47 protein-coding genes and 1 tRNA gene (2 of these 48 running past the window's edge) are annotated in these 56,677 nt (G+C 68.7%); 32 read left to right on the top strand and 16 right to left on the bottom strand.

Translation table 11 applies throughout. The features are described 5' to 3' along the window. The 4 genes from mdoH to WJM96_RS00775 all read left to right on the top strand — a co-directional run. Positions 1-1,423: the 3' portion of a glucans biosynthesis glucosyltransferase MdoH gene (mdoH, locus tag WJM96_RS00790; RefSeq protein ID WP_424810511.1), read on the top strand. It extends 470 nt beyond the left edge of the window; the window shows 1,423 of its 1,893 coding nt (coding positions 471-1,893); its start codon lies beyond the left edge, outside the window; its stop codon occupies positions 1,421-1,423. A gap of 59 nt (positions 1,424-1,482) precedes the next feature. Next, entirely contained in the window at positions 1,483-1,716 is a 234-nt protein-coding gene (locus tag WJM96_RS00785) for a DUF1289 domain-containing protein (RefSeq protein WP_424810510.1), read from the top strand. A 154-nt stretch (positions 1,717-1,870) separates the two neighbouring features. Continuing rightward, complete coding sequence (locus tag WJM96_RS00780; protein ID WP_424810509.1) at positions 1,871-2,467, top strand: alpha/beta hydrolase; 597 nt, start codon at positions 1,871-1,873, stop codon at positions 2,465-2,467. A gap of 82 nt (positions 2,468-2,549) precedes the next feature. Beyond that, entirely contained in the window at positions 2,550-4,130 is a 1,581-nt protein-coding gene (locus WJM96_RS00775) for an ABC transporter substrate-binding protein (protein WP_424810508.1), read from the top strand. A gap of 18 nt (positions 4,131-4,148) precedes the next feature. Here the strand turns inward: WJM96_RS00775 and WJM96_RS00770 are convergent, their stop codons facing one another. From WJM96_RS00770 to WJM96_RS00755, 4 genes are all read right to left on the bottom strand, one after another. Then, entirely contained in the window at positions 4,149-5,399 is a 1,251-nt protein-coding gene (locus WJM96_RS00770; protein ID WP_424810507.1) for a DUF1501 domain-containing protein, read from the bottom strand. Continuing rightward, positions 5,396-6,790: a DUF1800 domain-containing protein gene (locus WJM96_RS00765; RefSeq protein ID WP_424810506.1), complete on the bottom strand. Its 1,395-nt coding sequence runs from the start codon at positions 6,788-6,790 to the stop codon at positions 5,396-5,398. The genes WJM96_RS00770 and WJM96_RS00765 overlap by 4 nt, the downstream gene beginning before the upstream one ends. A gap of 183 nt (positions 6,791-6,973) precedes the next feature. After that, complete coding sequence (locus WJM96_RS00760) at positions 6,974-7,390, bottom strand: OmpA family protein (protein ID WP_424810505.1); 417 nt, start codon at positions 7,388-7,390, stop codon at positions 6,974-6,976. Positions 7,391-7,400: 10 nt separating this feature from the next. Beyond that, positions 7,401-8,630 carry a cupin domain-containing protein gene (locus tag WJM96_RS00755; RefSeq protein WP_424810504.1) on the bottom strand — a complete coding sequence of 410 codons (1,230 nt, stop codon included), beginning with the start codon at positions 8,628-8,630 and terminating at the stop codon, positions 7,401-7,403. Positions 8,631-8,721: 91 nt separating this feature from the next. Between WJM96_RS00755 and WJM96_RS00750 the strand changes: the two genes are divergently transcribed. Both WJM96_RS00750 and WJM96_RS00745 read left to right on the top strand, forming a co-directional pair. Beyond that, positions 8,722-13,320, top strand: coding sequence for an NAD-glutamate dehydrogenase (locus tag WJM96_RS00750; protein ID WP_424810503.1), 4,599 nt, complete (start codon positions 8,722-8,724; stop codon positions 13,318-13,320). Continuing rightward, positions 13,317-14,558, top strand: coding sequence for an MFS transporter (locus tag WJM96_RS00745; protein WP_424810502.1), 1,242 nt, complete (start codon positions 13,317-13,319; stop codon positions 14,556-14,558). The genes WJM96_RS00750 and WJM96_RS00745 overlap by 4 nt, the downstream gene beginning before the upstream one ends. Before the next feature lie 10 nt (positions 14,559-14,568). Here the strand turns inward: WJM96_RS00745 and WJM96_RS00740 are convergent, their stop codons facing one another. Beyond that, positions 14,569-15,387 carry a cyclase family protein gene (locus tag WJM96_RS00740; RefSeq protein WP_424810501.1) on the bottom strand — a complete coding sequence of 273 codons (819 nt, stop codon included), beginning with the start codon at positions 15,385-15,387 and terminating at the stop codon, positions 14,569-14,571. A gap of 329 nt (positions 15,388-15,716) precedes the next feature. Between WJM96_RS00740 and WJM96_RS00735 the strand changes: the two genes are divergently transcribed. The 3 genes from WJM96_RS00735 to WJM96_RS00725 all read left to right on the top strand — a co-directional run bounded on the left by WJM96_RS00735 (position 15,717) and on the right by WJM96_RS00725 (position 19,681). Beyond that, complete coding sequence (locus tag WJM96_RS00735) at positions 15,717-16,691, top strand: TAXI family TRAP transporter solute-binding subunit (protein ID WP_424810500.1); 975 nt, start codon at positions 15,717-15,719, stop codon at positions 16,689-16,691. A 72-nt stretch (positions 16,692-16,763) separates the two neighbouring features. Further along, positions 16,764-18,779, top strand: a complete 2,016-nt coding sequence (locus WJM96_RS00730) for a TRAP transporter permease (RefSeq protein ID WP_424810499.1) — start codon at positions 16,764-16,766, stop codon at positions 18,777-18,779. Then, positions 18,779-19,681 (top strand): PHP domain-containing protein, encoded by a 903-nt coding sequence (locus tag WJM96_RS00725; RefSeq protein ID WP_424810498.1) that lies wholly within the window; start codon positions 18,779-18,781, stop codon positions 19,679-19,681. The genes WJM96_RS00730 and WJM96_RS00725 overlap by 1 nt, the downstream gene beginning before the upstream one ends. Here the strand turns inward: WJM96_RS00725 and WJM96_RS00720 are convergent. Both WJM96_RS00720 and WJM96_RS00715 read right to left on the bottom strand, forming a co-directional pair. Then, positions 19,669-20,613 (bottom strand): hypothetical protein, encoded by a 945-nt coding sequence (locus tag WJM96_RS00720; protein ID WP_424810497.1) that lies wholly within the window; start codon positions 20,611-20,613, stop codon positions 19,669-19,671. The genes WJM96_RS00725 and WJM96_RS00720 overlap by 13 nt on opposite strands. Next, a complete protein-coding gene (locus tag WJM96_RS00715; RefSeq protein ID WP_424810496.1) occupies positions 20,614-22,203 on the bottom strand; it encodes an ABC transporter substrate-binding protein in 1,590 nt (529 codons plus the stop codon). It abuts the gene before it with no gap. A 114-nt stretch (positions 22,204-22,317) separates the two neighbouring features. Between WJM96_RS00715 and WJM96_RS00710 the strand changes: the two genes are divergently transcribed. After that, on the top strand, positions 22,318-23,268 hold the full coding sequence (locus WJM96_RS00710) for a TIM44-like domain-containing protein (RefSeq protein WP_424810495.1): 951 nt from the start codon (positions 22,318-22,320) through the stop codon (positions 23,266-23,268). A 40-nt stretch (positions 23,269-23,308) separates the two neighbouring features. Then, positions 23,309-24,247 (top strand): threonine dehydratase, encoded by a 939-nt coding sequence (locus WJM96_RS00705; RefSeq protein ID WP_424810494.1) that lies wholly within the window; start codon positions 23,309-23,311, stop codon positions 24,245-24,247. Here WJM96_RS00705 and WJM96_RS00700 read toward each other — a convergent pair. Beyond that, positions 24,244-25,221 carry a Hint domain-containing protein gene (locus tag WJM96_RS00700; RefSeq protein WP_424810493.1) on the bottom strand — a complete coding sequence of 326 codons (978 nt, stop codon included), beginning with the start codon at positions 25,219-25,221 and terminating at the stop codon, positions 24,244-24,246. The genes WJM96_RS00705 and WJM96_RS00700 overlap by 4 nt on opposite strands. Before the next feature lie 162 nt (positions 25,222-25,383). Between WJM96_RS00700 and WJM96_RS00695 the strand changes: the two genes are divergently transcribed. The 4 genes from WJM96_RS00695 to arsC are packed head-to-tail and all read left to right on the top strand — an operon-like array spanning position 25,384 to position 28,755. After that, on the top strand, positions 25,384-26,550 hold the full coding sequence (locus WJM96_RS00695) for an amidohydrolase family protein (protein WP_424810492.1): 1,167 nt from the start codon (positions 25,384-25,386) through the stop codon (positions 26,548-26,550). 41 nt (positions 26,551-26,591) lie between these two features. Beyond that, entirely contained in the window at positions 26,592-27,560 is a 969-nt protein-coding gene (locus WJM96_RS00690) for a tripartite tricarboxylate transporter substrate binding protein (protein ID WP_424810491.1), read from the top strand. Then, on the top strand, positions 27,560-28,417 hold the full coding sequence (locus WJM96_RS00685; protein WP_424810490.1) for an alpha/beta hydrolase: 858 nt from the start codon (positions 27,560-27,562) through the stop codon (positions 28,415-28,417). Before WJM96_RS00690 ends, WJM96_RS00685 begins: the two co-directional genes overlap by 1 nt. Beyond that, a complete protein-coding gene (arsC, locus tag WJM96_RS00680; RefSeq protein ID WP_424810489.1) occupies positions 28,414-28,755 on the top strand; it encodes an arsenate reductase (glutaredoxin) in 342 nt (113 codons plus the stop codon). The genes WJM96_RS00685 and arsC overlap by 4 nt, the downstream gene beginning before the upstream one ends. A 1-nt stretch (position 28,756) precedes the next feature. Here the strand turns inward: arsC and WJM96_RS00675 are convergent, their stop codons facing one another. Next, positions 28,757-30,463, bottom strand: coding sequence for a gamma-glutamyltransferase family protein (locus WJM96_RS00675; RefSeq protein ID WP_424810488.1), 1,707 nt, complete (start codon positions 30,461-30,463; stop codon positions 28,757-28,759). 251 nt (positions 30,464-30,714) lie between these two features. Here WJM96_RS00675 and WJM96_RS00670 point away from each other — a divergent pair, with 251 nt between their 5' ends. From WJM96_RS00670 to WJM96_RS00660, 3 genes are read left to right on the top strand one after another with little or no spacing between them, the layout of a single operon-like run. Further along, the gene (locus WJM96_RS00670; protein WP_424810487.1) at positions 30,715-32,319 is read left to right on the top strand and encodes a hypothetical protein; all 1,605 of its coding nucleotides are present in this window, start codon (positions 30,715-30,717) and stop codon (positions 32,317-32,319) included. Positions 32,320-32,326: 7 nt separating this feature from the next. Next, a complete protein-coding gene (rffA, locus tag WJM96_RS00665) occupies positions 32,327-33,454 on the top strand; it encodes a dTDP-4-amino-4,6-dideoxygalactose transaminase (RefSeq protein WP_424810486.1) in 1,128 nt (375 codons plus the stop codon). A gap of 3 nt (positions 33,455-33,457) precedes the next feature. Further along, positions 33,458-34,162, top strand: coding sequence for a WbqC family protein (locus WJM96_RS00660; RefSeq protein ID WP_424810485.1), 705 nt, complete (start codon positions 33,458-33,460; stop codon positions 34,160-34,162). On the opposite strand, the gene WJM96_RS00655 is transcribed toward WJM96_RS00660, so the two are convergent. Then, positions 34,147-35,052 (bottom strand): phytanoyl-CoA dioxygenase family protein, encoded by a 906-nt coding sequence (locus tag WJM96_RS00655; RefSeq protein ID WP_424811802.1) that lies wholly within the window; start codon positions 35,050-35,052, stop codon positions 34,147-34,149. The two genes, WJM96_RS00660 and WJM96_RS00655, sit on opposite strands and share 16 nt — an antisense overlap. Before the next feature lie 14 nt (positions 35,053-35,066). Here WJM96_RS00655 and WJM96_RS00650 point away from each other — a divergent pair, with 14 nt between their 5' ends. Then, positions 35,067-36,008, top strand: a complete 942-nt coding sequence (locus tag WJM96_RS00650; protein ID WP_424810484.1) for a glycosyltransferase family 2 protein — start codon at positions 35,067-35,069, stop codon at positions 36,006-36,008. Beyond that, the gene (locus tag WJM96_RS00645; protein WP_424810483.1) at positions 36,005-36,631 is read left to right on the top strand and encodes a methyltransferase; all 627 of its coding nucleotides are present in this window, start codon (positions 36,005-36,007) and stop codon (positions 36,629-36,631) included. Before WJM96_RS00650 ends, WJM96_RS00645 begins: the two co-directional genes overlap by 4 nt. A 27-nt stretch (positions 36,632-36,658) precedes the next feature. On the opposite strand, the gene WJM96_RS00640 is transcribed toward WJM96_RS00645, so the two are convergent. The 3 genes from WJM96_RS00640 to WJM96_RS00630 are packed head-to-tail and all read right to left on the bottom strand — an operon-like array spanning position 36,659 to position 38,648. Beyond that, positions 36,659-37,579, bottom strand: coding sequence for a hypothetical protein (locus tag WJM96_RS00640; RefSeq protein ID WP_424810482.1), 921 nt, complete (start codon positions 37,577-37,579; stop codon positions 36,659-36,661). A 2-nt stretch (positions 37,580-37,581) separates the two neighbouring features. After that, positions 37,582-38,244: an acetyltransferase gene (locus WJM96_RS00635; protein ID WP_424810481.1), complete on the bottom strand. Its 663-nt coding sequence runs from the start codon at positions 38,242-38,244 to the stop codon at positions 37,582-37,584. A gap of 32 nt (positions 38,245-38,276) precedes the next feature. After that, complete coding sequence (locus WJM96_RS00630) at positions 38,277-38,648, bottom strand: EamA family transporter (RefSeq protein WP_424810480.1); 372 nt, start codon at positions 38,646-38,648, stop codon at positions 38,277-38,279. 133 nt (positions 38,649-38,781) lie between these two features. On the opposite strand from WJM96_RS00630, the gene WJM96_RS00625 reads away from it, so the two are divergent. Both WJM96_RS00625 and WJM96_RS00620 read left to right on the top strand, forming a co-directional pair. After that, positions 38,782-39,819 carry a hypothetical protein gene (locus WJM96_RS00625; RefSeq protein WP_424810479.1) on the top strand — a complete coding sequence of 346 codons (1,038 nt, stop codon included), beginning with the start codon at positions 38,782-38,784 and terminating at the stop codon, positions 39,817-39,819. Continuing rightward, on the top strand, positions 39,816-42,824 hold the full coding sequence (locus WJM96_RS00620) for a hypothetical protein (RefSeq protein ID WP_424810478.1): 3,009 nt from the start codon (positions 39,816-39,818) through the stop codon (positions 42,822-42,824). The genes WJM96_RS00625 and WJM96_RS00620 overlap by 4 nt, the downstream gene beginning before the upstream one ends. On the opposite strand, the gene WJM96_RS00615 is transcribed toward WJM96_RS00620, so the two are convergent. Continuing rightward, the gene (locus WJM96_RS00615) at positions 42,825-45,605 is read right to left on the bottom strand and encodes an ATP-dependent DNA helicase (protein ID WP_424810477.1); all 2,781 of its coding nucleotides are present in this window, start codon (positions 45,603-45,605) and stop codon (positions 42,825-42,827) included. A gap of 80 nt (positions 45,606-45,685) precedes the next feature. Here WJM96_RS00615 and WJM96_RS00610 point away from each other — a divergent pair. Next, positions 45,686-45,762: transfer RNA gene (locus tag WJM96_RS00610), tRNA-Arg, on the top strand. Positions 45,763-46,658: 896 nt separating this feature from the next. On the opposite strand, the gene WJM96_RS00605 is transcribed toward WJM96_RS00610, so the two are convergent. Further along, positions 46,659-47,507, bottom strand: coding sequence for a diacylglycerol/lipid kinase family protein (locus WJM96_RS00605; RefSeq protein ID WP_424810476.1), 849 nt, complete (start codon positions 47,505-47,507; stop codon positions 46,659-46,661). A 156-nt stretch (positions 47,508-47,663) separates the two neighbouring features. Between WJM96_RS00605 and WJM96_RS00600 the strand changes: the two genes are divergently transcribed. The 6 genes from WJM96_RS00600 to WJM96_RS00575 all read left to right on the top strand — a co-directional run bounded on the left by WJM96_RS00600 (position 47,664) and on the right by WJM96_RS00575 (position 53,457). Next, a complete protein-coding gene (locus WJM96_RS00600) occupies positions 47,664-48,467 on the top strand; it encodes a UDP-2,3-diacylglucosamine diphosphatase (RefSeq protein ID WP_424810475.1) in 804 nt (267 codons plus the stop codon). Beyond that, positions 48,467-49,471, top strand: a complete 1,005-nt coding sequence (locus tag WJM96_RS00595; RefSeq protein WP_424810474.1) for a glycosyltransferase family 4 protein — start codon at positions 48,467-48,469, stop codon at positions 49,469-49,471. Before WJM96_RS00600 ends, WJM96_RS00595 begins: the two co-directional genes overlap by 1 nt. 66 nt (positions 49,472-49,537) lie before the next feature. Then, a complete protein-coding gene (locus WJM96_RS00590; RefSeq protein WP_424810473.1) occupies positions 49,538-50,224 on the top strand; it encodes a lysophospholipid acyltransferase family protein in 687 nt (228 codons plus the stop codon). Then, complete coding sequence (locus WJM96_RS00585) at positions 50,221-51,495, top strand: 3-deoxy-D-manno-octulosonic acid transferase (RefSeq protein WP_424810472.1); 1,275 nt, start codon at positions 50,221-50,223, stop codon at positions 51,493-51,495. The genes WJM96_RS00590 and WJM96_RS00585 overlap by 4 nt, the downstream gene beginning before the upstream one ends. Before the next feature lie 60 nt (positions 51,496-51,555). Then, positions 51,556-52,497 carry a tetraacyldisaccharide 4'-kinase gene (gene lpxK, locus WJM96_RS00580; protein ID WP_424810471.1) on the top strand — a complete coding sequence of 314 codons (942 nt, stop codon included), beginning with the start codon at positions 51,556-51,558 and terminating at the stop codon, positions 52,495-52,497. 57 nt (positions 52,498-52,554) lie between these two features. Continuing rightward, a complete protein-coding gene (locus WJM96_RS00575; RefSeq protein WP_424810470.1) occupies positions 52,555-53,457 on the top strand; it encodes a DMT family transporter in 903 nt (300 codons plus the stop codon). Positions 53,458-53,524: 67 nt separating this feature from the next. Here the strand turns inward: WJM96_RS00575 and WJM96_RS00570 are convergent, their stop codons facing one another. Further along, positions 53,525-53,905: a hypothetical protein gene (locus tag WJM96_RS00570; protein WP_424810469.1), complete on the bottom strand. Its 381-nt coding sequence runs from the start codon at positions 53,903-53,905 to the stop codon at positions 53,525-53,527. Positions 53,906-54,069: 164 nt separating this feature from the next. Here WJM96_RS00570 and WJM96_RS00565 point away from each other — a divergent pair, with 164 nt between their 5' ends. The 3 genes in view from WJM96_RS00565 to devC are tightly spaced (each overlapping or abutting the next) and all read left to right on the top strand, a layout consistent with a single transcriptional unit that may run on beyond the window. After that, positions 54,070-54,648, top strand: a complete 579-nt coding sequence (locus WJM96_RS00565; RefSeq protein WP_424810468.1) for a TetR/AcrR family transcriptional regulator — start codon at positions 54,070-54,072, stop codon at positions 54,646-54,648. Next, entirely contained in the window at positions 54,645-55,700 is a 1,056-nt protein-coding gene (locus WJM96_RS00560; protein ID WP_424810467.1) for an efflux RND transporter periplasmic adaptor subunit, read from the top strand. Before WJM96_RS00565 ends, WJM96_RS00560 begins: the two co-directional genes overlap by 4 nt. Continuing rightward, positions 55,697-56,677, top strand: the 5' portion of a protein-coding gene (gene devC / locus WJM96_RS00555) for an ABC transporter permease DevC (protein WP_424810466.1). It continues 288 nt past the right edge of the window; only the first 981 of its 1,269 coding nucleotides appear in the window; its start codon is at positions 55,697-55,699; its stop codon lies beyond the right edge, outside the window. The genes WJM96_RS00560 and devC overlap by 4 nt, the downstream gene beginning before the upstream one ends.

Raw genomic sequence — 56,677 nt, 5'->3', positions numbered from 1 at the left:
GGATGGCGTGGACATTTTCGTCCTCAGCGATTCCACGGATGCGGCCTGCCGTCAGATGGAGTCGGACGCTGTCCTCGCGTTGCGAGCGCGGGACGGAGCGCGCGTCTTCTATCGCCACCGCTCACGCAACACCGGCCGCAAGGCGGGGAATATCGAGGAGTGGGTACGCCGCTTTGGCGGGAGCTACGCCCAGTTCCTGATCCTCGACGCCGACAGTCTCATGGAGGGCCGCACCATCCTCGCCCTTATCGGCGGGATGGAGCGGCATGCGGATGTCGGCCTCATCCAGACGCTGCCGTTGCTGCAGGGCGGGCGCACCCTCCTCGCGCGGATGCAGCAATTCGCAGGTCAGGTCTATGGCCCGCTGATCGCGCAGGGCCTCGCTTGGTGGTCCGGCGCCGAGGGGAACTACTGGGGCCATAACGCCATGATCCGCACGCGCGCGTTTGCCGAGGCAGCGGGCCTCCCGCGCCTGCCGGGCCGCAAGCCGTTCGGCGGAGAGATCCTGAGCCACGATTTTGTCGAGGCGGCGTTGATGCGCCGCGCCGGCTGGGCCATCCACATGGCGCCGCTCCTGCCCGGCAGCTATGAGCAGGGTCCGCCCAGCCTGCCGGACCTCGCGGTGCGGGACCGCCGCTGGTGTCAGGGCAATCTTCAACATAGCGCGGTGATCGGCGCTGCCGGCCTGCATCCGATGAGCCGCCTGCACATGTTGGTGGGGATCGCGGCCTACTTGTCCGCGCCGCTTTGGCTCGGCTTTCTGGTGCTGGGACTGGCAGTGTCCTTTCAGGCCCACTTCCTGCGGCCCGAGTATTTCCCCGCCACCCATGCGCTGTTCCCGACCTGGCCCATCGTCGATTCCGAACGCGCCATTTGGGTGTTCGGTGGAACATTCCTGGTTCTGCTGGCGCCCAAGATCCTCGCACTCGTCGCCGTCGCGCTCTCGACCCGGAGAGCCTTTGGCGGCCGGATGCGGCTGATGGTCAGTGGCCTGGTGGAGATTCTGCTCTCCTCCCTCCTTTCACCGGTCACCATGCTGACGCAGGCACGGCAATGCGTGGACGTCCTGCTGGGCCGCGACGGCGGTTGGACGGCGCAACGCCGCGAGGGTGAGGAGATCCGTCTCCGCGATGCCTTCCGGATCGCGCGTGGACACCTGTTCCTCGGCCTCGCGCTGACCGCGCTGGCAGTCGCGATCAATCCGCTCTTGGCGGCCTGGATGGCGCCGGTGTTGGTGGGACTGGTCGCGGCCCCTTGGTTGATAGCCTGGACGGCCAGCGAGGAAGCCGGCGACCGGTTCCGGCGCTGGGGCCTGTTTCTGGTGCCGACCGAAGAAGCGCCTTCCGGCGTTCTGCTGACATCGGACACTCCTGGCGCTGGCGACGACAGAGCAGCGCTTGTGGCCGCGGCCATGGCTGGCTGATCCTGAGCGGGCGAGGAGCGCAATCCAAAAGCCGCGACGGAGCCGGCCGGCCGCCCTATATGAAAATGGCGATGTCGAAACATGACCGACCCTGCATCAAGATTTGCCGATATGACGACGAGAGCGGATGGTGCTTCGGCTGTGGCATGACCCTGCGCGAGAAGAAGGCCTGGAAGCGCGTCGCGGCGTATCGCGACGTCATTCGCGACTCCCTTCCGCCGAGGCTCGCCGCCATGGCGGCCGAAGGCCACATCGTCGGGCCTGACGCAGGGAAGAAGAAGCACAGGGATTGATCGCGGCATGGATGCGCTGTCCTTCTCCGAAGAAGACCAGGCGGGATGGCGCGAAGGATTGCTCTCTGCCCGCCCGGCGGAAGTTGTGGCGCCGCGATTTCCTGCGGGAATAGGGCGTCCGCTGGGCGAGGGCGAAGGCCGCCCGGTTCTTCTGGTGCCCGAGCTCCTGCCGGAGGGACCTCTCCCGCTCATCGTGATGTTTCATGGCGCCACATCCGACCCCGAGCGTGGCCTGCGGCATGTTCGTGCTGAGGCGGAACGCCGAGGCTGCCTGGTTCTGGCGACCAAGTCGCGCGGCAGCACATGGGATTTGCTCCAGGGCGGCTATGGGTTCGACGTCGCCGTGCTGGACTATTCGCTGAAGGCGGTCTTCTGCCGCTTTCCGGTGGACCCGCGCCGGGTCGCGGTGGCGGGCTTCTCGGACGGCGCGTCCTATGCCTTGTCGCTCGGCCTCATCAATGGGCTGTTCTTCTCGCAGGTCATCGCCTTCTCGCCAGGCTTCGTCGCTCCTGGTCCATGGCAGGGGCGACCCGCCATCTTCGTTTCCCACGGCCGCGAGGACACGGTCCTCCCCATCAGCCGTTGCGGTCGCCCTGCCGTGGATCGGCTGCGGGAAGCGGGCTATCGCGTCCATTACAGGGAATTCGATGGCGGCCACGTCGTTCCACCGGACATCACGGTCTCCGCGATGGACGATTTCGAGGCAAACGCCCGCGAGAAAGGCGTGCGTTGGATGCCGGCGCGAAATTGAGGCGCATACCGGACGCATTTTCCTGGACCTGAAGAACCGATGACGGGCAGCCTTGCCCGCGATCGGGACGAAGGAACATCGAATGCGCCTCGCCGTTGCTGCCGCACTTAGTTGCGCCCTTCTCGTCCCAGCCCAGGCCGCGGACCTCAACCTGGCCGTTGGGGGTGCCTTCTCGTCGATGGATCCGCATTTCCATGATCTCTCGCCGAATCACGCCCTGACGCAGCATGTCTTCGACTCCCTGGCTCGCACCGACGCCCAGATGCGGCCCGTACCCGGCCTCGCGCTGTCCTGGGAGACGATCAACGACCTGACCTGGGAGGTGAAGCTGCGACCCGGCGTCACCTGGCATGACGGCTCGCCTTTCACGGCGGACGACGTGGTCTTCACTTTCTCGCGCGTGCCCCAGGTGCCGAACAGCCCGACATCGCTGTCCCGTTACACGCAGCCCGTGACTCGCATCGAGGTGATCGACAGCCTGACGGTTCGCCTGCACACGGCTGAGCCGGTGCCGTTGATGCCGATGAATATCGCGGCCTTCGCGATCATTTCTCGCCGGCATGGAACCAGTGCCCAGACCAGCGACTATAATTCCGGCCGCGCCGCCGTGGGGACCGGCCCGTATCGCTATGTGAGCTACACGCCCGGTGATCGCGCCGTCTTCGCGCGCAACCCGGGCTGGTGGGGCGAGCGGCAGCATTGGGACCGGGTGACGTATCGCATGATCCCGAACGACAGCGCTCGCGTGGCGGCGCTCCGGGCCGGCGATGTGGACGCGATCGACGCCGTGCCGACGCGAGACGTGGCCCAACTCCGCCGCGATGGGCGGCTGCGCGTGATCGAACGGCCGGGCCTCCGGCTGATCTACCTCTATATCGATTCAAATCGAGCCGTGACGCCGAGCGTCACCGACAATCAGGGCCGGCCCTTTGCCGACAATCCGCTGCGGGACGTGCGAGTCCGGCGGGCGCTCTCCATGGCGATCAACCGGCCAGGTATCGCGCGGCAGATCATGGAGGGCTTCTCCGTTCCGACCGGGCAGCTCATGCCAGAAGGCGCGCTGGGCTATGATCCGTCGATCCCTGTGCCCACCTTCGACGTCGAAGGTGCCCGCCGATTGCTGGCCGAGGCCGGTTTCCCGCAGGGCTTCCGCATCGTTCTGAACGGCCCCAACGACCGGTACGTGAACGACGCCGAGATCGTGCAGGCCATCGCGCAGATGTGGACACGCATCGGCGTGCGGACCGAGGTCGCAACGCAGCCTTCCAGCGTGTTCTTCTCGCGCGGGGCGCGCGATGAATTCTCCGCGAGCCTGACCGGCTGGTCCTCTTCGACAGGCGAGGCGGACACCTCGCTCACGGTGATGTCCGCGACGCCGGACCCGCCGCGGGGCCGCGGGTCGACCATGCGAGCCTCGCACTACAGCAACCCAGCGGTGGACGCGCTGATCGACCGTGCGCTCGCTACCATCCCGACGCGTGAGCGCGAGGCGCTGTATCAGCAGGTAATTCGCGACTCCATCCAGCGGGATCTCGCGGTCATCCCGATCCATCACCAGGTGAACATTTGGGCCACGAAGCCGAGCCTGACCTACTCGCCGCGCCTGCAAGAGAACACCCGGGCGATGGAGTTCGCGCCGTCGACGGTTACGGCGGCGCAGTAGCTAGCCCGCGCGGGCAGATCAGGTCTTGACCAGCCCGGTCAGCGGCTGAACCGCGGCGGTGTCCGGAAAGACGTTGGTATCCAGCGCCCGACGCGGCACGCCCACATGCTCCGCCAGTACGCCCTTGAAAACGGCCCTCAGATCCGTGGTGGGCGCGATGTCGCGGCCCTCGAAGAGCTGGTTTGGGGCGAGGCCCGGCCAGTCCGCCAGCACGCGCCCGCCCTTCACCGCGCCGCCGACCAGAAGCGCGATGGTCGCCGTTCCGTGATCCGTTCCGGCAGAGCCGTTGATCCGCACCGTGCGGCCGAACTCCGTGACGATCAGGACGGCCGTGCTGGACCAGACAGGGGCTAGGCCCTCCTTCAGAGCGCTGATGGTATAGTCGAGCGCGCGCATCTGCCCGCCGATCCGCCCGCGGTCAAATCCCTGGTCGATATGGGTGTCCCAACCGTCGATATTCATGGTCGCGACGCGCGGCCCATCGGGGCGGGCCATGATCCGGACCACGGCGCTGACTGTTTCGACCAGCGCGGACTGGCCGGGCAGTGCCGGAGCCCCACGTTGCCTGGCGGTTCCGATGACCGCGTCCAGTGCCGCGCCGCTTTGCAGGGCGGCTGCCATGGCCGGGTCGGTGCCGGCGTAAAGTGCCTGCACGCGCTGGATCGTATCCGCGTCGGCGGTCAGGAAGGTCTGCGGCTGCCACGTACCCACGGGGGCCCGACCGCGCATAATGAGCGGCATGGTCGGCGCGACCGCCAGCGCGTTGGATTGGCCGCGGACGCGCGGCCCGCGCGGCATTTCCTGCAGGGCACGATTGAGCCAACCCGAGGGCGCATTGCTCACAACCGCCGTCAGCCCGCTTTCCAGGACATCCTGCGCGGCGAAATGGGATCTTTCCCGCGACGGGCTGGCGACAGCGTGGATGATGAGCGCCTCTCCTTTCCCGTAGAGCTCGTGCAAGACGGAGAGGTGGCGGTTCAAAGCGTAGATGTCGCGTAGCGGCAGCGTGCCCTCGCGCAAGTCGTGCTGCTGTTGCGGGGTGATCCCCCTCACCGCGAGGAAGGAAGGGTCGCCGGGCACCGGCACGGCTGCCAAACCGTCCATGCCGCCCCGCAGGATGACGACGAGGAGCCGCTGGTCCTCGCCACGTTGTCCTGACGCGACCTGGGCATGGGGAGCATGGGTCCAGCCGAAAAGCGATAGGCCGGCGCCCATCATGGTCCGGCGGCGAAGAAGCAGCCTCGAAGTCGTGGGGATGGCGTCGGTCATCGGCGTTGCACCTCCGGGGAGAGAAGCAGAATGGCAAGGCCCTGCTGGGACGATTCCGCGCGAGAGATGGCGAGGCGCGTGGGCTCGGAAAGCGAGGCGCCGAAAGCTTGCTCCGCCAAACGCCGCGGATCAGCGGTGGAAGCGGATTTCGCCGCGACGTTCATGGCCCAATCCAGGCGTGTCTTGATGCCGTCGGGCGAGGTCCAGGCATTGTCCTCTTCCGGCCAACCCTTGGGGGAGCCGGCGCGAAAGATCGGCTGGCCCATGGCCGAGAGATCCCGTAGCAACTCGCGCGGCGGCTGGGACGTGCCCATGATGCGGGCCGCCACCATGACGAACTCCAGGGGCGAGCGGAGGCGGACCATGGGCAGGGTCCAAGCTTCGGGAAGACGGATCAGCGCCTCCGTCACGGCGCGGAGATCGCCCCCGCTGCGGGTCCAGACATCGGCCAGGTGGGCAGGAATCCGGGGAGGCACGGCCTCGCCCAGGAAATGCACCGCGAGCTTGCGGGTAACGAAGCGCGCGGTGGAAGGATGCGCGGCCAGGGCGCGAAGCACTGCTGCGGCCTGATCCTGGCCATCGGGAAAGGACTGCCCCAGGATGGTCTTGGGCCCCGGCTCATGCCGCTCGGCATCGAAGAGAGTGCCTCCGGGACCATTGTCGGGCTGCCAGACCGCCGCGGTCCACCCGGAAAGAGCCCCGGCGAAGGCGGTGACATCGGCCTGGGTGTAACCGCCGTCGACCCCCAGCGTGTGGAGCTCCATCACCTCGCGGGCCAGGTTCTCGTTGACCGAGCGCCGGCCGCGCCCGGCCGGTGAGTTCGGGCCTATGGAAGCCTGATTGTCGAGGTAACGCAGCATCGCCGGATGCAGCGTGGTGGCGAGCAGCAGATCCTCGAAGCGGCCCAACATGTGCGGCCGGATGGCCTCACGTTCAAAGGACCCGACCATGAAGGTGACCTGGGCGCGGGCGCCGGAAACGGTGAAGTGGTTGGCCCAGAACAAGGCCAGCCGCTCCTCCAGTGGGCGCATCGAGTTTATGGCCTGCGACAGGAGATGCTGCAGTTCGCTCTGGTGAATGTCCGCGGTGCTCGGAAACATCGGCGGCCCGCGCGGCGGTGCTTCCATGGGGCCGGTTTCGCCGGGCGCCTCCCTGGCCCGAACGGCGGCGTTGATCTCGTCACGCCGGCGGCGGCCTTCCGCGCGCCGGTTCACGAAGATCTCACTGGCAGCCGCCGTGGTCATGAGGCCCTCGGGCAGGGGTTGCGGCCGGGCGGTGGCGATGGCCGCGACCTCTGCCAGCACCCCCTCACGGGGGTCGCGCTGAAGGCGCGGGACGTCCTGCGGACCGCCGCAAAGACCGAAGCGGCGCAAAGCGATGCCTAGATCCATCCTCGTACTCCCATGGCCGGCCCCTTATCATGACCAATGCGAGCGAATTGGGTGTGAAGTATTGTGACCCTCGAAGGATACGGTAGCCGTCCGGCTGCCCCGGGGCGCGGGGCCCTTTTGGGGCCGACAAGGCTTCCTAAATGGCCACGGTTCTAGGCTGTTTGGAAGAATGGGGCGCGAGGCCTAGGGCAGCAAAACTACCCGCGCGCCGGGTCGCCGGTCCACGCCGCCGCTGGCAAATCCCCGCGTACGGGCCTCGGCGCGCACGCGATCCCGTTCGACGCCAAGCCGCGCCAGTTCCAGCCCCACGGCCCGGGCGCGGCGGGCCGCGAGGCGGCTGCCGCTTTCGGCGCCGCCCTCGCTCCCCGACGCGTAGCCCAGGATGCAGACATTACGCGACGGCTGCGCGACGGCGAGCTCGGCAAGAGGGCGTAGAACACCGGCGGCATCATCCTGCACCTTGTCGCGGCCTCGCGCGAAGGTGATCACGGCCGCGTCATCGGTTAGGCGTTCGGCGCCCACACAGGAAAATTCGCGCACCTGAGCCGCGACCGGGAGGGCGCTGAGCAGCAGCGGCAGCAGCAGTAGCGTCAGGTGCATGGAAGACCCTTCAGGTGGCGACAAGGAGCGCGGCGTCGCGCAGCTTGGAGATGAGACCAGCCGCATCGGCGCCGGGATGCGCCTTGCTCAGCTCGGCCTCGGTCACGTCAGGACGGCCCAGCACCCATTGGGCCGCTTCCGCCTCGCCGGGCGATAGCGCGAGGGCGCCGGAGGGCGTCTTCAGCACCCAGTCGGCGCCACGGCGTACCGGCTTGGCGCCACCCGCGACGACGCGGAAGGCACCAGCTTCTCCGGCGCCAGCCGCTTCCTCGGTCTGAGGCGGCGCCATGCCGCGCCAGGCCAGCAGATCGTTGCCGCCACGCTGATACCGGTAGTCCGCCACGAAGCGCTCGAGCACTTCCATCACCTTCGGGTCCTTGCACAGCTCCGCGAGGCGCTGGCCGAGCTGACCTGCGCGCTGGGTCAACGCGAAGCGGGCTGCCGCGGTTCCATCCTGGCGCGGCAAAGGTTGGCGGAAGGCGGTGTCGTAGAGCACGCGCTCGCCCAGGATGGTCATGAGGTCCATGCCATTCACCGCGTGCGCGCCATAGGCGACGTGGACGCTGGAAGGCGCCTCGGCGAGGGCATCGTGGTACCAGCCCCTCGGCAGGTACAGCAGGTCGCCCGCCTTCAGCAGTACCCTGGCTCGTAGCTTGCCCTTGGCCTGCTCGTGATGCTCCTGCGTCTGGGAGCGGAATACCGGGTGGCTGATCGGCCATTCCGCTCGGCCCTCCCAGATATTCCAGGTCTTCTCCCCCTCGACTTGCACGGCCCAGACATCATGCGTGTCGTAATGCGCGTGGAATGCCTTGTGGCTCTGCCAGGAGATATAGACATTCGCCTGCGCCTTCCCGAGGCCCGCACCCTCGATGGCGTTGGAGACGGAAGCGAGGCCCGGCGTCAGGCTGTCCACGTCGTTCATGACCATGCTCGCGCCCTTGGCGATCCATTCGCGGACGCGATCGGTGACAGGCTGCATGAGCTGGGCATTGGTATCGCGCCCCGGGGCCAGCGTGCAGTACTGCTCGGCAGGGACGGGCTTGCCGTCCAGCACCAGCATCAGCGACTGGCTGGTCCAGGCGTGCGTCATGTCCAGCAGGCGGTTGATCTGGCGCCAGGACAGAACGGAGGCGAACTTCGCCGGGTCGCCCTTGAGGTGCAGGGGCTGCTTGTCGTGATACTCGGCAAAGAACTGCTCCACGCTCATGGGCGCGAGCAGCTGGGCAAGCGTCATTGTCATGCTGCGAGGCTAGCGCAACGCCGGTCGGTGCGCCACGCTTGCAGCAAGACGCCCCGCAGGCGGAAACTATGCCCCGGAAAGGGAGAACGCCATGCCTGAAGCTCCGCTCGCCGACCCGGTGCGGGAGGAAGTGCTGCGCGCCGCCTCGGCCGGCCTTTCGCCCGTCGCGGCCGCCCTTCTGTCGCCGCTCTTTGCCGCCCTTCCGGGGGTGGAACTGGCCCGCCGATCGCCGGGCGCCCTGGGCGAGGCGGCGGCGTCGCTTGCCGCCCTAGCTGCCCGGCGGGCGGCCGGCGAAACCAAGCTGCGGCTGCTGCCGCCGGCCGCGGGGCGCGGGGCCCACGCCGTCGCTGAAATCGTGACCGACGACATGCCCTTCCTGGTGGACAGCGTCCTGGGCGCGCTGACTCGCCAGGGCCGCGTCGTGCGGGAGTATCTGCACCCGATCCTGGCGGTGAGCCGGACTGCGGACGGCGATCTGACGGCCGTCGGCGAGGGTCCGCTGCGCGAGAGCCTCATGCGCGTGACGATCGGCGCTCACGCGGGGCGCCCCATGCCGGGCGCAGTCTCCGGGAGCTGGGCCGATGTCGAGGCGGCGCTGCGCCGGGCGCTGGACGATACGCGTGCCGCGACGGGCGACTTCGCGGCCATGGCCACGCTGCTGGAGGGCGCCGCAGACGAGATCGCCGATGACGGCGAAGCCCGCGAGTTCCTCGCCTGGTTGCGCGACGACAATTTCGTCCTGCTCGGCCATCGCCACCTGGTGCTGGAGGGCGATGGCGCTCGTGCCGTCGAGGAGGAGAATCTCGGCCTGCTGCGCGATGCCCGCCTGCCGGTCTTCGACGCCCTGGCCGGCCTGCCCGTCATCAATGCGCGCATCCGGGCGGCGCTGGTGGAGCAGGCGCCCGTCACCGTCGCCAAGGCCAATATGCGAAGCACCGTCCATCGGGCGCAGCATGCCGATGTCGTTGTCACGCGTATCATGCAGGGCGGGCGCCTGGTCGGCGCGCGCCTCTTCGTCGGTCTCTTCGCCGCGGCCGCGTACAACCGCAATCCGCGCTCCATCCCGCTGCTGCGCGGCAAGACCGAGCGCATTCTCGCCGCCGCTGGCGTCGCGCCAAATAGCCATGATGGGCGCGCGCTCCGCAACATCCTGGACACCTGGCCGCGCGACGAGCTCTTCCAGGCGGGCGAGGCGGAGATCCTGGAGGGCGCGCGCCAGGCGCTCGATCTCTCCATCCGGCCGCGGCCCGCGCTCTATGTGCGCCGCGACCCCTTTGGCCGCTTCGTTTCCGTCATCGCGTGGCTACCGCGCGAGAGCTTCGACTCCGAGCTCCGGTCCCGCGTCGGCGAACTCCTCGCGCGGGCGCATGGCGGCCGGCTTTCCGCCTTCTATATCGCGTTGGGTGATTCCCCGCTGGCGCGCATCCATTACATCATCGGCACCGATCCCGCGCGGCCCGTGACGCCGGATCGCGCGGCGCTGGAGGCGGCGGTCGCGCAGGCCGCGCGCAGCTTCGGCGACCGTGTCGCCGAAGTCCTCGCCGAGGAGCGTGGCGAAGCCGCGGCGTCGGCCGCCATGGAGCAATGGAGCGACGCTTTTCCTGGCACCTATGAGGAGGCCGAAAGCCCCGCCCAGGCCGTCGCCGATCTCGCCCTGGCCGAGACGGCCCTGGCCAGTGGCCGCACGGAAGCCGCGGTCGTCGTGCCGCCAGGGGAGATGCCCCGCCGTCTTCGCCTGCGCCTCGCCGTGCCGGGTTCGGCACTGGCCCTGGCCGACGCGCTCCCGTTCTTCGACAGCCTGGATCTGCGCGCCATCGAGGAGGTCCCCTATCGGCTCACACCGCGCGGCCTCGCGCCGGTGTCGCTTCACGTCTTCACTCTCGATGCCGGATGCGACTACCTGCCGGAACGCGAGAACCTGCTGCTCGACGCGCTCGAAGCCTTGATCGCAGGCGAAGCCGAGGCCGATGGCTTCAATCGCCTGGTCCTCCGGGCCGGGCTGGATTGGCGCGAGTGCTGGATGATCCGCGCCATGTACCGATGGCTGAAGCAGATCGGCTTCCCCTTCTCGCAGGAGAGCGTTGCCGCCGCGCTGGCCGCCACGGCGGAAGCCGCGCGGCTTCTCATATCCCTCTTCCGGGCGCGCTTCGAGCCAGGTGCGGAGGATCGGACGGTTTCGCTCGACGCGGAGTGGTCCGCGCTCCTGGAAAGTGTGTCGGATCCCGACACCGATCGCATCCTGCAACGCATGCGGCGGCTGCTCGGCGCCATGCTGCGGACCAACTACTTCCAGAAGAAGAGCTACATCGCCTTCAAGCTCGACAGCGCGCTCGCAGGTGACATGCCGAGCCCCCGGCCCTGGCGCGAGATCTTCGTCCACAGCGCGAGCATGGAGGGCTGTCACCTGCGCGCCGGGCCCGTGGCGCGCGGCGGCATCCGCTGGTCCGACCGGCGCGAGGATTTCCGCACGGAGATCCTTGGGCTCATGAAAGCTCAGAGGCTCAAGAACGTCGTCATCGTGCCGACCGGCGCGAAGGGCGGTTTCGTGCTGAAGGGGAGCATCCCGGCCGAGCGCGAGGCCTTCCAGCAGACGGGCATCGCCGCCTACCGGACGCTGGTGCGCGGCATGCTCGACCTCACGGACAATCTGCGCGGAACCGAGGTCGTGACGGCCGAGGGCATCGTGCGGCGCGACGGCGACGATCCCTATATCGTGGCCGCCGCTGACAAGGGGACGGCCACCTTCAGCGATATCGCCAATGGGCTGTCCGCCGAATATGGCTTCTGGCTCGGCGACGCCTTCGCCTCCGGGGGTTCGGCCGGTTATGACCATAAGGCCATGGGCATCACGGCCCGCGGTGCCTGGGTGATGATCGACCGCCATTTCCAGGAGGCCTTGGGCCGCACCATTCATGACTCCCCCTTCACCATGGTGGGGGTGGGCGACATGTCGGGCGACGTCTTCGGCAATGGGCTGCTCATCTCGAAGCAGACCTTGCTGCGCGCCGCCTTCGACCACCGGCACATCTTCCTCGATCCCTCGCCGGACGCGGCCGCGAGCTACGCCGAGCGCGCCCGGCTTTTCGCGCTGCCGCGCTCGTCCTGGGCGGACTATGATGCGCGGCTGATCAGCCAGGGCGGCGGTGTTTTTCCGCGTAACCTCAAGACAATTCCATTGAGCCCGGAGGCGCGCTCCATGCTCGGCCTCACCACCGAGCGCGCCGAGCCCGCCGCCGTGCTGCAGGCTATCCTCCGCATGGAGGCGGACCTGCTCTACTTCGGTGGCATCGGCACCTATGTCAAAGCGAGCGGCGAGACCCAAGGCGATGCGGGCGACCGCGCGAACGATGCCATCCGCATCGACGGACGCGAGATCCGCGCCAGGATCGTGGGCGAGGGCGCCAATCTCGGCGTCACGCAAACAGGGCGGATCGAGGCCGCGCAGGGTGGCGTGCGGATCAACACCGACGCGCTCGACAATTCCGCAGGCGTCAGCACCTCGGACCACGAGGTAAATATCAAGATCCTCCTCGCCGATGCCGAGGCCGAGGGGCTGATGACGCGCAAGCAGCGCGACGAGCTGCTGGAGAGCATGACGGACGAGGTCGCGGCCCTGGTGCTGCGGGACAACGCCCTCCAATCGGTCGCCGTCTCGCTGGAGGCGCGAGCGGGCGCGGCGGCGCTGCCCGCGCAAGGTGCGCTCATGAGCCGCCTGGAGCAGGAGGGGCTCCTGGATCGCGCGCTCGCCGGACTGCCTGACGCGGCTGCGCTCCAGGCCCGGATGGCCCGGGGCGAGGGGCTTACGCGGCCGGAGATCGCGGCGTTGCTGCCTTTTGCCAAGCTTTGGCTGGGAGAGGCGATCGGCGACAGCGCGCTGCCTGACGATCCTGTCTTCGTCCCGCTGCTCGCCGGGTATTTCCCCACGGCACTGCGCGCGGAACGCTTCCGGACGTTCCTGGCGAGGCATCGCCTGCGGCAGGACCTTATCGCTACCGCCCTGGCGAATACCGTGGCCAACCGTCTGGGTTGCGCGGCGCTGGGCCGTTTGGTGGCGGAGGCAGATCCTGCCGAGGTCGTGGGCTCTGCCTGGCTCGCTTCGGAACTCTTCCGCCTCGAGGATCGCTTCGAGGAGGCGGAGCAATTGCCGCCCGAACCACGCCTCGAGGCGCAATCCGTGCTGCGGGAACTGATGGAGGCGGCCTCGGTGGAGCTGTTGGACGCTGCGCGCGGCGGGCTTGCGCGTGCCGTGGAGGCCCTCGGGCCCGGTGTCGTAGCCCTGACGGAAAGCGCCGTTGCCAATCAGGCGGGCGAAGGTTTGGCTCGCTTCGTCGCGGCGGCCCCCGCATTGGCCGCAGCGCCCTCGATAGTCCGCCTCGCCCATGACAGTGGAGCCGGGCCGGCGGAGGCCGCGGCGGCCTGGGTGGAGATCGGCGCCTTCTTCCACCTCGACGCGTTGGGAGAAGCGGCGCGGCGCATGCCCGTGATAGGGCTCTATGGCGACCGCGCACGCGCCGCCCTGCTGGCCGATCTGCGGGCGACGCAGGCGCGGCTCGCCGCGGCGCGAATGGCTGGGCGAAGCATGGAAGGAACGGGCTTGGAAGCGATACGCAAGCTGGTGCGCGAGGCCGCTGCGGCGGCCGATTTCGCGGCTGTGACCGTGGCGGCGCGAGCGCTGGCGGCCTTGCCTTGACGAGACGTGAATGGGCCTGGGCCAGCTATGACTGGGCCAATAGCGCGTTTCCCACAGTCGTCTCCACCTTCGTCATAGCCGCCTATTTCACCAAGGGTGTGGCGCCTGACCCGGTGACCGGCCAGGTGATGTGGGGCTGGATGCAGGCCTTGGTGGGGCTCGGCATCGGGCTCCTCTCGCCGCTTCTGGGTTCCATAGCGGATGCGGGCGGACGGCGGCGGGCCTTCCTGATGGTCTTCACGCTGCTGACGGCATTTTTCACCGCCGGAATCTGGTTCGCCCAGCCGCAGCCCGGTTACGTGCTTTGGGCTCTGGTCTGTGTCGGCCTCGGCACCCTCGCCTTCGAGGTGGGGACGGTGTTCTACAATGCCATGCTGCCCGGCGTGACGACGCGCGAAAGGTTGGGCCGGGTCTCAGGCATCGGCTGGGCGCTGGGCTACGCGGGAGGTCTTGCCTGCCTCGTGCTCTGCCTGGCGCTTTTCGTGCAGCCCGATCCCTCGCCCTTCGGCCTGGATCGCGCGTCGGCGGAGCATGTGCGTGCTACCGCCCTGGTGGTCGCCGCCTGGGTATTGATCTTCGGTTGGCCCGTGCTGGTCCTCGTGCCGGAGGCGCCGGGGCGGCGGCAAGGTTGGGGCGTGGCGGCCAGCGAGGGGCTGCGCGAGTTCGTGGGACTCTTGCGGGGCTTGCCCCGGCATCCCGAAATCCTGCGCTTCATGATCGCGCGGATCTTCTACACGGACGGGCTCAACGTCCTGTTCGCCTTCGGCGCGGTCTACGCGGCGGGCGTCTTTCACATGGGCTTCGAGGAGATCCTGCTCTTCGGCATCGCGCTGAACGTCACGGCCGGGATCGGCGCCTTCGCCGGCGGCTATGTGGAGGAGTGGCGCGGCGCGCGGGCCACGGTGATGGTCGCCCTCCTGCTGATCATGGCCATCGGCGCGGGTATGTTGCTGACCGAAAGCAAGACGGTGTTCTGGGTGCTGGGCGTCGGGCTCGGCTTGCTTTTCGGCCCCGCCCAGGCGGCGAGCCGCAGTCTGATGGCCCAGCTGGCGCCGCCCGACGAGGTCACAGGCTATTTCGGCCTTTTTGCCCTGTCGGGACGGGCCACCGGCTTTATCGGTCCGGCACTGCTGGCCTTGGTGACCAGCACCTTCGCTAGCCAGCGGGCCGGCATGGCGGTGGTGCTGGTCATGCTGGGCCTTGGCGCGGCGATCCTGGCCACGGTGAAGGCCCGCTAAGCCTGAGCGGTCAGAACAACGCCGCCGGCGCCACGGTGCTGCCGGTGAAGCCCTGCATCCGAAGCGGCTGCATCACGAAGCAGAACTCGCTTCGGCCCGACGCCACCAGCTCGTCCAGCTTCATGTTCTCCAGCAGGTGGACGCCATTTACCACCAGCGCGATCTGGTGCACGGGCAGGGATGCATTGGGCATCGTCTTGGACGGCGCGCATTCCACCGGCCAATTGTCGGCGCCCAGCAGAAGCGGGTTGCGCTGGATCAGCCATTCCGCTGCCGCCACGCCGATACCCGGGCAGCCGGCGACATAGCGGGCATTTTCGCGGCCCCAGAGATGCGCCCAGCCGGTGTTGATGATCATCGCGTCGCCCTCGCGCAGTTCCACGCGCTGGCGGGCAAGGGCCTGCTGCAGGTCCTCGGGTGTGATCTCGTAGGTGTCGGGCAGGGTCTGCACGCCCTTGAGGCTCGCCACGTCGATCAGCACGCCGCGCGTCATGATCATGCCGACGGTGTCGACGCCCATCTCGGTGAAGCCGCCCCGGGTCATGATCGAGGGCACATTCACGCAGTTATAGGTTTCGTCGCCGATGGTCTGATGCGGGAAGCAGTCGAACTGCGTGCCGATCTGCGCCATCTCGCCCACCACCAGCTCCTCGTTGGAGCCGCGGCGGTTGGCCTGCGGGTTCATGAAGGTCTGCTTGAGATGAACATCGAAGCGGCGCGTCCCGAAGAAGGGCATGCTCTGGGACAGGACGTGGCCGATCTCGATCTTGCGGCCCTCGCGGATCAGCGCGGCGGCGTCGCGCATCCGCTGGGGTGTCATCAGGTTCATGCTGCCGCGCCGGTCGTTCGGACCCCAGCGGCTGGGGCAGCGGGCCGAGGCGGGGGGCGGAGTCCAGGCTTGCTGGGCTTGCGCCGGCGTGGCCCGCAATCCGAGATGGGCGGAACCGCATGCGAAGCACGCGCCAAACAGCGCGCGACGTGACAGGCCCTTCATGGGGCGTCCCTCCGATTGTTCGTAGGCGGGCAGGGCCCGCGCCGGAACGTTAACAAACGGAATGAAATCGGCAAGACAAGCTTGCTCTTTTGTCCGTTCCCCCTTGCCATTCCGGACATTTCCAGCCATCCCCGAGGACAGAAAACGACCAGGAGAAACGTTCGATGAACCAGCTCTCACGCCGTGGCGCGCTTGGTGCCGGCCTGTCGCTGATGGGCGCGCCCCTCGCGCTGGCGCAGACGGCGCAGCAGATCGCCATCGCCACCGGGACCACGGGCGGCGTCTACTATCCCCTGGGCGGCGCGCTCGCGAATTACCTGACGCGCGGCATTCCCGGCGTCTCCGCGACGGCTGAGGTGACGGCCGGTTCGACGGCCAATTTCCAGCTCCTTGGCGCCAGCCGCGCTCAGCTCGTCTTCGGGCAGGTGGATGCGGCGGTGGACAGCGTCCGCGGCGCCGGCCAGTTCCGCGGCCGCGTGGTGCCCGCGCGCGCGATCGCCGTGCTCTACACCAACCGCATGCAGGTGGTGACGACCGCCGACCGCCATATCCGCTCCATCGCGGACATGAAGGGCAAGCGCATCTCGACCGGCGCGCCGCAGTCGGCCACCGAGCTCTTCGCCCGCCGCCTTATCACCGCCGCTGGCCTCGATGTCGCCAAGGACTTCCGCAGCGTGGAGCGCCTCTCGCCGGCGGAGAGCACCAACGCGATCCGCGACGGCAAGATCGACGCCTATTTCTTCGTCTCCGGCATCCCGACCAGCGCGATCACGGACCTCGGCGCCACGCCGGGCACGCAGCTCGTCATGGTGGACCATGCCGACGCGCTGGCGAACATCGTGCGGGAGCATGGGCCCGTCTACTTCGCCGAGACCATCCCGGCGGGCACCTATCCGGGCCAGACCACGCCGAACCATCAGCTTTCGGTCGCGAACATCCTGGGCATGCGCGAGGATGCCTCGCCCCAGCTCGTCGGCCAGATCCTCGAGATCCTCTGGAGCAACCGCGAGGACTGGGCCCGCGTCCACTCCGCCGCGCGAGACTTCACGCTCGAGCAGCAGAAGACGGCGGCGGCGGGCGTGCCCTGGCATCCGGCGGCCGAGGCCTTCTGGAAGGCCAAGGGCGCCAACCTCGGCTAAGGCCTCCGGGCTCCGTCGTCACTGATACCGGCCGGGCCTTTGCCCGGCCGCATGTTTTCGGAAGATCAGCGTATGTCCAGCACCCTCCCGCCCGACATCGACACCAGCAATCTCGACGCCGAAACCACCAAGCGCATCGGCAAGCTCATCGAGGCCGAGGAGGGCGCGATGAACCGGCTGCCGGGCCTGCTCGGCCAGGTGGCGGTGGGCATCGCGCTGGTGATGTCGCTGTTCCACCTCTGGGCCGCCTGGGACATCGTGCCCACCACCACGCTGCGCTTCGCGCATGTGGGCTTCACGATGGTGCTGGGCTTCATGCTCTTCCCCATCACGCCGCGCTTCCGCGACCGCTTCCCGCCCTGGGACTGGGCGCTGGTGGCGGCGGGCCTCTACGTCACCTGGTATCTGATTTCGGGCGGCGACGACCTGCAGGACCGCGTCATCTTCCCCGAGCCGATGGACATCGTCGTCGGCTGGCTGCTGATCGGCCTGGTGCTGGAGATCACGCGCCGCTGCACGGGCTGGATCATGCCCGTCATCGCCATCTGCTTCCTGCTCTACGCCTATTTCGGCAACCACTTCCCCGAGCCCTGGACGCATCGCGGCTATGACGCCGAGCGCCTGATCCCGCACATCGCCATCACGTTGGAGGGCATCTACGGTACGGCGGTGGATGTGAGCGCGACGCTCATCATCCTCTTCACCATCTATGGCGCGATCCTCGCTTCCACCGGCGCGGGCAAATACTTCGTGGACTTCTCCTTCGCGGCCACTGGTGCCAAGGCCACGAGCGCCGGCCGCACCGTGGTGCTCTCGGCCTTCCTGCTGGGCGGGCCTTCCGGCTCGGGCGTCGCGACCACGGTCACCATCGGCACGGTCGCCTGGCCGATGATGAAGCGCGTGGGCTATTCGGCGCATGACGCCGGCGGCCTGCTGGCCGCAGGCGGCCTCGGGGCCATCATCTCGCCGCCCATCATGGGCGCGGCCGCCTTCCTCATCGCCGAGTACCTGAAGATCAGCTACCTCGACGTGCTGCTGATGGCGGTGATCCCGACCTGCCTGTTCTACGCCTCGCTGCTCTTCATGGTGGAGCTGGACCAGCGCCGCATCCGCGCCGCCGGCGGCGGCAAGGACGAGAGCAAGATCGATGTCGAGCCCGTGGGCGTGCTGTTCCGCAAGGGCTGGTACCATTTCAGCAGCCTGCTCGCGATCGTGGTCTTCATGGCGCTCGGCTACTCGGCCACGCTCTCGGTGCTCTATGCGATGCTGCTCGCCATCGCGCTATCCTTCCTCTCGAAGGAGCACGCGCTCTGGCCGCGGAAGCTGATCCGGACGCTGGCCGCGGGTTCCGAACAGGCGCTCAGCATCGCCGCCACCTGCGCCAGTGCGGGCATCATCGTCGGCTGCATCACGCTGACCGGACTGGGGCTCAAATTCTCCGATATCGCCATTCAGGCCGCGGGCGGCAGCCTCGTCATCACGGCGATCTACACGGCGCTGATCGTGTGGGTGGTCGGCCTCGCCGTGCCGGTGACGGCCAGCTACATCATCTGCGCGGTCGTGGCCGCGCCGGCGCTGATGAAGCTCGGCGTGCCGGACTACGCGGCGCACATGTTCGTCTTCTACTACGCCGTGCTGTCCGAGGTCTCGCCGCCGACGGCGCTGAGCCCCTTCGCGGCCGCGGCCATCACCCGCGCGGGCCCGTACAAGACGACGCTGATGGCCTGGAAGTACACGCTTCCGGCCTTCCTGCTGCCCTTCGTCTTCGTCACGGATCCGAACGGCGTGGGCCTGCTGCTCAGCCTCAAGCCCGGCATGACCTGGATGGACGTGGCATGGCAGACGGTGCTCGCGACGCTGGGCCTCGCCGCCTTGTCCGCCGCGACGCAGGGCTACGGGATCACGCGCATGGGCCAGCCCGAGCGCTGGGCGATGGCGCTGGCCGGCCTGCTCATGGTCTTCCCGGCGGTGTTCGAGGCAGCCTTCGGCGACGCGATCCCCGTGCCGCATCTGCTGGGCATGGCGCTGGGCCTCGTGCTGCTCGTGCTGCAGTTCATGCGGAACAAGCGAAACCCGGCCCTGGCCTGATGCGCGCCGACCCGGTCTTCGCCGCGCCCGGCCGCTTCTGGAAGGGCAATATCCACACGCACTCCAACCTTTCGGATGGGGTGCGCGGCCCGGCGGAAGTCTGCGCCACCTATCGCGAGGGCGGCTACGACTTCCTCGCCCTCACGGACCACTTCTGGGCGAAGTACGACTTCCCCATCGCGGACACGCGGCCCTACCGGACGGAGGCTTTCACCACGATCCTGGGTGCGGAGGTCCATGCGCCCGCGACCGCGCTGGGCGAGACGTGGCACATCCTCGCCGTCGGCCTGCCGCTGGATTTCGCGCCGACGGCCGAGGGCGAGACGGGGCCGCAGCTGGCGCAGCGCTGCCTCGATGCGGGCGCCTTCGTCGCCATCCCGCATCCGGGCTGGTATTCGCTCACCACCGAGGATGCCGCGACGATCCCCGGCGCCCATGCGGTCGAGATCTACAACCACACCAGCGCCACCCGCGTGGATCGCGGCGACGGCGCCTATCTGGTGGACCAGCTCCTCGCGCAGGGGCGGCGCATCACCCTCCTGGCCACCGATGATGCGCATTTCGCGAACCGGGACTGGTTCGGCGGATGGCTCATGGTGAAGGCCGAGGCGAACGAGCCGGAGGCGCTGCTGTCCGCGCTCAAGGCCGGGCATTTCTACTCAACCCAGGGGCCGTCGATCGAGGCGATCCATTGGGGCGAGGAGAGCGTGGAGGTCATTTGCTCCACCGCCACGGCGGTCGCGGTCCTGGGGCGCGGCTCGGCGTCCAAGACCTCGGTCGTGCCGGGGCAGACACGGGTGACGCTGCCGCTGGAGGCGAGGCTGAAGGCCGGCGGCTTCGCGCGTATCGCAGTGGTGGACGCGGAAGGTCGCCGGGCCTGGTCGAATCCCTACTGGTTCTGATCGCGAGCGAGCTGCCGCAGCAACGGCGGCAGTAGCAGCGGCGAGAGATAGATCGGGAACTGGCCCAGCGCGAAATAGGCCCAGGCCGTCCCTGGCAGTGCGCCCTCCGCCGCCGCGAAAACCAACCCCATGTTCCGCTGCGAGGTCATGACCGCCACGGACAGGGAGGGCACCCGCCCGGCCCGGCGGAAGGCCAGGGCCGACGCCGCCAGCAACGCCGCGAAAACGGCGAAGCCCAATGCGGCCAGTCCCGCGAGAAGCAGCGGCTGATCCCAGGCGAGGGACGCCACATCGGCCAGCACGGCGCAGATGAAGACCAGCAGCACCATGATGTTGATGCCGGCCAGCTCGTCGGCCCGCCGGATCAACGCGGCCGTGCCGATGAGCCGCCGCAGGATCAGCGCTGCGAGCAGCGCCCCGCCCAGGATCATGGCGAGCCGCAGGCCCAGCGCGAGGGGAGCGATGGCCAGCACGTCCGCCAGCACCAGCTGCGCGAAGCCTGTCGCGACCAGCGGCAGTACCGCCGTGCCGGTCACCAGCGTGATCAGCACCAGCGTGGAATCCAGCCCCATCAGCGCCGCGAGGGATGGTGCCGCCATCATGGGCGAGGCCACCCCATGCAGTATGATGCCGATGAAAAGCCCTGGCGCGGAATCCCGCAGCCCGACAGCCGCCGCCACCGCCCAGAACAGCACCGGCACGGCCAGGGCCGACCATGCCGTCGCGGCCAGGATCAGCCCGGGCCGCCGCAGATGCCCGCGCAGCTGCGCGACATCCACCCGCAGGAAGGCAAGTACCAGCAGCAGGAAGACTGCCTCGGTCAGCCAGGGGCGCAGCGCGTGGCCCAGCGGCGGCACGGCGATGCCGACCGCCACCAGCGCCGCGATCGCCCGCGCGCCCTGGCGTCCCAGCCAGGCGAGTGGCGCGGCCAACTACTCCACCCGGATCTCGCGGATCTGCACCTGGTTGTCCGCGCGGTGGCGGATCGTCGCGCCCTGGCGATGCGCCCAGGGGATCATCATGTGGTAGAGCGGCAGGTGCCCCACATCAGCATTGTGCAGCTTGTGGGCCTCGACGATCAGCGCGCGGCGGCGGGCGGGGTCCGTCTCGCCGTCGATGCGCGGGATCATCGCGTCGAACTCGGCGCTGGACCAGCCGCCGAAATTCCAGCTGGCCGGCCCGCCCAGCGCCCGCGAGGCCATGATCGCCCGCAGCGTGTAGCTCGCATCGAAGGTCGGTACGCCCCAGGAGAGGATGTACATCGCCATCTCCTGCCGGCGCGCCCGCTGGGTGAAGATGGGGCTGGGCTGAATGTTCAGCGTTGCGCGGATGCCGACCTGCGCGAGCATCGCCGCCACGGCCTGGCAGGCCTCGTCATAGGTGCCGACGGGGCAATCCAGCGGTACCGAGAAGCCGTTCGGATAGCCGGCCTCGGTCAGCAGCGCTCGGGCGCGATCGCGGTCGAAGGGCAGGCGCGCGTCGGTCGACTGGTCCCAGCCGTTCACGAACTGGGTCCACATGCTGCCGGTGGGCACGGCTTGGCCACGCAAGGTCGTGCGGCGCAGCGTATTCACGTCGATCGCATGCGCCACGGCCTGGCGCACGCGCAGGTCGCGGAACGGATTCTTGCCGCGCACGTCGCTGCCCGGGAGCTCGTCCACGTCCTGGCGGAAGGCGACCCAGACGGTGCGGTTCTCCTGGCCCTCCAGGACGCGCAGGCGTGGGTTGGCGCGGATGCGCGCCACATCCTGCACGGGCACGACATGGACCATGTCCACCTCGCCCGAAAGCAGCGCGGCGACGCGCGTGGCGTCGCTGCTCAGCACGACATGATGGTATTCCGTGACGTTGCCCTGCGGCGATTCACCCGCTTCGGTTCCCCACCAGCTGGGGTTGCGAACCATGATGGTTCGCTGGTCGACCTCGCGCGAGCGGATCATGAAGGGGCCGGTGCCATTGGCCTGGCGGACGACGGGCAGTTCCTCGCGTTGGGCGAAGTTCTGCGGCACGGCGCTGCGGTTCGCCTCGCTCCAGCCGCGATCCATCATGAGGACGCGCGTCATCTTGTCCGGGATGACGGGGTCGGGAACGCGGGTCACGATATCCACGGTGAGCTCATCCACCGCCGTCACGCTCGCGACCGTGTCGACATAGATGCCGTAGTTGGACGTCGGCGCCAGCGCGCGCTGGATGCTGAAGACGACGTCGTCGGCCTCGAAGCTCTCTCCGCCCGAGAAGCGCACCCCGGGGCGGAGATGGAAGCGCCAGCGCGTGGGCTCTGCCTGTTCCCACCGCGTGGCGAGGCCCGGATGAACACGCAGGTCGTCGCCCCGATAGGTCAGCGGCTCATAGACCTGGCTGACGACGAGATAGGTGAAGAGTGCGTTGTTGGCGTGCGGGTCCAGGGTGGCGGCATCCACGCTGGTCGCCAAGCGGAAGATCCGCTGCGGCGCCTGGGCCTGGGCAGGCTGGGTCAGCCCGGCGGCCAGCGCCATGACACCCAATACATTCCGAAGTCGCATCAGATTCTCCGTTTCGGTAGGGAAATCCTGATGCGAAGTCGCCCCCATCGCAATCCGGTTCGACCTGCCCTATATTGCATCAAAGACAGAATTCCCCTGGGAGCCGCCCGAACCATGCGCCGACCTGCCCGTTTCCTTGCCATGCTCGCCGCCGTCACGCTGGCGCTTGCCCCCGCTCTTGCCGATGCGCGGCCGGGCGGCGGCAGCTCGTCCGGCAGCCGTGGCAGCCGCACCTACTCCGCACCGCCCACGACCCGCACGGCCCCGGGGGGCGGCCAGCAATTCGACCGCAGCATGCAGCAGCCCACGCGGCCCAGCGCCCCGCAAGCGGCGCCGGGCGCGATGCGCCCCCAGACCGGCGGCTTCTTCAGCCGCAACCCCTTCATGGGCGGGCTGATGGCCGGCATGCTCGGCGCGGGCCTCTTCGGCCTTCTGGCGGGTGGCGGCTTCTTCAGCGGCCTCGGCAGCTTCGCCGGCATGCTGGGCTTCCTGCTGCAGATCGCGATCATCGCCGGCCTCGTCGCGCTGGCCGTCTCCTTCGTCCGGCGCCGCCAGCAGCCCCAGCCAGCGGGCATGCCGCGCGCCGCCATGGCGCGTGAGGGTGCGCCCGGCATGATGGGCGGCGGCCTCGGCGGCGGCCGGGCCCAGGTGGTCGACGAGGTCGGCATCGGACAGGCGGATTTCGATGCCTTCGAGCGCTTGCTGATCGAGGTGAACGGCGCCTGGTCGCGCCTGGATGTCGCGGCACTGCAGCGCATGGCGACGCCCGAGATGGTCGGCTTCTTCCGTGACGACTTCGCCGCGCTGGAGAAGCGCGGCTGGCGCAACGAGACGAGCGCCGTGAAGCTCGAGCAGGGCGACCTCGCCGAGGCGTGGCGCGAGGGCGCGCGCGAATACGCGACCGTCGCGATGCGCTTCAGCCTCGTGGACGTGACGCGCGATATCCGCACCGGCGCGGTGACCGAGGGCGATCCGGCGCAGCGCACCGAGGCGACGGAGCTCTGGACCTTCGTGCGGGTGCAGGGCGGGCCCTGGACACTCAGCGCTATCCAGCAGGCCGGCTGATGGCTTCCTGATCGGGCGGGGTGCTGCTTACACTCCGCCCATGTTCACTCTCTCGGAGCTCGAGGCCGCCGAGCGCCTCGTCCGGCGGCATTTCCCCGCCACCCCGCAATTCAACTGGCCGCTGCTCTCGGCACGGGCAGGTTGCGAGGTCTGGGTCAAGCATGAGAACCACACGCCCACCGGCGCCTTCAAGGTGCGCGGTGGGCTCACTTATTTCGACGGTCTCAAGTCCCGCGGCGTGATCAGCGCCACTCGCGGCAATCACGGCCAGTCGCTGGCCTATGCCGGGGCACGGGCGGGCATCCCCGTCACCATCGTCGTGCCCGAGGGCAATAGCCTCGAGAAGAACGCCTCGATGCGTGCTCTGGGCGCGGAGCTGGTCGAGCGTGGGCGCGACTTCGATGTGGCGCGGCAATACGCCATGCAGCTCGCGGCCGAGCGGGGCCTGGACTTCGCGCCTAGCTTCGCGCCGCCGTTGGTGCTGGGCGTCGCCACCTACGCGCTGGAACTCTTCCGGGGGGCGCCGCCGCTGGATGCGCTCTACGTGCCCATCGGCCTCGGCTCAGGCATCTGCGGCTGCATCATGGCGCGCGACCTGCTGGGCCTTTCCACCGAGATCATCGGCGTGCAGAGCCAGGGCGCGGCCTCCTACGCGCTCAGCTTCGCCGCCGGGCACGTGGTGGAGACGGAAAGCGCCGTGACGCATGCCGATGGCATGGCGACCCGCGTCCCGAACCCCGCGGCGCTGCACATGATCATCGAGGGCGCGGCGCGCATCGTGACCCTGACGGATGACGAGGTGCGTGATGCGGTGCGCGCCTATTGGACGGATACGCACAACTTGGCGGAGGGCGCTGGCGCGGCGGCTCTCGCGGCGCTGATGCAGGAACGCGAGGCGATGCGGGGCAAGCGCGTCGGCGTGGTGCTGTCCGGCGGCAATATCGACCTGCCGCTCTTCCGCGACTGGGTGATGGACTAAGCGGCCCTCAGCAAACCGAGACGGGCGCGAAGAGCTGAGGGGAGCTGCCGCGCCGATTTGACGCGGGGCATGTCCAACCCGGCCATGATGTCCTCGGGCTCGCCGTGGAGCGCCTCGAACTCGGCGTAGTTGTGGAAGCGGCGGCGGGTGACGTGGTCCAGGAAGGTTTCCGTGGGCTGGCCTTCGGCCAGGATCACCTCATGCGCCTCGGTCTCGATGTGATAGACCATGTACTGCTGTCCCAGTTCGGCCGCCGTCATGCGGGTGATGCTCGAGCCGTTCACCAGGGCGCCGGCGTTCACGAGCATCCCATCCAGCACCAGGGCGTGATCGGAGGTGACACGGAGGTCGCGGGCGGGCAGGCCCTGGCCCAGCGCACCGGCCGCGATGCGGACGGGTTCGCGCCCTTCACCGCCGGAGAAGACGGTCACGACCGACTGGCGCCCGACCCATCGGATGGGCACGACGCGGCCATCCTGCGTCAGCACGAGGTCGCCTGCGGCCAACGTCTCGACAGCGCGGCCGCCCTGAGGGGTGGCGATCGCGGTGCTCGCCAGGAAGCAGGTCCAAAAGGGCGCTGTGTTGAAGGAGCTCGACGAAATCGTATCCGGGAGAGCTGCATCGGCTGCCGAGCTGACGGTGGAGTTGATGGGCTGAAACTCAGCGAAAAGGCGGTAGGTGCTCCCGCTTTGGATGACAAGGAAGGTAACGGGGGTGCCATTTACCGTTTGGACGTAGGTGCCTTGGAATGTGCCGGATAGGCCAATGACGGAAACGGTTACTGATTCACCAACAGTTAATTGACTACTGCCAGCAGCGCCGTCGGAAATGGATACGCCTCCGACTGTGAAGGAGTGACTTCCCTCATTGCCCGTGGCAACCGCATAGTTCTTGAAGAAGTTTGCAGAATAGCTGGCCAAAGGAATCTCCTGCACATCTGATACTTCAAACGCGACATTCCCCGGATAGGCCATGAGGCCTCTCTGCCGGTGAGACTAGCGTCAATTTCATGAATGAGAAGAGACTTTGACACGATGTCAGGCGCGGAGGAGTTCTACTGCCGCGCGCTCCGCGCCCCGGCTGGCGCTTTGGGCAGCCCTGTAGAAAGCTAACCACCGCCACATGACACCGGAACAATGATCCTCGAGCACCTCCGCCCCATGGGCGCCCCACCGGTGGACCTCCACATCGTCGAAGGTCGTATCGCGCGCATCGTCCCCAGCCCGCGTGACGCCCCCGCTCCCGTCCTTCTGCCGGGGCTGGTCGAGGGGCATTGCCACCTGGACAAGACGCTCTGGGGCCGTCCCTGGTGGCCCAATGAGGTGGGGCCCCTGCTGCGCCACCGCATCGAGAACGAGAAGGCGGTGCGCCGCTCCCTCGGCATGGATGCGGCGCGCGAGGGGCGCGCGCTGGCGCTCGGCCATCTCGCCGCCGGCACGACGCGTCTGCGCAGCCATGTCGACATCGACGAGGAAAGCCGCCTCACCCATGTCGAGAAGCTGCTGACGCTGCGTGAGGAACTGGCCGGCGTCATGGAGATCCAGCTCGTCGCCTTCCCGCAATCGGGCCTGCTCAAGACTCCGGGCGCCGAGGAGTGGGTGGACGAGGCGCTGCGGATGGGCTGCGACGTGGTGGGCGGGCTCGACCCCTCCGTCATCGACCGCGATCCGGTGCGGCATCTCGACATCGTGTTCAAGCTGGCGGAGCGGCACGGCAAGCCCGTCGACATCCACCTGCACGAGCCGCACGAGCTCGGCGCGTTCAGCATGGAGCTGATCGCCGAGCGCACGCGCGCCATCGGCGCGCAGGGTCGGGTCACCATCAGCCATGCCTTCGCGCTGGGCGACGTGGCGCCGGCTCGCGCCGATGCGCTGCTGGCCATGCTGGCGGAGGCGGGCGTCGCGATCTGCACCTCCGCGCCGCCGTCCCGCCCTACGCCGCCGCTGCGCCGCGCGCGGGAGCTGGGCGTCACCTTCTTCGCGGGGAACGACAACATCCGCGACACCTGGAACCCCTACAACGCGCCCGACATGCTGGCCCGCGCGGCGATGGTGGGCCTGAAATACGAGCTGCGGCGCGACGAGGAGGTGGGTTGGGCCCTCGACACCGTCACCGCCTCGGCGGCCAAGGGCTGCGGCTTCGGCGCATATGGGTTGGCGGTGGGCCATCGCGCGGACTTCGTGGTGGTCGAGGCCGAAAGCGTGGCCGAGGCGGTGGTGACGCGGAAGCCGCCGAAGCTGGTCGTGGCCCAGGGACGAGAAGTTGCCCGGGACGGGGTGGTCGAGGCATCGCTTCGGAGATAAGCTTGTGGACAAAGGGAAGAACGCCGCCCCTGGAGATCCCCATGTCCCTGACGCGCCAGCAGTTCCTCCTTTCCCTTCCCGCCCTGGCCCTGGCCCGGGCGGCCTCCGCCCAGACACTTTTCACCCGCCCGGTCCGCTTCGTGCTCAGCACCTCTCCGGGTGGCGGCGCGGATGTCACCATGCGCCTGCTGCAGCCACATCTTTCGGAACGGCTCGGCCAATCCGTCGTCCTGGAGAGCAAGCCGGGCGGATCGGGCCTCATCGCCGGCGGCCTCGTCGCGCGTGAAGCGCCGGACGGCTATACCTTCCTCGTCGACATCGCGACCCATTCGGTGAACCCGGCGCTCGGGCGGACCATGCCCTACAAGGTGATGGAGGATTTGGTCCCGGTGACGCAGATCATCCGCGGCGCGAATGCGCTGGCGCTGCATCCCTCGGTGCCCGCGAACAACCTCGCGGAATTCATCGCCTACGCGAAGCAGAAGAAGGGCGAGCTCTCCTTCGCCTCCTCTGGCAACGGCTCGGCGCAGCACCTGGCGATGGAGATCTTCAAGGAGCGCGCCGGGCTCGAGATGACGCACGTGCCCTATCGCGGGGGCGGGCCTGCCCTGATCGATCTCATGGCGGGCCACGTGCAGTGCTACTTCGCCTTCATCCCGTCCGCGATCCAGCACATCCGCGAGGGGCGCATCAAGGCGATCGCGACCACGGGCGAGGCGCGGGCGCCCGCCTTCCCCGGCCTGCCGACCATCGCGGAATCCGGCTTCCCGGGTTTCGTGAGCTACGACTGGAACGGCGTCTTCGCCCCGGCGCGCACGCCGGAGCCGATGAAGCTCGCCGTGCAGGCCGCCATCGCCGATACGCTGCAGCTGCCCGAGGTGCGGGCGCGCATCCTGGACATGGGCATCGAGCCCGTGGGCGGCTCGGCCGACGAGTTCCGTGCCTTCCTCGCGCGCGAGATCGCCACCTGGTCCGGCGTGGTGCAGCGGCTGGGGATCGTGGCGGACTGATGCCGACCGAAGAGGAGATCGCGCGGCTCCCCGCGCTCGCGGCCTGGGCGGAGGCTCAATACAACCTCCGCGCCCGCCACCCCGAGCGCGAGACGATCTACGCGGACTACACGGCGCGCAGCGAAAAGCTACGCGGCAGCGCGCATTGGGAATGCCTGCGCTACGCGGCGCCGGAGCGCTGCACCATCGATTTCTTCCCGGCAGCGCGGGCCGACGCGCCATTGCTCGTCTTCATCCATGGCGGCTTCTGGCGCAGCGGCGACAAGCGCGTCTTCTCCTTCCTCGCGGAGCCTTACGCGCAGGCAGGCGTGGCGGTGGCGCTGGTCGGCTACGAGCTGGCGCCGCAGGTCACTCTCACGCGCATCGTGGAGCAGATGGTAGGGGCGTGGCGCTTCCTCGTCACGGAAGCGACGGGGCTCGGAATCAATCCGGCACGGATCACGCTTTCCGGCCATTCGGCGGGCGGACATCTCTCGGCGCTGCTGAGCACGATGGATCCTGGTCTGCCGCACCTGCATGGCGTGCTGCCCATCAGCGGCATCTTCGACCTGGCGCCGATGCTGCTGACCAGCATCAACCATGAATCGCGCATCACGGCGGAAGAGGCGGTGACGCTCAGCCCCGCGCTCAAGTCATGTTTCAGGGGGCGGCGCTACTGGGTCGTGGCGGGGGCCGGCGAGACGGAGGATTTCATCGCCCAAACCCAGCGGTTCGGCGCGATGATGGAGGCGGCCTGCCCGGGCAGCGGCACCACCCTGGTCCCCGGCCGGCATCATTTCGATATCTTCGAGGACTTCGCCGACCCGGCGAGCCCGGTCTTCCGTGAGGCGCTGGCGCTGATAACCTCGATGCCATGAGCATTACCATCTACCACAACCCCAACTGCTCCACCTCACGCCAGGTGCTGGAGATGATCCGCGCCTCGGGCCAGGAGCCGGAGGTGGTGCCCTATCTCCGCACCGGCTGGACGAAGCCTCTGCTGCAATCGCTGCTAAAGGCGATGGGGAAGAAGCCGCGCGACATCCTGCGCCGGAAGGAGAAGCTGGTGGGGGAGCTCGGCCTGGCCGAAGCGACTGACGACCAGATCCTGGCGGCGATGATCGAGCATCCCGTGCTGGTGGAACGCCCGATCGTGGTCACGCCCAAGGGCACGATCCTGGCCCGGCCGAAAGAGAGCGTGCTCTCGATCCTGTAGCCTACCAGCCCACGGCGTAGCCGGGGCGGCGAGGGTCCGCGCCGGCGGTCAGGATGCCGTTGCGCAGGTCGGCTTGGATGGCGCAGACGGCCCCTGCCCGCCAGATGCGCTCCGGCCACCAGCTCACCTGATGTCCGCGCTGGGACAGTGCCTCGCCCGTCTCGCGCGGGATGCGGGATTCCAGGCAGAGCCGACCCGGATAGGTCGTGTGCGGCTCGAAGCTGTCGGGGAAGCTGTAGGTGGCCATGCGTGGATGCTCGACGGCGTCCTGCGGGTCCATTCCAAAGAGAAGCATGTTGAGCAGCGCCTGCATCATCGCCTGGCACTGCACGTCGCCGCCCGGCGAGCCGAAGGGCAGCACCATTTCACCCGGCTTTACCGCCATCGCGGGGTTGGGCGTCAGGCGCGGGCGCTTGCCGGGCGCGATGCGGCTGGGATGTCCCGGCGCCAGGAAGGATTGGGAGCCGCGCGAGGACGGGCACAGCCCCGTGCCGGGAATGACCTGCGTGTCGTAGGAGGTGTCGCTGGGCGTGGCCGAAACCGCATTGCCCCAGCGGTCCACTACCGAGATGTAGGAGGTATCGCGCGGCGGGCCCGACGGCGCGCCATCCAGCACGCGCGGACCTTCGGCCGGGAAGGGCTCGCCATGGGGAGGCATGTCGGGCCAAGCCCGATCGTGGTCGATCAGCTTCCGCCGCGTCCCCGTGTATTCCGCGCTCAGCAGCCACTCCAGCGGCACGTCGACGAAGTGCGGATCGCCGTAGAAGGCCTCACGGTCCGAGAAGGCGAGCTTCAGGGCCTCTGTCAGCAGATGCAGATAGTGGGGGCTGTTGTGCCCCGCTTCCGTGAGCACGCGCGGGTCGAGCAGGTTCAGCGCCTGGCCGAGCACCGGCCCCTGGCACCAGGCGCCGCAGGTGAAGACGTCGACGCCCGCGAAGCGCACCGACGGCGCGCGTTCGACGGGCGAGCGATATTCCGACATGTCCCGCGCGGTGAGCCAGCCGCCCTGTTCCTCGTGGAAACGCGTGATCGCGCGGGCGATGTCGCCCGAGTAGAAGGCCGCGCGCGCGGCTTCGAGCCCGCCTTCGCGATCGGCGCCACGCCCTAGCGCCGCCGCCTCCTCATCGGCCATGTAGCGCAGCGAGCGCGCGAGGTCGGCTTGCACGAAGATCTCGCCCGCGCGCGGCGGCCGGCCGCCTGGCAGGAAGATGGCCGCATTGGACGGCCAGCGCGCGTACTGCGCCTCGTGCGAGGCGATCATGTCCGCGAGCAGGGGATAGCAGACGAAGCCCTCGGCGAGCCGGATGGCGGCTTGCACCACTTCGCCGAACCGCATGGTGCCGAAGCGCCTGAGCGCCGTGATCCAGGCATCCGGAGCGGCGGGAATGATGGTGCGGCGCAGCCCCTCGGGAATCTGGCCATCGAAGGACGAGGGGTCGGTGGCGGCGGGCCAGTGGCCAAGTCCCGCGACGGTCCAGACCGCGCCATCCGCCATGCGGATCATGATGGGCGCGACACCCGCGACGTTCACGATGTCCGGCTGCACCACGCCAAGCGCGATGCCCCCCGCGACCGCTGCATCCACGGCATTGCCCCCGGCCTCCAGCACCGCGAAAGCGGCGTGAGCGGCGGCGTAGTGGCCGGCCGAGGCCATGTGGCGCGTGCCCCGGAGCGCGGGGCGCTGGGCATAGGTTTCGCCTTCGCTCATGGGCACTCCTCGGCGTCAGCCCGGAAGCACGTAGCCTGCCTCCAGCGCCTCCGGTTTCAGGGCGAGCATGATGTCACAGGCGCCATCCTCCGGCGAATCGCGGCTGTGCCCTTCGCCGGCAGCTTTGCCCTACCTCATCCCGCCGCCGAGAGCGGTGCCAAAGCTCGAGCCGGCGATGCCGATTGGCGAGTTTTCAGGCCTGCGCTAAGCCGGCCAGCGCCTTCTCCAGCCAACGGGACTCAGAGTTCTGCATGAGTAGTGACTCGTCGGGGACGCGGCTGCGCTTCCTCTTCGCTCTGTTGGGGTTCGTGGCGGCGATTGGCTTCGCCGAGGCGCGCATCGGCATCCATTTCGAGACCAATGACGACGTCGCGATGATGATGTGGGCGCATGGGTTCGGGCTCGCCGCCGTGCCGACGCCGATGTTGTTCTTCTCCAATCTCTGGCAGGGTTACGTTGTACAGGCGCTCGGCTGGCCCTTCGGATATCCAGGCTATGGCGTCTATCTGTTGGGTGCGCTGGCCGTGGCATTGGCGGCATCCTTCGCGTTCCTGGCCGAACTGAGCGGCCGTCCGCTGGTGGCGCTGGTCGTCGTCGCGGCGGTCGCGGTCCGGCCGATCTTCGCGCCGCAATTCACCGTGATCGCCGGCTTCCTTGCCATGGCGAGCTTCCTGGCCCTGCTCGCCTATGCGGCTCGTCCAAGAATTTCTGTCCTGATCGCGGCGGGGCTGCTGGGGTTCGCCGGGTTCTTGATGCGCGATCACCTGGTCATGCTCGCGCTCGCCGTCGCGGCTCCCCTGCTGCTGCGGCGAGAGTTGGTGGCTGACAAGGCCGTGTGGGTGGCGGCCGGCGGCTTCGGGCTGCTCGCGCTCCTCGCAACCCTGCACCATTCAGCGGTACTCGGAGGGCCCGAATGGGCGCTGATGATGGCGCAGAACCGCCCTCGCGCGGCCTTCACGGACTTCGGGTTGGCGCCGCGCGTGCTGGCGAGCGCCGAAGCCCTGGCCGCCGCGGGTTGGACCGCCAACGACGTGAAGCTCATCACGCTGGGGTGGCTGGCCGACCCCGTCATGGCTTCGCCGGAAGCTCTTCACGCCGCTATCGCGACCGTGGGCGTCCAATCTCTCCTGGCGATGAACGGAGAGCGCCTGGGCATGTTGGCGCAACAGTTCTGGGGGCCTTCCATGCAGGGCGCCCTGCTGCTGCTCCTGGTCGGCGCGTTCGGCCTGCGGGGCGGGGGCCTGTGGCGGTTCCTCGCTGCCTGTGGCGTGCTGGCCGGGCTGGCCATCCTGGTTACCGCGTTGGGGCGCTTCGGTGTCTCGCGCATCTATTTTCCGGCGCTCGTCGCGATCGTCCTTCTTGCCATCGCGCAGCGGCCCTGGTCAGGCAGCCGGGCAACCGCGCTGGGGTTAGCGGCGCTGGCGGCGGGTTACGTGTCGCTCAACTATGAGTTGCGAAAAGCCAGTGCGTATGAGGCCAGAAGACCCGCCCTTGAAGCTGGCATGGAAAGATTGAATTCCAAAGAATTACATGCCGTTTGGGCGGATGCGATTCCCTTCGAAAGTATCTATCGTCCGCTGAGCCACCGGGATGACATATTCTCCTTCAGGTTGTACGGAATCGGCATGGCGTCCTTCGCTCCCTTCTCGCTCGCGCGCTTCGGCGGCGACCCGATGGGCCTCGTCCACGCGCTCCAGGGGCCAGCGGGGATCGCCGTTCTCATGCGGCCGGAGAATCTCGGTCTGCTCGAAACTTATTGCGCCGAGCGATGGCAGGGCGCGCTGGAGGCCGAGGCTGTGGGAGCGCATGAGGAATTCGCGGAAATCCGCCTTCGCTGCCGCAACCCTGTACCCTGATCCGCACGTGATTTCATTCAATCAGCCCACGCTCGCGGGCCCGGAGTTCGACTACGTCGCCGAGGCGCTCGAGCGGATGCACCTCTCGGGCAACGGCGCTTTCACGAAGCGCTGCCAGCGCCTCCTCGAGCAGGCCTTTGGCGCTCCCCGCGCATTGCTGACGCACTCCGCCACGGCCGCGCTGGAAATGGCCGCGATCCTCGCCGATATCGGCCGGGGCGATGAGGTCATCATGCCGTCCTACACCTTTTGCAGCACGGCCAATGCCGTGGTGCTGCGGGGCGGCGTGCCGGTCTTCGTGGATATCCGGCCCGATACGCTCAACATCGACGAGAAGAAGATCGAGGCCGCGATCACGCCGCGTACGCGCGCGATCATGGTCGTGCACTATGCCGGCGTTGCCGCGCAGATGGACGTGATCATGGAGATCGCCGATCGCCACAGCCTGCTGGTGATCGAGGACGCCGCGCAGGCGGTGCATGCCGACTTCCGCGGCAAGCCGCTCGGCTCCTTCGGAGCCCTTGCCGCCCTTTCCTTTCATGAGACGAAGAACCTGATGTCTGGCGAGGGCGGCGCCCTCATCGTCAACGATGCGGCCATGGCCGGCCGGGCCGAGATCATCTGGGAGAAGGGCACGAACCGCGCGCAGTTCCACCGGGGCGAGGTCGCTCGCTATACCTGGGTAGACCTCGGCTCCTCCTTCCTGCCGAGCGAACTGACCGCTGCTTTCCTTTGCGCGCAGCTGGAGGCCGGGAACGACATCACGGCGCGCCGGCTGGAGATCTGGCGCCGCTACGATGCCGCACTGCTGCCGCTGGAGGCGGCGGGCTTGCTGCGCCGGCCGCGTGTCCCGCAGGAGTGCGGCCACAACGCGCATATCTATTTTGTCCTGGCGCCCGACGCCGCGCGCCGCGACGCGGCCCTGAAGCGGCTATCAGAAGCGGGCGTGAACGCCGTGATCCATTACGTGCCGCTACATTCGGCCCCCGCCGGCATCCGGTATGGCCGCATGGCGACCGACCTGCCCATCACAGACGACGTCGCGTCGCGCCTCATCCGGCTGCCGTTGCATTCGCTGCTGACACCCGAGGCGCAGCAGGAGGTCGTGGCCGCGCTGGCCGAGGCCTTGGCTTGAAGGATGGCGCGCACCGTTGTCGTGACGCAATCCAACTACCTTCCCTGGCGCGGCTGGTTCGACATGGTCCGCCAGGCCGAGGACCTGATCCTGCTCGACAGCGTGCAGTTCACGCGGCGGGACTGGCGAAACCGGAACCGCATCAAGACGCCTCAGGGCCCGGTCTGGCTGACCGTCCCGGTCGAGGTGAAAGGGCGCTTCGAGCAGGCGGTGGATGAGACTCGCATTTCCGCGCCCTGGGCCGAAAGCCATTTGCGCAGCATCGCGCTGGCCTACACCCGCGCGCCGCATTTCCCGAATGTCTTCGCCTGGCTGGAAACCACTCTGCGCGCGACGGCGGAGGAGCCCAATCTGAGCCGCATGAACGAAGCCCTGATTCGCGCCTTCTGCGCGCGCCTGGGCATCGGTACCCGCATTCGCCGCGATGGCGAATTGTTGCCCCGGGAAAGCCTACCCGCGCTCGACCCTTCCGAAAGGCTCGCCGCGCTGACGGAGGCCGCGGGAGGCACGCGCTATATCTCGGGGCCCGCGGCCAACGCTTACCTGGACCCTATGCCTTTCGAGCGGCGGGGCATCGAGATCGTGTGGATGGATTACTCGGGCTACCCTGAATACCCGCAGCTCTGGGGCGCGTTCGAGCCGGCCGTCTCGGTGGTCGACCTGATGCTCCATCTCGGCCCGGATGCGCCGCGCTACCTTGGGCGCTGACGCTTCGCCGCCTGCATCGCCAGGTATTCGGTGACGGACCGCGCCTGCGGATGCTGGAAGCCGAGGAGCCGGCGCAGATCGGGATCATCCGTGAAGCCTTCGCCGAGTGCGGAAGGCAGGTCGATCTGCTGCCGCATCATCGCGATGGTGAAGACATGATTCACCGCACGCCGGTCCTTGGCCGAGCGATTCACGCCGCCTCCGTGCCAGAGCATGCAGTCCAGCACGAGGAAGCTGCCGGCTGGCGCGGAGACTTGCCGTTTCTGCGCGCGCAGAACGGGTTCCGAGGGAAAGGCTTCTTCCTTGTGCGAGGCAGGCACGACCCAGGTCGCGCCGTTCTCCTCGGTGAAGGGATCGAGGCAAAAGAGCGCATTGAGCGCCAGGGGCCGCGTGCTGACGTAATGCTGGTAAGGCAGGTCCCGATGGAACGGCGACTGGCTGTAAGTCTGGGCGCCCGCCGGATTCACCACGCCATTCTGCTGATTGAGGATGAAGCCGGGCCCGATCAGGCTTTCGCAGAGAGCGAGGATTCGCGGATTGGCGGCGAGGGCGAGGAAAGCGGGATCGAGGGCGAGCGGGCAGCGCAGCAGCTCCGCCTCGCCCGCCGCCCGGCGCAGCTCGCCGCGCGGGCCGACTGCTTCCGCGGCATAGAGTTCGGCGAAGCGGATGCGCAGCGCATCGAGTTCCTCCGCAGTCAGTCCGGAATCAACCACCGCATAACCGAGGAGGCGCAGCGTTTCGGCGGCTTCCTGCAACGAGTCGGCGGCCTCGTTGGCAATTCGGACTCCATAGCGTGCCGTGGCTTCCATCGCGCGCTCCAAGCTGCCTTCGGCTATAGGCGACGCAAGGCCATCTCGCCAAGGCGCGCTGCCCTTCTCATTTCCCTGCATCCGAGCCACCCGTCATGAAGCTCTCCATCGTCGCGACTCTCTATCGCTCCGCCGCCGACCTGCCCGAGTTCCACCGGCGTTGCATGACGGCGGCAGCGGCGCTGACGAGCGAGGTAGAGATGATCCTCGTCGATGATGGCTCGCCGGACGAAAGCCTGGCCGTCGCGCTTGACCTGCAGGCGGGGGATCCACGCATCGTGGTGCTGGAACTCGCGCGCAACTTCGGACACCACAAGGCGATGATGACCGGGCTGGCCCATGCCCGGGGCGATCTGGTCTTCCTGTTGGACAGCGACCTGGAGGAACCGCCGGAGATCCTGACCGATTTCCACCAAACGCTCACGGAGGGCGAGTGGGATGTGGTGCATGGCGTACAGCGACAGCGGAAGGGCGGGCTCTTCGAACGGATCAGCGGCGCGCTCTTCTACGCGTTGATGGATCGTCTTTCCGACCGGCGGTTACCGCGCAACCTGCTGACGGCACGCCTGATGCGGCGGTCCTATGTCGAGGCCCTCGTGGCGCATGCGGACAGGAGCTTCCAAATCTCCGATCTCTGGGCACTGACGGGCTTCCGGCAGACCGCGCAGGTGGTGGACAAGCTCTCCTTGTCGCCGACGACCTACACGCTCGGCCGGCGGTTTCGCATGGCCGTGCAGCAGATCACCACGACCTCGACGCGCCTGCTCGACCTTCTGTTCTACGGCGGTCTGGCGATCTGGGGACTGGCGATCCTGGTGATGGGCTTCTTTCTGCTGCGTTACCTCTGGCACGGTATCGGGGTGGACGGCTGGACCTCGCTCTTCCTCTCCATCTGGTTCTTTGGTGGTTTGATCGTCCTGGCGCTCGGAATCCTCGGCATCTACCTGGCCGCGGTACTGGAGGAGGTGAAGCGGCGCCCCTATACCCACCTCCGGCGGCTGCATCGCGCCCCGTCCGCGGAAGGACCTTCGGCATGAGCGGCGAGGATATCCTGCGGCGCGTCGGCCGCTACTACGCGCAGCGTCTGGCGGAGAACGGGCCCGGGCCGCGCGGCGTCGACTGGAATGGCGAGGATTCGCAGCGGTTGCGCCACGCGCAGTTCCTGCGCCTTCTGGCGGACGACCCGCAGGCCAGTGTGCTCGACCTCGGCTGCGGCTATGGGGATTTCCTGGGCTTCCTGCGCAGCGAGGGGCATCGCGGTGCCTTCCACGGCTGGGACATCGCACCCGAGATGATCGCGGCCGCACGCGGCATACATGGCGATGGCGAGGATCGCTTCTGGCATGTCGGCGCGGTGCCTGGCGCACCGGCGGACTACGCCATCGCGTCCGGCGTGCTGAACGTGAAGGGAGACGTGCCGGACACGGAGTGGGATGCCTATGTCGAGGGCGTGATCGACGTGCTGGCGCAGAGCGGGCGCCGGGGTTTCGGGTTCAACGTCCTTTCGCTTTCCTCGGATCCCGGCAAGCGGCGCCCCAATCTGCACTATGCCGATCCCGCGCGCCTGCTACGGCACTGCCTGGACCGCTATGGGAGGCACGTTGCCCTGCTGCAGGATTATGGCCTCTGGGAGTTCACCCTGCTGGTCCGGCGGGATTGACGCGGTCGATTTCGGGGAGCGCCGCACTCAATCTTCCAGGACGGCGAGCCCGAAGCCGGTGCGGCCGTAACCCGCGCCATTGTAGAGCATCCAGCGGCAACCGGCGTGATCGAACACGGCGGGATAGGCACGGCTGCCGCGCTCCCAGGCCGCTTCCTCGCTCGTGAATTCCAGCAGGTCGTCGCGGCGCGTCCAGTCGCGCCCATCCGCCGACTGCGCGTAGCCAAGCCGGTACTTCTCGAAGCGGCGGCAGTACCACATGTGCCAGCCCTCCTCGTCGCGCAGCACCGAGGGGCGGGAGAGCGCCCATTCCTCACCCCCCGCGGGGCTGAGGGCAGGGCCGGCATCCCGCGTCCAGCGCCGTCCGCCGTCGCGCGAAACGGCGCGGCGGATGACATGATCCATCTCCATGCCTTGAGGCCCCCAGGAGCGGTGCGTGCCATACCAGGCGAACCGCGTGTCAGCCTGGTCCACCAGCCACGGGTAGCCGAGGGTGAAGGGATCTTCCGGCGAGCGATCGAGGACCGGGGACGCCGAGATCCGGTCGAAGCGGGATGCGCCGGGCGCGGCGACCGCGCGGCCGATGAAGTTCCGGAATGGCACGGAGACACCGAGACTCCAGCCCAGGTACCAGCACTCGATGCCGCCGCCCGGCGTCAGCCCCACCCAGCCGACCGATGTGCCGGCATCGTCGAAGGCGCCACGCGCGCCAGCGGAGAGCCACGGCCCGCAAGGAGGCCTGAGCCGCTCGAGTCCGGAGCGAGAGACCGCGAGGTCCACCGAGAAGATGGTGGATCGGCCTTCCGCATCCCTCGGCGAATAGAAGACGCGCAGGCTGCCATCCGGCATCGGGAGCGGCGTCGGATAGCTCGCATGGCTGTGATGGGCGGGATTTTCGCCCGCGGCGACGAGCACATGGCCCAGGCTGCGCCAACGCTGGGGTCGCATGCTCAGATCCGTCGCAGCCGCGTGCTGGGAACGGGCGAGCGTTCGGTCCCGCGCGGCGCGATGACGCCGTGCGCGCCCTGGTCCTCCAGCACCAGGGCGCCGGCGCCGACCACGCATTCCTCGCCCAGCGTCACGTGGTCGCGAATGGTGGAATTCACGCCCAGGAAGCAACCCCGGCCGACCCGCACGCCGCCCGACACCACCACATGCGAGGAAATGAAGGCGTCGTCCTCGATGGTGGAATGATGCCCGATATGATTGCCGCTCCAGAGCGTCACGTTATGGCCGATCCGCACGAAGGGCTGGATCGTGTTGTCCTCGAGGATGAAGCAATTCTCGCCATGCGAGAGGTCCGGGAAGGTCGTGGCGCGGGTCGAGACGTAGCTCACGAGACGGTAGCCGAGGGCGCGCGCGGCGGCCACGCGCGCGGCGCGCAGGCGGTTGAGCTGGCTGTAGGCGAGGGCGACGAAGAAGCCGAAGCGATCGGGCGGGTAGTCGCGCGCCACATCCTCGAACGACACGACCGGGCGATCGAGGAAAACGGGGGACTGCACGAAGGCCGCATCCACGGTGAAGGCGGCCACCTGGTGCGGGGAATCCCACTCGAAGTACCGGCAGGCGAGTGCCGCGATCTCACCCGTGCCGAAGACCACGATGCCTTCCATGCGCGCCCTTTCCCGTCAGGGCTCCGATAGCCTCATTTAGAGAGGTTCGCCAGCGTGACGCCCGCCACGATGAGCAGCATGCCGAAGCCCTGGCCGAGCGACAGGCTCTCGCCCAGCAGGAACATCGCGAGGATGGGAACGATGATGAAGCTGAGCGCCATGAAGGGATAGGCGACGGTTACCGGCAGGTTCTGCACGGCCAGCATCCAGCACACGCTGGCCACCACCGCCATGCCCAGCCCGAACCAGACGTAGAGGTCGCTGAACATCCCGATGATGTAGGCGACGGCACCCGGCGTCACGAGCGAACGCCCGACTTCCGTGGCGCGCCACTTCAGCAGGATCTGGCCGATGGCCGTGAAGGCGAGGGTAGCGAAGACGAAGGCATAGCCGCGTGCGGGCATGGGCAGGTCCGGAGGCTCTTTCCGGGTGCGTATGCCGGAAGCGATAAAATTCGCCCAGTGCTAGGGATTTCATCTTGCCGCAACGCAAAAGGTGAAAATACCATCATCTATTCGCATGAAGGGTGCAAAGTCCTTGTCCAGCGAAGTCGATGATCTGTTCGATCCGGCGAAGGCACCGGAACTGACGGGACTCTCCGTGGGGGAGGTCGAGGCGACAGCGGAGCAATTGCGCGCCGCGGAGGAAAAGCTTCGAAGCCGCGTGGCGGAATACGGTTGGCGGCGGCTCAGCGATACGGGATTCGTCGGCTCTCACCAGTTCTGGGTCGACCGGGCGGACCGCTTCGAGGACGAGGCGCGACGGCGCGTGGGCGAATTGCGCGGCCTGGCGAACGCTGCGGTCCGCACCGAGGCGACGAATGCCGCGCGGACCGAACTCAATTCGGCGCTGGATGACATGACGCAGGCCGCCGGGCTTGCCGCGGCGATCGAGCGTGCTTCCGCCGGCGGGGGCGGGTGCTACCAGCGGCCTCTGCCGTTTTATGGAGACGCTGCGCTGCTCCACATCGCGCCCTCGGCACAGGAGCCGGCGCGGCGCATCATCGTCGTCGCGACCTCCAGCCAGGCCCAGGCCTCGGAGCCTCCGGCCGCCGGCCAGATCATCATGGTCGAGCTGGACGGGACCTCGCCGCCCATTCATGCGCTGAACAAGCGGTTGCAAGAGATGGGGCGCCTCTCGATCACAACCGATGTGGTGGAGGAGTACGTCGATTTCTTCTGCGCCCATGTGCATGGCGATGCCGGTCCCTTCGCGGTCATCGAGCATGAGGAACGGCTGGAAGGCGAGCGCGGGGCGCTGGTCCCTGTCGCCTATGACCTGAGGCCAGGCCCGATCCGCGCCCAGGTTGCGCGGCCATTGATCAACCTGGGTAAGGGAGAGGATGAGAGCGGAGCCTATGAGGATGTGATGGCCACGATCTTCTATAGTCGCGCCATCTTCAGGGCCCTGTTCCGCGTGCGGCCGCACGGCATGGTCGAGATGCGGGAGGATCATCCGGTGATGGATGCGGCCGTCGATCCGGTGCCGCTGCCATGGCCGGGCCCGAAGCGGCTGGCCGATGGTTCGACCTATGGCGGGACGCGGGACGAAGACCCGGCGAACGATCCCAAATGACCCGGGTGCTTCCGCGAGTCAGCAATCGGGACTTCGAGCGTCAGCTGCAGGCAGGCCGTTTTCCTCACTCGCCATGCCGCGTCATCGGCGATGTGAAGCTCGAAGGCGCGGAGATTCCCAATACGATCCGCCTGACCGACACGGTCTTTACGGGTCATGTCTCGCTCGCTGGCTGCCGGATCGCGGGCTCGCTGATGGTATGGCGCTGCCGCTTCGAGTCCGGCCTCGATCTCTGCCGGTCCAGCCTGGACGGTAATCTGAGCTTCCTCGAGGTCACCGGCACGGACATCTCGGCGCGCGACGCCTCGATCGGAAAGGATGTTTATTTCACCGCGGTGAGCCTGCAGCAGCAGCCTGGGGTCTCCGGGCGCGACATCGCGCTGGATCTGACCGGCCTTTCCGCCGGGAACATCCGGATTGGGCCCCCGGATCACAATCAGGTCATGGTCAGCTTCAAGCCGGGCGAACATCCCCGCCTCGTCGTCAATGGGCCGGTAGGCCTGTCCTCGGTGAAATGCCGTGATCTGGCGCTGGACAAGATCAAGGCCAAGGCCATCGCGCTCAGGGATGCCGAGATCGGCCGGGTGATCGTTCAGGACGTGCAGGTCGAGGCGGGTTTCGACGCCGTTGGCGCGCGGGGCCGCTCGATGGCAGTGGAGAAACTGGCGAGCCAGCAGATCGATCTACGTGGCACGCAGCTCGTGAACCTGGTGCTTTCCGAGATCACCTGCCGGCAGCAACTCATGATGAGCAAGGCAGCCTTCTACGATTGTTCGCTCACGTCGGTTTCCGCTGGGGAGACCACGTTGGACGGCGTGAAGGGAGCGCTTCTCCGCGCCGAGGGTTTGCTGGTCCAGAGCCTTTATATCGCCGACGCCGATGTCCCGGGCATGATGTTCCGGGGACTGCATGTCGAAGGAAATTTCTGGGGCGGCGGTTTGCGGTGCAACCTCCTCCAGTTCCAGGGCACGCAGGGTACGCTGTGGAGCGACTCAGGTAAGACGCCCGAGAAGCCGTCCGAGATCGATGGCAACTACATCAAGGGCTCTCTCGATCTCTGGAGCGCCACCGTGACTACGCAGCTCCATTTCGAGGCGATCGACGTCGCCTCCCGGATCTGGCTGTCGCTTTCGACGTTTGGAGGCCTGCGTTTCGCGGGCATACCGCCCAAGACGAACCCGGTCTTCGCGCAGGCAGCGTCGCCGACGCCGGACACCGTGCCGAAGGGCCTCCAGCACCTGCGCGCGGGAGCGCTGATCCTGCAAGGTGTTACCGTGGCCGGTGACTGTGATATTCTGGAGCTCGAGGTGGGGGGCCGGAACACCTCCACCTTCGACGGCGCCCTGATGCTGCACGGCTGCGATATCAAGGGAGTGCTGGCCTTCTGGCGGGCATCCCGCGTCGATTCCGAGACGAACCAGCTGGTGAAGGTGGGTGAGCGTTTTCCTGATGCGCGCTGCCGCGTCCTGGGTGAGCTCCAGGTGATGAACTGCAAGGTGGCGCGCGATGTCGACCTCACGAACGTCGAGGTCGAGCGCACCGGTGCGACCGCCCGCTACAAGCAGATCCGCGACGGCGGGATCGTCCTGTTGGGAACCACGATCGCGGGCGAACTGAAGTTCTCCGTCATCCGGGACCTGCCAAGGGCCAGGGCATTGGCCGATCTGCTCGACATGAAGGGTCTGGAAGCTCGGGATGTCGATCTCACCGGCCTCGACCTGCGTGAGCCGATAGGGGAGGAGAGCGAGAAGGGCGTCGGCCATGTGATGGCGGAAGGCGTGCAGATCAGCCATGACCTGCGGCTGCATCGTGGCCAACACCTCTTCGCGGGCATTCCCGGTGCGCTGCATCTCGACGGCGCCCGGATCGGTCATCTCATCGTGACGGCAGATGGCTTCTCCCGCAGCGCGTCGAAGGACGCGCAGGTAGACGGCATCGTGCTGCGCGAGGCGAAGATCGAGCACCTTGAAATGCCTTTCCAGGGTCATTGCACCGACGATTGCAACGGCTTCCCGGTTCCGCTGGATCTCACCGGTGCCGACATCCGCAACTGGTCCTTCCCGAACAGGGACACCGCGGGCAACAAGCTCAACGAATACGAGATCGCCTCGAACTTCCTGAACGCCCTCGACAACGACGTCACCTTCTCGCGCGGGATCTACCGTTCCATCGCGAAGAAGCTGCGGGAGGAAGGGCGCATGGATGCGGCGTTGCGCATCCATTTCACCGAGCACTACCGCGCGTTCTGGGAACATCGACGGGGAGGCTGGACGCCGGGCAGCGGACGGATGCGTCCCCCACGGCGAAGCTTCAACCCAGCGGAGCTGATGAGCCGCGGCGGCGATTGGCTGTACCGGAAGCTGTTGCGCTACGGCGCCAGCCCCTTGCCGCTCGTCTTCGTCATCATCGGCCTGATGGCGACGTCGCTTTTCGTCGTGGCAGCGGAATCGCGGAACTTCGAGCTGACAGGCGCCAACCGGCAGCTCATCGCCGTGCAGGATGTGCGCGATGCCCGCATCAACAACGGAGGAGAAGGCAGGACCGCGCGCGACACCAGGTTCGCCGATCTCGCCTCCGACACGCGGCCCTGCCTGAACGGCAAGGTGATCGGCCCACGCCCCGAGGATTGGACCGGTTTCGATGCCGTGTGGATGACCCTGCGCTATCACGTTCCGGTGCTGAGCATCGTGGCGCGCGACGATGTCGTTCCGACCGACGATCGTGGTCTGATACCCGCCATTCGCGTCATCGCGGATGCAGTGGGGGTTCGCGCGCCGAATGCCGATGCTCAAGCCCGGAACTTCTGGACATGGGAGGCGGACGGCCACAACAACGCCAAGTGCGAGACGCCGGGACCTGCCGCCATGTCGGCTCCTGCGCCCGATGACGGCAAGAGCCTCATCAACCCCGAGGACTGGTTCCAGACCATGGCCATCCTCAACTGGATCATGTGGCCGCTGCTGATCACCGGCCTGCTCCAGCGTCTTGTGATCCAGCAGCGCTAGTTACCCGCCCAGCAACTCCCGCGCGCCAGCCACGGCCTGGGCCAGCGTCACGCGCTGCGGTGTCACGCCTTCGGGAAGCCCGGCCAGGATGCGCGAGGGGCAGGCGCGGTCGAGCAGCACGAAGATGCCCTTGTCGTCCGCTCGGCGCACCAGCCGGCCGAAGGCCTGGCGCAGCTTGTGGCGCGCATGCGCGTCGTCATAGCCCTGCGGATCGCCGTCCGAGAGATGCAGGCGCCGCTCACGCTGCAGGATGGTGCGGCGCGGCCAGGGCACGCGGTCGAAGACCAGCAGGCGCAGCGCGCGGCCTGGCACGTCCACGCCGTCACGCATCGCGTCGGTGCCGAGCAGGCAGGAATTTTCCTCGGCGCGGAAGATGTCCACCAGCGTGGCATTGTCCATCGCATCCACATGCTGCGCGTAGAGCGGTATTCCGCGCGCCTCCAGCGCGGGAGTGATGCGCGAGGCAACTTCGCGCAGACGGCGGATCGCGGTGAAGATGCCGAGCCCACCGCCGCCCGAGGCGAGGAAGAGCTGCTGCATCGCGCTGGCCACCGGCCCCGGCTGGCGCGCATCCACATCCGTCACCACGAAGGTGCGCGTGTTCGCCGCATAGTCGAAGGGCGAGGGCATGGCGGCGCGGATCGCGGGCAGCGGCAGGTGCAGCGCCCCGCTGCGCGCCTCGGCCTCATGCCACGCGCGCTCGGGGTCGTCGCGCTTGGCTGCGTCTGTCAGCGTCGCGGAGGTCACGAGCAGGCCATGGGCGGGGGCGGCGACCGTCTGCGCGAAGGGGATGGTCGGATCGAGCCAATGGCGGTGCAGGCCGGCATCCACGTCCCGCCCGTCGCGACGGTCGAGCTGCAGCCAATCGACCATGGTGGGCCGCTCGCCGGGTTCGGGCACCGGGGCATCGAGCGCGCCCAGCATGCCGCGCCAGGCGCCGAGCGGCATGAGCGCGCGGCGCTCGATCCCGCGCATCGCGGTTTCCAGCCGGATGCGCTCTCCGACCTCCATTTCGTCCTCGCCTTCGGGCACTTCGAGCTTCGCGGCGAGGCGGTCGCGCAGCAGGGTCAGCGGCTGTTCCAGCGCCCGCAAGGCCTGGGCGAGGGCGCTGCCCGTCTCGGCGACTTCCTCGCCCACCGGCTGAAGGTCGACCTCCAGCGTGTAGATGCCGTCGTCATCCGGTGCGCGTGCCAGGATCTGGCGGCGCGTGGCGTGCAGGAAAGCTTCGGTCACGGCGCCCTCGGGCAGCGACCCGGGCTCCGACATGCGCGCGTACCAACCGGCCACCGGCAGGCAGCGCGCGGCATGCAGCGCGGCCTCCATGGGTTCCAGCAGTTCGGGGATCTCGCCGGCCAGTTCGGTGATACGCGCGCGCAACCCCTTGGCGCGGGAACGTCCGCCCTCGGCGCCGAGCAGCCAGCGCCGCAGCTCTGCCGTCTCGACGCCGGTCAGCGCGGCAGAGAAGGCGCTGTCCGCGGCATCGAAGAGGTGATGCCCTTCGTCGAAGACGTAGCGCGTGGGCTTGCCGTCCTCGCCGCCGCCGAGGGCGGCCTGCACCATCACCAGCGCGTGATTCGCGACGACCAGGCGCGCGGTGCGCGCGCGGCGGATGGAATGCTCGACGAAGCATTTCTTGTAGTGCGCGCAAGCGGAGCGGATGCATTCGCCGCGCCGGTCACCCAGGCCATAGAGCGTGCCGGGTGCAAAGAGCTCGCCGATCCAGCCCGGGAAATCGCCCCCGCTGATGTCGCCGTCGCGAGTGGCGCCCGCCCAGCGCGCGACCAGCGCCAGCGGCAATGCCATGTTGCGAATGCCCGACTGGCCGAGCGTCTCTTCCAGGTTCAGCAGGCAGAGATAGTTCTCGCGCCCCTTGCGTACGGCGACGCGTGCGCGCCTCTCCTCCGGGTCGGGGAAGAGCTGCGCCAGCTCTTGGTCGATCTGCCGCTGCAGGTTGCGCGTGTAGGTGCTGAGCCAGACCGGCGCGCCGTTGCGCTCGGCCCAGAGCGAGGCGGGGGCGATGTAGCCCAGCGTCTTGCCCGTGCCGGTCCCGGCCTCGGCCAGCACCATGTGCGGTGCGCCCTCAGTCTCGCGCGGGATGAAGGCGTTCGCGGCGGCAGAGGCGAAATCGGCTTGCTGGGGGCGCTGCTCGGCTCCGGCGCCCAGCATCTCGGCCAGACGGCGGCGGGCGTCGGCGCCGGTCACCGCGAAGCTGGCTGGCGGCGGTGGGGGCGCGGTTTCCTCCCAGTCAGGCAGGCGGCGCCAGGGCTTGAAGGCATCCCGGCTCGGCTTGGCCTCGGGCTGACCGAGGGCGGCGAGAACGCTGGGCACCCACGGCCAATCCGCCACCTGGCCGAGCTGGGCGGCCATGGCTGCGGCCTCGCGTCCCGAGGGTGTATTGGCCTCGTCCGCCAGAGCGCGCAGCAGCCGGGACGCGATCTCGGGCAGGAGGGCGGCCGCGGCCTCATCATCCTCCGGCAACGGCAGGTCCAGTGCCAGGGCGAGGCCGCGCGGGGTCGGAGGCGCGTGATGCGCGGGCCGGGCGAAGGCGAAGAGCTCCAGCAAGTCCAGCGCATCGAGAAAGCGAGGCAGATCGAGCCGGCGCGCCGTGGCCGGAGCATGGACGAGATACGGGGCTGGGTGCTTCTCCAACTCCTCGGCGATATGCGCGCCCGTGAGGGTCAGGACCTCGCCGTCCGGGGTCAGCAGCGTGGCCTTGCCGTGCGATGCGACCAAAGCGGGCGCCTCAGGCAGTAACAGGCGCGGGCGAATCGGCGGAGCCATGGGTGCGGTATTTGGGGGCAAAACGCGAACAAGGCCAGAGTTGGGCGTGCGCGGCGGTATGTGCTAAGCGCGAACCGGTCGTCTCCGTAGCTCAGCCGGATAGAGCACCAGATTCCTAATCTGGGGGCCGTGGGTTCGAATCCCGCCGGGGACACCACGTTCTGCTCCCGTCCAGGCCAGTCTTCGACGGCAGCACCACGCCGCCTAATTCATTGGCGGCCGCGTCCCTCGCTGGTCCCGGTCCGGCCCGAAGGTGGTGGATTGCCCATGCGAGTTCCCGGGCGGGGCGTTCCCGTTCCGGCTGGCGGTGCCTGCTCGGGCGCCGGGGCGCTGCCCGCACCAGCCTGCCCGGAATGGGACGTCGATGGCGTGGTGCCTGGCGTCGTCGGGACGTCGACGGTGGGAATTCGCGACGGGGCGCCCGGGCCGGTTGGGGGTGAGTCCGGACGGAGTGCGCCGGAGGGCTGCGCCCATCCGGCATGGGCTCCGGCTCCCATGGAGATGAGAACGGCGGTGGCAAAGATCGCGTACCGCATTTGGAACTCCCTGTGATGGCGTTCGCGTTGTCGAGGAGATCCCGGGGGCATGCCCCGGGTCGCCCGGATCGTGGCGCGCTCAGCCGCCACTGCCACCGCCGCCGCCGCCGGAGCCGGAGGACGATCCACCGGTACCGCCGGAAGAGCCGCCCGTGGTGGCCGGTGGCGTGCCCGGGCTGCCGGTTACGCCGGAACTCGGGCCCGTGGACGTGAAGCCGCCGGACGGGGCTGGGGCGGCGGGGGGCGTCGCATGAGGCGTCGTTGGGACAGTAGGTGACGGCGTCTGTGTGGCCGGACCAGGAGCCTGGCCACCTACGGCGGCCGGCGGCGCGGTGCTGGGCGATTGGGCTGCAGCCATCATGGGAACCATCAGCAAGGTGCCCATCAGAGCGGTACGGAAGCTGCTGTGTGTGCTCATCGAACGTTCCTCCTCGGACGTATCGATTTCAACGCGCCGCGCGGGCGCGTGACTTCCGCTGAGGTCAAAAATAGCGCCGCGTCATGGCATCCTACTGGGTCAGGGCAGCCGGATCCGCAGGAGCCAGGGTGCTGCGCCAACGCATAACGGCAGCGCTGGCCCGGCATCGCCATCGCATTGCGTCCGCACGCCGGCGCCCTCGATCTCGACGCGCGAGCAGGCACGCAGTTCGATGAACGGCATGCGGTGCAGCGCACCCAGGGGCAACGCCGCGCCGGCGATCAACACGCGTGCCGCTCCCCCATGACGTTGGATCAGCAATTGAAGTCCCGGCTCCAGCGGTGAAGCATCGGGCGCCACCAGGAAGCGCCCCGCGTAGAGGCGCCCGTTGGTGACGATCAGGCTGACGGCCTCCTCCCAATGTCCGCCATCGGCGCGGAAGCGCAGTGGCGGGTAGGTGTGGCATGTCAGCTCGCGCAGGGTTTGCCACACATAGGCAGCCTTGCCGAAGCGCCGCTTGAGCGGCAGCGGCAACCCATGCACCACCGCCGCATCGAAGCCCGCGCCCAGCATCTGCACGAAGAGACGATCGCCCGCGAGTCCCGGGTGCAGCAGCGCCTCGCGCCCTGCGAGGATGATGCGCGCCGCGTTCTCGGCGCCGCGCGGCAGGCCAAGCTCCAATGCCAGGACATTCGCCGTTCCGAACGGCAGGATGCCGAGGGCCGCCTCGCTTCCCGCGAGGCCGGCCGCGACCTCGGCGATGGTGCCGTCGCCACCCGCCGCCACGACGCATTCATGTCCGGCCCTTGCGGCCTCGGCGGCAAGGCGCCGCGCATCGCCTGGGCCCGCGGTCTCCGCCAGCACGGCGCCGGCCCCGAGCACACCCATGGCGCGCGCCAGTTTGCGGCGGCGCGCCGAGCCCGCCGTCGGGTTGAAGATCACGAGCATGAAGAGGTCCGCTTACCATCGCGCCCGTGACGATTCGATGAACCGTCCGCGTCGTCGCGGAGACATGCGCGGGGCGCGGAGGTCATCGAAGATTCACGTGCAGGCGCAGGAAATCCCTCGCATTTCCGCACTTATGCACAGCACGGAGCAGAGTTGATGCAGCCCAGCCAGCCCGGCCACGAGGCATCCCTGCAGGTCCGCAGCGTCTTCATCTCCGACATCCATCTCGGCACGCGCGGCTCGCGCTCCGACATGCTCCTCGACTTCCTCGCCCGGGTGGAATGCGATCATCTCTACCTCGTGGGCGATGTCATCGACGGCTGGCGCCTACGTAAGAGCTGGTACTGGCACGCCGAGTTCGACCAGGTGATGCGCGCCGTGCTCGACCTCGCGCAGCGAGGCACGAAGGTCGTCTACATCCCTGGCAATCATGACGAGATGTTCCGCGAATGGCTCGGCCTCGAGATCGCGGGCGTGAAGCTGCTGCGCGAGGCGGTGCATGACGGTGCCGATGGCCGCCGCTTCCTCGTCATCCATGGCGACGAGTTCGACGGCGTCATCCGCTACGCGAAGTTCCTGGCCTATCTCGGCGACTGGGCCTACGACACCGCGCTCGTCCTCAACCGCTGGTTCAATATCGCGCGGCGGAAGTTCGGCTATCCCTACTGGTCGCTGTCGCAATGGCTGAAGCGCCAAGTGAAGGAGGCAGTGAAGGCCATCGACCGCTTCGAGGCCGCGCTGGCGGGCGAAGCCAGGCGCCGGGGCCTGGACGGCGTGATCTGCGGTCACATCCACCATGCCGAGATGCGCGTCGTGAACGGCGTGATGTACATGAACGACGGCGACTGGGTGGAAAGCTGCACCGCGCTCGTCGAGCACGCGGATGGCCGCTTCGAGTTGATCGACTGGGCCGCCCTGCAGCGCGTCCCGCGGCCGATGCGTGAGGTTCTGCCCGCCTGATGAAGCTACTGATCATCTCGGACGCCTGGCGCCCGCAGGTCAACGGCGTTGTCCGCACGCTGGAACGCGTGGCGCAGGAGCTGCGCTCCACCGGCGACCTGGTGGAGGTGATCGGCCCCGATCGCTTCCGCAACTTCGCCATGCCCGGCTACGGCGACATCCGCCTCGCCTTCCGGCCCCGCGCGGCCTTGCGACGCATGATCGACGCGGTCGCCCCCGACGCGCTGCACATCGCGACCGAGGGCCCCCTCGGCCTCGCGAGCCGGGCGATCTGCGCCGAGCGCGGCTGGCACTTCACGACGAGCTTCCATACCCGCTTCGCCGAATACATCTCCGCGCGCACGGGGATTCCGCCGCGTTTCACCTGGGCACTGCTGCGCCGTTTCCACAATTCCGGCGACGGCACCTTCGCCGCGACCAAGACCCTGCAGGAGGAGCTGTCGCGCCGCGGCTTCCGGCACGTGCTGCCCTGGACGCGCGGCGTGGACCTCACGCTGTTCCAGGACGGCCCGCGCGACGCGTGGGAAGGGCTGCCGCGCCCGGTGTTCATCTATACGGGCCGCGTCGCGGTGGAGAAGAACATCGGCGCCTTCCTCGAGCTCGACCTGCCGGGCAGCAAGGTGGTGGTGGGCGACGGACCCCAGCGCGCTTCGCTCCAGGCGCGCTACCCCGCCACGCATTTCGCGGGCTGGCGCCATGGCGAGGAGCTGGCCCATGCCTATCGCAGCGGCGACGTCATGGTCTTCCCCTCGCGCACCGATACCTTCGGCCTCGTGCTGCTGGAATCCATGGCCTCCGGCACCCCGGTCGCGGCCTATCCCGTGATGGGGCCGCGCGACGTGGTGGGCTCCGGCGGCGTGCTGGACGAGGATCTGCGCCGCGCCTGCCTGGCGGCGCTGGAGGTTCCGCGGGCCCAGGCACGTGCCCAGGCCGAGCGCTTCTCCTGGCCGCAGTGTGCGGCCACCTTCCGCGAGCAGCTGGTCGCTCTCAGTCCGACAGCGTAACAACTTAGACTTGCGCGGCGCGCTCTGGCGTGCGACCGGCGCAGATCACATGACCGACTGCCTCGCATGCTGCGCCGGCTGACGCGCCACCCCGCCTTCCAGGCCTCTGCCGCGCATCTGCTGGGGCTCTATCTGTGCTTCGTGTATCGCACCACGCGCTGGCGGCTGCTCGGCACGGAGCATATAGACGCGACCTTCGCGGCGCATGGCACCGCCATCGGCGCGTTCTGGCACGAGTACCTGCCCATCATGCCCGAGCTCTGGCGCCAGGGTAGCGGCCGCACCGGCCTGAAGGTGGGGCACGTGCTGGTCTCGCGGCACCGGGACGGACGCTTCATTGGCAAGGTGGTGAACCGGTTCCGGCTGGTCATGGTCCACGCCTCCTCGTCGAAGGGCGGAGCGGCCGGGTTGCTCGCGCTGGTGCGCCTGCTCCGGGGCGGGGCCTTCGTGGGGATCACGCCCGACGGCCCGCGCGGCCCGCGGCGGCAGGCGGCGGCGGGCGTCGCGCAGCTCGCGGCCCTGACCGGGGTGCCGGTGCTGCCTTGCGCCGGACGCGTGAAGCGCGGCATCGCGCTCCGCAGCTGGGACCGCATGGTCATCCCGCTGCCCTTCAACCGCGGCGTGCTCGTCGTCGGCGCGCCCGTGGCCCTGGGGCGTGACGGGGGCGGGGCCGAAGGGCTCGCCGCCATCAAGGCGGGGCTCGACGCGGCCTCGGACGCGGCCGACGCGGCACTGGGGCTCCCGCGGCCGTGAGCGGGGTGCTGCACTGGGGTGCCACCATGGCGGCGCCGCTGCTTCGCTGGACGCTGCGGCGGCGCGTGGGCCGCGGCAAGGAAGACCCGGCGCGGCTCAGGGAGCGGGAAGGCTTCGGCGCCGCGCGCCCCGAGGGCAGGCTGATCTGGCTGCATGCCGCGAGCGTGGGCGAAAGCCTCTCCATCCTGCCGCTCCTGGCGGAACTGGGGCGCCGCGCGCCCGCGGTGGATTTCCTGGTGACCACGGGGACCGTGACCTCCGCCCGGCTCCTGCCCACGCGCATCCCGCCGGAGCTGCGCGGCCGCGTCACGCATCGCTACGCGCCGCTCGACGTGCCCGAATGGATTACGCGCTTCCTCGATGGCTGGCGGCCGGACGTGGCCTGCTTCGTGGAGAGTGAGCTCTGGCCCAACACGCTGCTCGCCTGCGCGGCCCGGGGGATCCCGCTGGCCCTGCTGAACGCCCGGATGTCGCAGCGCTCCTACGGTCGCTGGCGCAGCTTGGCGCCCGGCTTGGCGCGGCGGCTCCTGGGCGGCTTCGCGCTGATCGCGCCCCGCTCGGCCGAGGATGCGCAGCGCCTGGCGGCTCTGGGAGCGCGTGAGCTGGCGGCCCCGGGCGACATCAAGCTCGCCGCCGAACCCCTGCCAGCCGACCCCGCGAAGCTCGAAGCCCTGCGCGGGTGCATCGGCGCGCGCCCGGTCTTCCTGGCCGCCAGCACCCATCCCGGCGAGGACGAGCAGATCCTGGCCGCCGCGGCGGAGCTGACATCGCGCTGGCCGGCGCTGTTGACCATCATCGCGCCGCGTCACCCCGAACGCGGTGCGGCAGTGTCGGCCCTGGCAGGCGGAGCCGCGCGCCGCAGCGAGGGAAAACTGCCCGGTGTGGCTGCGGTCTATATCGCTGACACGATGGGCGAATTGGGCCTCTTCTACCGGCTCGCGACCTGCGCCTTCATCGGCGGCAGCCTCGTCCCGCATGGCGGGCAGAACCCGCTGGAGGCGGCGCGGCTCGGCTGCCCAGTGCTATTCGGTCCGCATATGGAGAACTTCGCCGATGCCAGCGCCGCGCTTCTGGCGGCCGGGGCGGCACGGCGGGTGCCCGACGCGGCCGCGCTGGCGGCCACCCTTTCCGGTATGCTAACAAGGCCCGAGGAAGCGGCCGCCATGGGGTCGGCTGCGCTCCATGTCGTTTCCGCCGCCACCGACCTTCCGGGCCGGCTGGCGGGGGCGGTTCTGGCCCTGCTTCCGGGGAAGGCGGCAGGCCAAGGATAGAGAAGGAACGCCGGCATCAGTATCCGAGCGCCCGATTTCTGGGGACGCCGTGGGGGAGTCATGCCCCTTCTGCTGTCCCCCCTCGCTGCCCTCTATGCGGGCGCGACGGCCCGTCGCATGGCCCGCCCAGGCTGGGCGGCCCCTGTTCCCGTCATCTGCTGTGGGGCCGCCACCGCCGGCGGCGCCGGCAAGACCACCCTGGCCATCGATATCGGGCGCCGGCTCGCGGCCCGTGGCGTCCAGGCGCATTTCCTGCTGCGCGGCTACGGCGGCAGCGTGAAGGGGCCGGTGCGCGTAGACCCCGCCATCCACGACAGCGAGAAGGTTGGCGACGAGGCCCTGCTGCTGGCCAGCCTCGCCCCCACCTGGGTCAGCGCTGACCGGGCCGAGGGCGCGCGCTGCGCCGTTGCGGCTGGGGCCGAGGTCATCGTCATGGATGACGGCTTGCAGAACCCGACCCTGGTGAAGACCGCTTCGCTGCTGACGATCGACGGCGTCTACGGCTTCGGCAATGGCCGCGTGATCCCGGCCGGGCCGCTGCGCGAGAGCGTGGCCAGCGCCATGGCCCGCTGCGAGGCCGCCGTCATCATCGGCCAGGACGAGGCCGGTGCCGCCGACCAGCTTCCGCCCGGGACGAAGGTGCTACGCGGGCAGCTCGTCTCCGGCCCCGAGATGGCCGAGCTCGCGGGCCAGAACGTCTTCGCCTTCTGCGGCATCGGCAACCCGCGCAAGTTCTTCATCACCCTGCGCCAGGGTGGCGCCGTGGTGGCAGGCACGGAGAGCTTCGCCGACCACTATCCCTACGATGCCGGGGACATGCAGGCGCTGCTCGCCCAGGCCGAGCGGCTGAACGCCATCCCCGTCACCACCCGCAAGGACTGGGTACGAATCCCGCCGGAGTTCCGCAGCCGCGTGCGGGTCGTGACGGTGACGATCGAGTGGGAAGACCCGGCGCAGATCGAGGCGATCCTCGACCGCGTCATGGCGCTCGAGCCCGCCTGAGGGATTGCGGGGCAAGGAACGGATTGCCCCGCGAACCGCGCCGGCCATGATGGGCCGGTGACGACACCTCCCGCCATCACCGCTCGTGCCTGGGGCATGCTCCTGCTGCTGGCGCTGCTCTGGGGGGGGTCCTTCTTCTTCGTGGGCGTTGCCGTGCGCGAATGGCCGCCGCTGGCCATCGTGGTGGCGCGCGTCGGCCTGGCGACGATCGCGCTCTGGGCCGTCGTCGCGGCGCTGCGGCTGGAATTGCGGCGCGACAGCCCGGCGTTGCGGGCGCATCTGGGCATGGGCGTGCTGAACAATGCCGTGCCCTTCCTGCTGATCGTCTGGGCGCAGGGCTCGCTGCCTTCGGGTGCCGCCTCCATCCTGAACGCGACCACCCCGCTCTGGGGCGTTCTGCTCGCCCATCTGGCCGGGGCCGAGAAGGCGACGCCACTGCGGATCGGCGGGGTGCTGCTGGGTTTTCTGGGTGTGGGCTGGATGGTCGGCGCCGATCCGCTCGCCATGCCTCTCGGGCCCGCGCTGGCGATGTGCGCGGCGACCTTCAGCTACGGGCTCGCAGGGCTCTGGGGACGGCGCTTCCGGGCGCTGGGCATTCCACCCCTGGTGGCCGCGGCCGGGCAGACGAGCGCGGCAACGCTGATCCTGGCGCCCGCGCTCCTGTTGGCGCTACCGCCCTGGACGCTGCCCGCGCTGTCATGGGCAGCGGCCGGGGCGCTGCTGGGGCTCGCCCTGCTCTCCACCGCGCTGGCGTACCTGCTCTACTTCCGCATCCTGGACGCGGTGGGACCGGTGAACCTGCTGCTGGTGACGCTGATCATCCCGGTCTTCGCCGTCCTGCTGGGCGCCGCCTTCCTGGGCGAGCGCCTGGCCACGCAACATCTGACCGGGATGGTCCTGATCGCCGGCGGCCTGGCCCTGATCGACGGGCGGCTGCCGCGGCGGGTCTTTGGCCGCTAGCGGCTGATCCGCGAAGGCGGAGGCGCGAAGCGGCGAATCAGCCACCCAAAGGGGCTGAAGCTTGGCCTCAGCGCGAGAGGCGCTGCGCCGCCATCGGCAGGGTCAGCACATTCTCGGTGCAGGCGTTGATGCGCCGGCGCTCTTCCGCGACGCCGCCCTGGTAGACCACGCGCACGTCATACATGCAGTCACCCGGCGGCAGGTTGAACGGGCGGTTGGCGCCGGGCTGGATGACCTCATTCGCGCCCAGCTGGTCCTGGCCCCAGCTCTGCTGCGAGGTCAGCGAGATGTAGACGTTATTCACGATGTTGGAGGTCGCGTTCTCCATCCGGAGGGCGGGATTGCCTCCGGGCGAACCGCCCGGCGCGCCGGGCTGCGGCTTCTGGGCGAAGGCGGGGCCGGCGAGGCAAAGGGCCGTAGCGGCGGCTAAGGCGGTGCGGCGGAACATGCAATCCTCCCACGGAATACTGTCCTGATCATAGATCGCGATTCGCGCGGGCGAAACCCGCAAGAGGCTGAAAGGTTGGGTTTCTGTCGCTCGCTAAGTGACTAAACCGTCCGGACGGTCCAGTGGGATGTTGAAAAACCGTCCAGACGGTATACTTGTTTCCCATGCCCGATACCTCCCTGCCTTCCCATAGCGTCGACGCCCGGACCCGCATCCTCGACGCCGCGACGCGGATCGCCGCCGAGCGCGGCGTGACCGCGCTGACCTTGGATTCGGCCGCTCGCGAGGCAGGCGTGTCCAAGGGGGGGCTGCTCTATCACTTCGCGTCCAAGGAGGCGCTGCTGAGCGGCCTCCTCACGCGCCTCACGGAATCCATCGAGGCGGAGTTCGAGGCGGTCTGGACCGCCCAGCCGGAAGGCCGCGGCCGCACGACGCGCGCCCTGCTCGCCTGGGCCTTCGACAATCCCGAGATGGTCTGCGCCCATCACGAACAGGCTGCGGGCATCTTCCTCGCGGCCTTCCACCAGGATCCAGCGCTGCTGGACCCGGTGCGCCAGTTCTTCGCCCGTACCCGCGCGCGCCTGATGGAGGATGGCCTGCCGCCAGGCCATGGCTTCACCGTCATGGCAGCCTGCGACGGGCTCTTCATGGCCGACATCTTCCAGATGTACGAGCTGGACGAGACGCAGCGCCAGGAGATCCGCCGCGCGCTGGAGACCCTGCTCCGGGAACCCTCCGCATGAGAAGGAGCGTTCTCATCGGCGCCGTCGCGGCCCTGGGGCTGCTCGGCGGGGGCGCCTGGTACCTGCTCGACGCCAAGGAGCCGCCGCCGGCCGCTCCCGTCGCGGTCGCCGCGCCGACGGGTGTCGGCGCCCTCGGCCGCGTCGAGCCCGCCTCGCGCGTGCGGCGGCTGAACCAGCCGGGCGGCATGGCGGTCACGCGGCTGGAGCGTCTGTTGGTCGAGGAAGGACAGGAAGTTCGCGCCGGCCAGATCCTTGCGGAATTCGCCGACGCCCATCTCAAGGATGCGACCGTGGCGCAGAACGAGGCCGCGCTCCGCGAGCAGAGAGCCGCGCTCGAGCGTACCCGGCAGGCGGGGCGCGAGAGCGAGATCGCAGCCCAGCGCGCCCGCATCGCGAGCCTCGGCGCCCAGGAGGAAATCGCGCGACGCGACGCCGCGCGAACGGACCGGCTCGTTCCGTCGGGCGCCGGCTCCGAGGCCGTGGCGGAGCGCAACCGGTTCGCGACCATGCGCCTCAGCGCCGAGCGCGCGCAGGCCGAGGCTGACCTCGTCACGCTCTCGACCCCACGGCCCGAGGATGTGGCTCTCGCCGAATCCCGCGTCGCGGCCGCCGAGGCCGCGCTGGCCAAGGCGGTGGCGGATGCGCAGCTCGCCCGCGTCACCGCGCCGTTGGATGGAACCATCCTCCGCATCTTCGCGCGGCCAGGCGACCAGGTCGGCAGCGATGGCCTGCTGGAGATGGCTGATCTCTCGCGCCTCGACGTGGTGGCGGATGTCTTCGAGACCGACCTGCCGCGCCTTCGCCTAGGCGCCCTCGCCGAGGTGACGATTCCGGGCGAGCGCCGCCGCGTCCGCGCGACCCTGCGCGATATCGGCTGGCAGGTGCGCCGCACGACCCAGGCGGGCACCGATCCGGTGGCTGCCGTGGATGCCCGCACGGTCGAAGTGCGGCTCTCGCTGAGCGAGGAGGGGGCCGAACTTCTTCGCCGGCGGACCAATATGCAGGTCCAGGTCTTCATCACGGGCGATGCCACGCCGGTCGCCTCGCGATGAACGAGATCCCTTCCCCCTCCCGGCTGCTGCCCTGGGCGCCAGAGCGTAATGGCGAGGCATCGCCTCCGCCGCCCCAGCGTGCGAGCGAGCCTTGCCTGTCGGGCCTCGACGTCTTCCGCCTTCCTCTGCGCCTCGCCTGGCGACAGCTTCGCGCCGAAAAATCGAAGCTCGCCGCCGCCATCGCGGGCGTGATGTTCGCTTGCGTGCTGGTCTTCATGCAGCTGGGCTTCCGGGGAGCGCTGTTCGACAGCGCCACCAACCTGCTCGGCGCGATGCGGGCCGACCTCTTCCTCATGCATCCCATGACGGATGCGAGCTTCCGCCCCGAACCCATGCCTCGCGTCCGGGGCTTCCAGACCCTGGCGGACCCCGATGTCGAACGCGCCGTGCCGATCTACATGGCGCAGGCGAGCTGGCGGAACCCCGAAACGGGCCGCCGCCGCGCCGTGCAGGTCATCGGCTTCGACGCCGAGGCCGGAGCCATTGCCTTCCCCGGCCTCGCGCCGCTGGTGGATGCGCTGAAGCGGCCTGACACGCTGGCCTTCGATACGCGTTCGCGTCCCGAGTTCGGTCCGGTCGGCCAGCTCTTCGGCGAGCGCGGCAATTTCGACGTTCAGATCAACAACCGCCGGATGAATCTCATCGGCCTCGTCGAAATCGGGCCGAGCTTCGGCGCCGATGGCAACGTGGTGATGAGCGAGACGAACTTCCGCCGCGTGGTGGAGCGCCGCACCTCCAACGCCGACCTGATTGCGCTCAAATTGCGCGATGGCGCGGATCTCCAGGCGGTCCAGGCCCGGCTGCGCCAACTCCTGCCCGGCGACGTCGTGGTGCTGACCCATGCGGAGCTGGTGAAGCACGAGCGCACCTACTGGGAAGAAGGCACACCGATCGGCTTCATCTTCGTCTTCGGCAGCCTCATGGGCCTCGTGGTCGGGATGGTGATCGTGTACCAGATCCTCTTCTCCGACATCGCC

Origin of the sequence: Roseococcus sp. YIM B11640, from assembly GCF_049727625.1 — a bacterium.
Lineage (GTDB): Bacteria > Pseudomonadota > Alphaproteobacteria > Acetobacterales > Acetobacteraceae > Roseococcus.
Note: the sequence above shows the minus strand (reverse complement) of the source record. Positions and strands in the feature narration are given on the sequence as shown.

Coding starts and splice junctions, on each gene's coding strand:
- WJM96_RS00740 (WP_424810501.1), bottom strand. CDS start 15,387: ATGAACCTGATGACACCCCAGCGGATGCGCGACGCCGCCGCGCTGATC.
- WJM96_RS00620 (WP_424810478.1), top strand. CDS start 39,816: ATGACCCGGGTGCTTCCGCGAGTCAGCAATCGGGACTTCGAGCGTCAG.
- WJM96_RS00570 (WP_424810469.1), bottom strand. CDS start 53,905: ATGTTCCGCCGCACCGCCTTAGCCGCCGCTACGGCCCTTTGCCTCGCC.
- WJM96_RS00725 (WP_424810498.1), top strand. CDS start 18,779: ATGCGCGCCGACCCGGTCTTCGCCGCGCCCGGCCGCTTCTGGAAGGGC.
- WJM96_RS00645 (WP_424810483.1), top strand. CDS start 36,005: ATGAGCGGCGAGGATATCCTGCGGCGCGTCGGCCGCTACTACGCGCAG.
- WJM96_RS00750 (WP_424810503.1), top strand. CDS start 8,722: ATGCCTGAAGCTCCGCTCGCCGACCCGGTGCGGGAGGAAGTGCTGCGC.
- WJM96_RS00660 (WP_424810485.1), top strand. CDS start 33,458: ATGGCGCGCACCGTTGTCGTGACGCAATCCAACTACCTTCCCTGGCGC.
- WJM96_RS00600 (WP_424810475.1), top strand. CDS start 47,664: ATGCAGCCCAGCCAGCCCGGCCACGAGGCATCCCTGCAGGTCCGCAGC.
- WJM96_RS00755 (WP_424810504.1), bottom strand. CDS start 8,630: ATGACAATGACGCTTGCCCAGCTGCTCGCGCCCATGAGCGTGGAGCAG.
- WJM96_RS00565 (WP_424810468.1), top strand. CDS start 54,070: ATGCCCGATACCTCCCTGCCTTCCCATAGCGTCGACGCCCGGACCCGC.
- WJM96_RS00650 (WP_424810484.1), top strand. CDS start 35,067: ATGAAGCTCTCCATCGTCGCGACTCTCTATCGCTCCGCCGCCGACCTG.
- WJM96_RS00675 (WP_424810488.1), bottom strand. CDS start 30,463: ATGAGCGAAGGCGAAACCTATGCCCAGCGCCCCGCGCTCCGGGGCACG.
- WJM96_RS00560 (WP_424810467.1), top strand. CDS start 54,645: ATGAGAAGGAGCGTTCTCATCGGCGCCGTCGCGGCCCTGGGGCTGCTC.
- WJM96_RS00770 (WP_424810507.1), bottom strand. CDS start 5,399: ATGACCGACGCCATCCCCACGACTTCGAGGCTGCTTCTTCGCCGCCGG.
- WJM96_RS00705 (WP_424810494.1), top strand. CDS start 23,309: ATGTTCACTCTCTCGGAGCTCGAGGCCGCCGAGCGCCTCGTCCGGCGG.
- WJM96_RS00615 (WP_424810477.1), bottom strand. CDS start 45,605: ATGGCTCCGCCGATTCGCCCGCGCCTGTTACTGCCTGAGGCGCCCGCT.
- WJM96_RS00785 (WP_424810510.1), top strand. CDS start 1,483: ATGAAAATGGCGATGTCGAAACATGACCGACCCTGCATCAAGATTTGC.
- WJM96_RS00590 (WP_424810473.1), top strand. CDS start 49,538: ATGCTGCGCCGGCTGACGCGCCACCCCGCCTTCCAGGCCTCTGCCGCG.
- arsC (WP_424810489.1), top strand. CDS start 28,414: ATGAGCATTACCATCTACCACAACCCCAACTGCTCCACCTCACGCCAG.
- WJM96_RS00765 (WP_424810506.1), bottom strand. CDS start 6,790: ATGGATCTAGGCATCGCTTTGCGCCGCTTCGGTCTTTGCGGCGGTCCG.
- WJM96_RS00655 (WP_424811802.1), bottom strand. CDS start 35,052: ATGCAGGGAAATGAGAAGGGCAGCGCGCCTTGGCGAGATGGCCTTGCG.
- WJM96_RS00710 (WP_424810495.1), top strand. CDS start 22,318: ATGCGCCGACCTGCCCGTTTCCTTGCCATGCTCGCCGCCGTCACGCTG.
- lpxK (WP_424810471.1), top strand. CDS start 51,556: ATGCCCCTTCTGCTGTCCCCCCTCGCTGCCCTCTATGCGGGCGCGACG.
- WJM96_RS00715 (WP_424810496.1), bottom strand. CDS start 22,203: ATGCGACTTCGGAATGTATTGGGTGTCATGGCGCTGGCCGCCGGGCTG.
- WJM96_RS00700 (WP_424810493.1), bottom strand. CDS start 25,221: ATGGCCTATCCGGGGAATGTCGCGTTTGAAGTATCAGATGTGCAGGAG.
- WJM96_RS00640 (WP_424810482.1), bottom strand. CDS start 37,579: ATGCGACCCCAGCGTTGGCGCAGCCTGGGCCATGTGCTCGTCGCCGCG.
- WJM96_RS00690 (WP_424810491.1), top strand. CDS start 26,592: ATGTCCCTGACGCGCCAGCAGTTCCTCCTTTCCCTTCCCGCCCTGGCC.
- WJM96_RS00595 (WP_424810474.1), top strand. CDS start 48,467: ATGAAGCTACTGATCATCTCGGACGCCTGGCGCCCGCAGGTCAACGGC.
- WJM96_RS00635 (WP_424810481.1), bottom strand. CDS start 38,244: ATGGAAGGCATCGTGGTCTTCGGCACGGGTGAGATCGCGGCACTCGCC.
- WJM96_RS00670 (WP_424810487.1), top strand. CDS start 30,715: ATGAGTAGTGACTCGTCGGGGACGCGGCTGCGCTTCCTCTTCGCTCTG.
- WJM96_RS00605 (WP_424810476.1), bottom strand. CDS start 47,507: ATGCTCGTGATCTTCAACCCGACGGCGGGCTCGGCGCGCCGCCGCAAA.
- WJM96_RS00775 (WP_424810508.1), top strand. CDS start 2,550: ATGCGCCTCGCCGTTGCTGCCGCACTTAGTTGCGCCCTTCTCGTCCCA.
- WJM96_RS00695 (WP_424810492.1), top strand. CDS start 25,384: ATGATCCTCGAGCACCTCCGCCCCATGGGCGCCCCACCGGTGGACCTC.
- WJM96_RS00685 (WP_424810490.1), top strand. CDS start 27,560: ATGCCGACCGAAGAGGAGATCGCGCGGCTCCCCGCGCTCGCGGCCTGG.
- WJM96_RS00760 (WP_424810505.1), bottom strand. CDS start 7,390: ATGCACCTGACGCTACTGCTGCTGCCGCTGCTGCTCAGCGCCCTCCCG.
- WJM96_RS00630 (WP_424810480.1), bottom strand. CDS start 38,648: ATGCCCGCACGCGGCTATGCCTTCGTCTTCGCTACCCTCGCCTTCACG.
- WJM96_RS00730 (WP_424810499.1), top strand. CDS start 16,764: ATGTCCAGCACCCTCCCGCCCGACATCGACACCAGCAATCTCGACGCC.
- WJM96_RS00735 (WP_424810500.1), top strand. CDS start 15,717: ATGAACCAGCTCTCACGCCGTGGCGCGCTTGGTGCCGGCCTGTCGCTG.